The organism is Pseudomonas stagnisoli (assembly GCF_048595745.1).
Lineage (GTDB): Bacteria > Pseudomonadota > Gammaproteobacteria > Pseudomonadales > Pseudomonadaceae > Aquipseudomonas > Aquipseudomonas alcaligenes_A.
Map to the genome: position 1 here is coordinate 613132 of NZ_CP184361.1, position 56141 is coordinate 669272.

52 protein-coding genes and 1 tRNA gene (2 of these 53 only partly in view) are annotated in these 56141 nt (G+C 65.5%); 31 read left to right on the forward strand and 22 right to left on the reverse strand.

All coding sequences use genetic code 11. The annotated features are described in order from the left end of the window. From creB to ACOAPY_RS02930, 8 genes are all read left to right on the forward strand, one after another. Positions 1-86, forward strand: the 3' end of a protein-coding gene (gene creB / locus ACOAPY_RS02895; protein WP_076582537.1) for a two-component system response regulator CreB. The gene continues 598 nt to the left of window position 1, outside the view; the window shows 86 of its 684 coding nt (coding positions 599-684); its start codon lies beyond the left edge, outside the window; the stop codon is at positions 84-86. A 93-nt stretch (positions 87-179) separates the two neighbouring features. Further along, a complete protein-coding gene (gene creC, locus ACOAPY_RS02900; protein WP_465154976.1) occupies positions 180-1604 on the forward strand; it encodes a two-component system sensor histidine kinase CreC in 1425 nt (474 codons plus the stop codon). A gap of 98 nt (positions 1605-1702) precedes the next feature. Then, positions 1703-2137 (forward strand): CBS domain-containing protein, encoded by a 435-nt coding sequence (locus ACOAPY_RS02905; RefSeq protein ID WP_237046215.1) that lies wholly within the window; start codon positions 1703-1705, stop codon positions 2135-2137. Positions 2138-2236: 99 nt separating this feature from the next. Further along, positions 2237-3586 carry a cell envelope integrity protein CreD gene (gene creD / locus ACOAPY_RS02910; protein WP_465154977.1) on the forward strand — a complete coding sequence of 450 codons (1350 nt, stop codon included), beginning with the start codon at positions 2237-2239 and terminating at the stop codon, positions 3584-3586. A 107-nt stretch (positions 3587-3693) separates the two neighbouring features. Then, on the forward strand, positions 3694-3939 hold the full coding sequence (locus ACOAPY_RS02915; RefSeq protein WP_372237629.1) for a hypothetical protein: 246 nt from the start codon (positions 3694-3696) through the stop codon (positions 3937-3939). A 118-nt stretch (positions 3940-4057) separates the two neighbouring features. Beyond that, positions 4058-4336 carry a hypothetical protein gene (locus ACOAPY_RS02920; RefSeq protein WP_465154978.1) on the forward strand — a complete coding sequence of 93 codons (279 nt, stop codon included), beginning with the start codon at positions 4058-4060 and terminating at the stop codon, positions 4334-4336. Next, positions 4333-4854, forward strand: coding sequence for a hypothetical protein (locus ACOAPY_RS02925; RefSeq protein WP_465154979.1), 522 nt, complete (start codon positions 4333-4335; stop codon positions 4852-4854). The genes ACOAPY_RS02920 and ACOAPY_RS02925 overlap by 4 nt, the downstream gene beginning before the upstream one ends. Before the next feature lie 72 nt (positions 4855-4926). Further along, positions 4927-5679 carry a PA3715 family protein gene (locus tag ACOAPY_RS02930; protein ID WP_465154980.1) on the forward strand — a complete coding sequence of 251 codons (753 nt, stop codon included), beginning with the start codon at positions 4927-4929 and terminating at the stop codon, positions 5677-5679. Here the strand turns inward: ACOAPY_RS02930 and ACOAPY_RS02935 are convergent, their stop codons facing one another. Continuing rightward, positions 5680-6297, reverse strand: a complete 618-nt coding sequence (locus ACOAPY_RS02935) for a glutathione S-transferase (RefSeq protein WP_465154981.1) — start codon at positions 6295-6297, stop codon at positions 5680-5682. It abuts the gene before it with no gap. Positions 6298-6400: 103 nt separating this feature from the next. Next, on the reverse strand, positions 6401-6961 hold the full coding sequence (locus ACOAPY_RS02940) for an NADPH-dependent FMN reductase (RefSeq protein ID WP_465154982.1): 561 nt from the start codon (positions 6959-6961) through the stop codon (positions 6401-6403). A gap of 157 nt (positions 6962-7118) precedes the next feature. Between ACOAPY_RS02940 and ACOAPY_RS02945 the strand changes: the two genes are divergently transcribed. Continuing rightward, positions 7119-8156: an RbmA family biofilm matrix protein gene (locus ACOAPY_RS02945; protein ID WP_465154983.1), complete on the forward strand. Its 1038-nt coding sequence runs from the start codon at positions 7119-7121 to the stop codon at positions 8154-8156. 186 nt (positions 8157-8342) lie between these two features. Continuing rightward, the gene (locus ACOAPY_RS02950; protein WP_465154984.1) at positions 8343-8501 is read left to right on the forward strand and encodes a hypothetical protein; all 159 of its coding nucleotides are present in this window, start codon (positions 8343-8345) and stop codon (positions 8499-8501) included. On the opposite strand, the gene ACOAPY_RS02955 is transcribed toward ACOAPY_RS02950, so the two are convergent. Next, entirely contained in the window at positions 8498-9391 is an 894-nt protein-coding gene (locus tag ACOAPY_RS02955) for a LysR family transcriptional regulator (RefSeq protein ID WP_465154985.1), read from the reverse strand. The two genes, ACOAPY_RS02950 and ACOAPY_RS02955, sit on opposite strands and share 4 nt — an antisense overlap. A 140-nt stretch (positions 9392-9531) precedes the next feature. Here ACOAPY_RS02955 and ACOAPY_RS02960 point away from each other — a divergent pair, with 140 nt between their 5' ends. Together ACOAPY_RS02960 and speB are read left to right on the forward strand one after the other, a co-directional pair. Continuing rightward, the gene (locus tag ACOAPY_RS02960; RefSeq protein ID WP_465154986.1) at positions 9532-10605 is read left to right on the forward strand and encodes a polyamine ABC transporter substrate-binding protein; all 1074 of its coding nucleotides are present in this window, start codon (positions 9532-9534) and stop codon (positions 10603-10605) included. A 49-nt stretch (positions 10606-10654) separates the two neighbouring features. Next, entirely contained in the window at positions 10655-11611 is a 957-nt protein-coding gene (gene speB, locus ACOAPY_RS02965) for an agmatinase (protein WP_465154988.1), read from the forward strand. On the opposite strand, the gene ACOAPY_RS02970 is transcribed toward speB, so the two are convergent. After that, positions 11608-12501 (reverse strand): LysR family transcriptional regulator, encoded by an 894-nt coding sequence (locus ACOAPY_RS02970; protein WP_465154989.1) that lies wholly within the window; start codon positions 12499-12501, stop codon positions 11608-11610. The two genes, speB and ACOAPY_RS02970, sit on opposite strands and share 4 nt — an antisense overlap. A gap of 98 nt (positions 12502-12599) precedes the next feature. On the opposite strand from ACOAPY_RS02970, the gene ACOAPY_RS02975 reads away from it, so the two are divergent. Beyond that, positions 12600-14387 carry an alkyl/aryl-sulfatase gene (locus ACOAPY_RS02975; protein WP_465154990.1) on the forward strand — a complete coding sequence of 596 codons (1788 nt, stop codon included), beginning with the start codon at positions 12600-12602 and terminating at the stop codon, positions 14385-14387. An 84-nt stretch (positions 14388-14471) separates the two neighbouring features. Here the strand turns inward: ACOAPY_RS02975 and ACOAPY_RS02980 are convergent. From ACOAPY_RS02980 to rpsU, 5 genes are all read right to left on the reverse strand, one after another. Next, positions 14472-14548, reverse strand: a tRNA-Ile gene (locus ACOAPY_RS02980). 17 nt (positions 14549-14565) lie between these two features. Then, complete coding sequence (locus ACOAPY_RS02985) at positions 14566-18300, reverse strand: bifunctional diguanylate cyclase/phosphodiesterase (protein WP_465154991.1); 3735 nt, start codon at positions 18298-18300, stop codon at positions 14566-14568. A gap of 82 nt (positions 18301-18382) precedes the next feature. Beyond that, positions 18383-20221, reverse strand: coding sequence for an RNA polymerase sigma factor RpoD (gene rpoD / locus ACOAPY_RS02990; protein WP_465154992.1), 1839 nt, complete (start codon positions 20219-20221; stop codon positions 18383-18385). Between the two features lie 67 nt (positions 20222-20288). Continuing rightward, positions 20289-22292, reverse strand: a complete 2004-nt coding sequence (dnaG, locus tag ACOAPY_RS02995) for a DNA primase (RefSeq protein ID WP_465154993.1) — start codon at positions 22290-22292, stop codon at positions 20289-20291. A 140-nt stretch (positions 22293-22432) separates the two neighbouring features. After that, positions 22433-22648 carry a 30S ribosomal protein S21 gene (rpsU, locus tag ACOAPY_RS03000; protein ID WP_021702507.1) on the reverse strand — a complete coding sequence of 72 codons (216 nt, stop codon included), beginning with the start codon at positions 22646-22648 and terminating at the stop codon, positions 22433-22435. A gap of 199 nt (positions 22649-22847) precedes the next feature. On the opposite strand from rpsU, the gene tsaD reads away from it, so the two are divergent. Continuing rightward, complete coding sequence (gene tsaD / locus ACOAPY_RS03005; protein WP_465154994.1) at positions 22848-23873, forward strand: tRNA (adenosine(37)-N6)-threonylcarbamoyltransferase complex transferase subunit TsaD; 1026 nt, start codon at positions 22848-22850, stop codon at positions 23871-23873. A gap of 19 nt (positions 23874-23892) precedes the next feature. Here the strand turns inward: tsaD and plsY are convergent, their stop codons facing one another. Then, positions 23893-24462 carry a glycerol-3-phosphate 1-O-acyltransferase PlsY gene (gene plsY, locus ACOAPY_RS03010; protein WP_465154995.1) on the reverse strand — a complete coding sequence of 190 codons (570 nt, stop codon included), beginning with the start codon at positions 24460-24462 and terminating at the stop codon, positions 23893-23895. A 75-nt stretch (positions 24463-24537) separates the two neighbouring features. On the opposite strand from plsY, the gene folB reads away from it, so the two are divergent. Together folB and folK are read left to right on the forward strand one after the other, a co-directional pair. Further along, entirely contained in the window at positions 24538-24891 is a 354-nt protein-coding gene (gene folB / locus ACOAPY_RS03015) for a dihydroneopterin aldolase (protein WP_076424116.1), read from the forward strand. Further along, the gene (gene folK / locus ACOAPY_RS03020) at positions 24888-25421 is read left to right on the forward strand and encodes a 2-amino-4-hydroxy-6-hydroxymethyldihydropteridine diphosphokinase (protein WP_203790489.1); all 534 of its coding nucleotides are present in this window, start codon (positions 24888-24890) and stop codon (positions 25419-25421) included. The genes folB and folK overlap by 4 nt, the downstream gene beginning before the upstream one ends. 16 nt (positions 25422-25437) lie before the next feature. Here the strand turns inward: folK and ACOAPY_RS03025 are convergent, their stop codons facing one another. The 11 genes from ACOAPY_RS03025 to ACOAPY_RS03075 all read right to left on the reverse strand — a co-directional run bounded on the left by ACOAPY_RS03025 (position 25438) and on the right by ACOAPY_RS03075 (position 39502). Beyond that, on the reverse strand, positions 25438-26670 hold the full coding sequence (locus ACOAPY_RS03025) for a multifunctional CCA addition/repair protein (protein ID WP_465154996.1): 1233 nt from the start codon (positions 26668-26670) through the stop codon (positions 25438-25440). Positions 26671-26735: 65 nt separating this feature from the next. Next, positions 26736-28292, reverse strand: coding sequence for a SpoVR family protein (locus ACOAPY_RS03030; RefSeq protein ID WP_076582586.1), 1557 nt, complete (start codon positions 28290-28292; stop codon positions 26736-26738). Between the two features lie 10 nt (positions 28293-28302). Further along, positions 28303-29574, reverse strand: a complete 1272-nt coding sequence (locus ACOAPY_RS03035) for a YeaH/YhbH family protein (protein ID WP_021702500.1) — start codon at positions 29572-29574, stop codon at positions 28303-28305. Between the two features lie 116 nt (positions 29575-29690). Next, on the reverse strand, positions 29691-31613 hold the full coding sequence (locus ACOAPY_RS03040; RefSeq protein WP_076424128.1) for a PrkA family serine protein kinase: 1923 nt from the start codon (positions 31611-31613) through the stop codon (positions 29691-29693). Positions 31614-31880: 267 nt separating this feature from the next. After that, on the reverse strand, positions 31881-32210 hold the full coding sequence (gene glpE / locus ACOAPY_RS03045) for a thiosulfate sulfurtransferase GlpE (RefSeq protein WP_465154997.1): 330 nt from the start codon (positions 32208-32210) through the stop codon (positions 31881-31883). Next, on the reverse strand, positions 32207-33031 hold the full coding sequence (locus ACOAPY_RS03050; protein ID WP_465154998.1) for a symmetrical bis(5'-nucleosyl)-tetraphosphatase: 825 nt from the start codon (positions 33029-33031) through the stop codon (positions 32207-32209). The genes glpE and ACOAPY_RS03050 overlap by 4 nt, the downstream gene beginning before the upstream one ends. Then, positions 33031-33411, reverse strand: a complete 381-nt coding sequence (apaG, locus tag ACOAPY_RS03055) for a Co2+/Mg2+ efflux protein ApaG (RefSeq protein ID WP_076582590.1) — start codon at positions 33409-33411, stop codon at positions 33031-33033. The genes ACOAPY_RS03050 and apaG overlap by 1 nt, the downstream gene beginning before the upstream one ends. Before the next feature lie 31 nt (positions 33412-33442). Continuing rightward, the gene (rsmA, locus tag ACOAPY_RS03060) at positions 33443-34255 is read right to left on the reverse strand and encodes a 16S rRNA (adenine(1518)-N(6)/adenine(1519)-N(6))-dimethyltransferase RsmA (RefSeq protein WP_465154999.1); all 813 of its coding nucleotides are present in this window, start codon (positions 34253-34255) and stop codon (positions 33443-33445) included. A 128-nt stretch (positions 34256-34383) separates the two neighbouring features. Continuing rightward, positions 34384-35376 (reverse strand): 4-hydroxythreonine-4-phosphate dehydrogenase PdxA, encoded by a 993-nt coding sequence (pdxA, locus tag ACOAPY_RS03065; RefSeq protein ID WP_465155000.1) that lies wholly within the window; start codon positions 35374-35376, stop codon positions 34384-34386. 90 nt (positions 35377-35466) lie between these two features. Next, positions 35467-36765, reverse strand: coding sequence for a peptidylprolyl isomerase (locus tag ACOAPY_RS03070; RefSeq protein WP_465155001.1), 1299 nt, complete (start codon positions 36763-36765; stop codon positions 35467-35469). Beyond that, positions 36740-39502, reverse strand: a complete 2763-nt coding sequence (locus ACOAPY_RS03075) for an LPS-assembly protein LptD (protein ID WP_465155003.1) — start codon at positions 39500-39502, stop codon at positions 36740-36742. Before ACOAPY_RS03075 ends, ACOAPY_RS03070 begins: the two co-directional genes overlap by 26 nt. 127 nt (positions 39503-39629) lie before the next feature. Between ACOAPY_RS03075 and ACOAPY_RS03080 the strand changes: the two genes are divergently transcribed. From ACOAPY_RS03080 to ACOAPY_RS03090, 3 genes are read left to right on the forward strand one after another with little or no spacing between them, the layout of a single operon-like run. Then, positions 39630-40655, forward strand: a complete 1026-nt coding sequence (locus ACOAPY_RS03080) for an aminoglycoside phosphotransferase family protein (RefSeq protein WP_465155004.1) — start codon at positions 39630-39632, stop codon at positions 40653-40655. Beyond that, positions 40652-41323, forward strand: coding sequence for an N-acetylmuramate alpha-1-phosphate uridylyltransferase MurU (gene murU / locus ACOAPY_RS03085; RefSeq protein ID WP_465155005.1), 672 nt, complete (start codon positions 40652-40654; stop codon positions 41321-41323). The genes ACOAPY_RS03080 and murU overlap by 4 nt, the downstream gene beginning before the upstream one ends. Before the next feature lies 1 nt (position 41324). Beyond that, positions 41325-42098, forward strand: coding sequence for a TerB family tellurite resistance protein (locus tag ACOAPY_RS03090; RefSeq protein WP_465155006.1), 774 nt, complete (start codon positions 41325-41327; stop codon positions 42096-42098). Positions 42099-42103: 5 nt separating this feature from the next. Here ACOAPY_RS03090 and ACOAPY_RS03095 read toward each other — a convergent pair whose 3' ends face one another. After that, complete coding sequence (locus tag ACOAPY_RS03095; RefSeq protein WP_465155007.1) at positions 42104-43090, reverse strand: alpha/beta hydrolase family protein; 987 nt, start codon at positions 43088-43090, stop codon at positions 42104-42106. Between the two features lie 98 nt (positions 43091-43188). Here ACOAPY_RS03095 and ACOAPY_RS03100 point away from each other — a divergent pair, with 98 nt between their 5' ends. The 12 genes from ACOAPY_RS03100 to trpD all read left to right on the forward strand — a co-directional run. Beyond that, positions 43189-45567 (forward strand): PAS domain-containing sensor histidine kinase, encoded by a 2379-nt coding sequence (locus ACOAPY_RS03100; RefSeq protein ID WP_465155008.1) that lies wholly within the window; start codon positions 43189-43191, stop codon positions 45565-45567. Then, the gene (locus ACOAPY_RS03105; protein WP_076582609.1) at positions 45564-46193 is read left to right on the forward strand and encodes a response regulator; all 630 of its coding nucleotides are present in this window, start codon (positions 45564-45566) and stop codon (positions 46191-46193) included. Before ACOAPY_RS03100 ends, ACOAPY_RS03105 begins: the two co-directional genes overlap by 4 nt. Before the next feature lie 127 nt (positions 46194-46320). Next, positions 46321-47346 carry an ABC transporter substrate-binding protein gene (locus tag ACOAPY_RS03110; RefSeq protein WP_465155009.1) on the forward strand — a complete coding sequence of 342 codons (1026 nt, stop codon included), beginning with the start codon at positions 46321-46323 and terminating at the stop codon, positions 47344-47346. Between the two features lie 137 nt (positions 47347-47483). Then, on the forward strand, positions 47484-48593 hold the full coding sequence (locus tag ACOAPY_RS03115; RefSeq protein WP_142136394.1) for an ABC transporter ATP-binding protein: 1110 nt from the start codon (positions 47484-47486) through the stop codon (positions 48591-48593). A gap of 43 nt (positions 48594-48636) precedes the next feature. Then, positions 48637-49677 carry an ABC transporter substrate-binding protein gene (locus tag ACOAPY_RS03120; protein ID WP_465155010.1) on the forward strand — a complete coding sequence of 347 codons (1041 nt, stop codon included), beginning with the start codon at positions 48637-48639 and terminating at the stop codon, positions 49675-49677. Positions 49678-49800: 123 nt separating this feature from the next. Beyond that, positions 49801-51048: an ABC transporter permease gene (locus tag ACOAPY_RS03125; RefSeq protein WP_076424158.1), complete on the forward strand. Its 1248-nt coding sequence runs from the start codon at positions 49801-49803 to the stop codon at positions 51046-51048. A gap of 16 nt (positions 51049-51064) precedes the next feature. Then, positions 51065-51892, forward strand: a complete 828-nt coding sequence (locus ACOAPY_RS03130) for an ABC transporter permease (protein WP_465155011.1) — start codon at positions 51065-51067, stop codon at positions 51890-51892. Positions 51893-52006: 114 nt separating this feature from the next. Continuing rightward, positions 52007-52681, forward strand: coding sequence for a ribulose-phosphate 3-epimerase (gene rpe, locus ACOAPY_RS03135; protein WP_465155012.1), 675 nt, complete (start codon positions 52007-52009; stop codon positions 52679-52681). A gap of 38 nt (positions 52682-52719) precedes the next feature. Further along, a complete protein-coding gene (locus tag ACOAPY_RS03140) occupies positions 52720-53493 on the forward strand; it encodes a phosphoglycolate phosphatase (RefSeq protein WP_465156694.1) in 774 nt (257 codons plus the stop codon). 69 nt (positions 53494-53562) lie between these two features. Further along, the gene (gene trpE, locus ACOAPY_RS03145) at positions 53563-55041 is read left to right on the forward strand and encodes an anthranilate synthase component I (protein WP_465155013.1); all 1479 of its coding nucleotides are present in this window, start codon (positions 53563-53565) and stop codon (positions 55039-55041) included. A gap of 11 nt (positions 55042-55052) precedes the next feature. Next, complete coding sequence (locus ACOAPY_RS03150; protein WP_061905542.1) at positions 55053-55646, forward strand: aminodeoxychorismate/anthranilate synthase component II; 594 nt, start codon at positions 55053-55055, stop codon at positions 55644-55646. Beyond that, a protein-coding gene (gene trpD / locus ACOAPY_RS03155; protein ID WP_465155014.1) for an anthranilate phosphoribosyltransferase crosses the window boundary here: on the forward strand, positions 55646-56141 show its start. 551 nt of this gene lie beyond the right edge of the window; 496 of the gene's 1047 nt are visible here — the first part of the coding sequence; it begins with the start codon at positions 55646-55648; the stop codon falls past the right edge of the window. Before ACOAPY_RS03150 ends, trpD begins: the two co-directional genes overlap by 1 nt.

A 56141-nucleotide genomic window follows, 5' to 3' on the forward strand; every position in this document is an offset into this window, starting at 1 on the left:
CCAAGCTGCGCCAGGTCGCGGCCGACGCGGAGCCGATCCAGACCCATCGCGGGCTGGGCTACAGCTACAGCCCCAGAAGTGCCTAGCCGGTTGCGGTCTGCCACCGCGCCGCGTGCTAACCCGGTGCTCAGGATAATCTTCATGCAACGACTGTTCGTGTGCCTGCCAGGAGCGCTGCCATGCCACTAGGCGTTCGCATCTTCCTGGTGTACTTCCTGTTCGTCGGCCTGGCCGGCTGGTTCGTGCTCAGCACGGTGATGGACGAGATCCGCCCCGGCGTGCGCCAGTCCACCGAGGAAACCCTGGTCGATACCGCCAACCTGCTGGCCGAGATCCTGCGTGACGAGGTGAAGAATGGCAGCCTGGCCCAGGGCCGCCTGCCCGAGCTGCTCAAGGCCTATGGCCAGCGCCAGCCGCAGGCGCAGATCTGGGGCGTGGAGAAACGCGCCGTCAGCCATCGCATCTACGTCACCGATGCGCGCGGCATTGTGCTGCTCGACTCGAGCGGCGTCGCGGTCGGCCAGGACTACTCGCGCTGGAACGATGTCTATCTGACGCTGCGTGGCGAGTACGGCGCCCGTTCCACCCGCGAGGACCCGGCCGACGAGGACAGCTCGGTGATGTACGTGGCGGCGCCGATCAAGGATGCTGGGCAGATCATCGGGGTGGTTTCGGTGGCCAAGCCGAACAAGTCGCTGCAGCCCTATATCGAGCGCTCGCAGCGGCGCCTGGGCTGGCTCGGCGCCGGGCTGATCGTGCTCGGTCTGCTGATCGGCGGTGTGCTGTCCTGGTGGCTCAGCGGCTCGCTGCGCCAGCTCACCCGCTACGCCAGCGCGGTCAGTCGCGGCGAACGCGCCGAGTTGCCGAGCTTGCGTGGCGGCGAGCTGAAGCAACTGGCCGAGGCGGTGCAGAAGATGCGCACCGAGCTGGAAGGCAAGGCCTACGTCGAGCAGTACGTGCACACCCTGACCCATGAGCTGAAGAGCCCGCTGGCGGCCATTCGGGGGGCCGCCGAATTGCTCGAGGGCGAGATGCCGGCCGAGCAGCGGCAGCGCTTCGTGGCCAACATCGCCAGTGAGGGCGCGCGCCTGCAGCAGCTGATCGAGCGCCTGCTCAACCTGGCCCTGGTAGAGCAGCGCCAGGGGCTGGAAGAGCGGGTGGCGATCGAGTTGCGCGATCTCGTCGAGGAGCTGCTGCGAGGGCAGGCTGCGCGCATCCAGGCGGCTGGCCTGCGGGTGGAGAACGCCATTGCTGCTGGTCTGCACGTGCCGGGCGAGCGCTTCCTGCTGCGCCAGGCATTGGCCAACCTGCTGGAGAACGCTCTTGATTTCACCCCCGCAGGCGGCCTGCTGCGCTTCACCGCCGAGGTGCGCGCCGATGGCGTGGACCTGGCTCTGTTCAACCAGGGAGTGGCGATTCCCGAGTACGCCCTGCCGCGTCTGACCGAGCGTTTCTATTCGTTGCCACGGCCTGCGAGCGGGCGCAAGAGCACCGGCCTGGGGCTCAATTTCGTGCAGGAAGTGGCTTCGCTACACAGTGGCGAGCTGAGCCTGCGCAATGTCGAGGGGGGCGTGCGCGCCAGCCTGCGTTTGCCGTTAACCTGAACGGCGGCGAGGTGGACTATGCTTCGTCGCAGAACCCAGCAGGCGCCTGCCAGGGGCATCGCCTGACGAGAAGACGACAACAGCCGGGGAGGCGTTGCATGAAGACCGTTGCGGAACTGCTCAGAACCAAACCCAGCACCTACGTGCATCACATCAGTCCGGAGGCCTCGGTGCTGGATGCGGTCAAGCTGCTGGCCGAGAAGAAGATCGGTGCGCTGTTGGTGATGGCCGGTGGACGCCTGGTGGGGATCGTCAGCGAGCGTGACTATGTGCGCAAGCTGGCTGAGCTGGAACGCGCCGCCTTCGACGCGCGGGTTGCCGACATCATGACCGCCGAGGTGATCACCGTCGGCCCGCGTGACGGCGTGCAGCACTGTCTGCAGATGATGACCGACCACCGTCTTCGCCACTTGCCGGTGGTGGCCGAGGGCGAGCTGATCGGCATGCTGTCGATCGGTGACCTGGTCAAGCAGACCATCGACGACCAGGCCAGCCTGATCCAGCAGCTGGAACAGTACATTCGCGGCGGCTGAGCCCACACAAACTCCACACAGACTCCACATCCCTCGCACGGCGCCGCCACGGGCGCCGTTGAGACTCTCCCCACGGTCCAACCCAAGGAGAGTCCCCATATGAACCGCAATCTGCTGATCAAGCTCGGCGCCATTGCCGCGCTGATGCTGCTGCTGATGATCCCGATCCTGATGATCGACGGCATGGTCGAGGAGCGCCAGGCGCTGCGCGATGGCGTGCTGGAAGATATTGCGCGCAGTTCCAGCTATAGCCAGAAAATCACCGGTCCGCTGCTGGTGGCGCCCTACCGCAAGACCGTACGCGAGTGGAAAACCCACGAGAAGACCGGTCAGCGCTACCTCGAGGAAAGCGAGGTGAGTGGTCGCCTCTATTTCCTGCCGGAGCGCCTGGCCGTCGGTAGCGAGATCAGTACCGAGCTGCGTGCCCGCGGCATCTACCAGGCGCGCCTGTTCCACAGCAACAGCCGCCTCACCGGCCATTTCCAGGTACCCGCCAACTTCGGCGTGACCGAGGATATCGGCGACTACACCTTCAGTGAGCCCTTCATCAGCGTTGGCATCAGCGATATCCGCGGCATCAAGAACAACCTGGTGCTCGAGCAGGGCGAGCGCAAGCTGCCGTTCCAGCCCGGCAGCGCCGACTCGATGCTCGGTGCCGGCGTGCATGCGCCGTTGCCGATGGCGGTGGCCGACGTGCATCAAGGGCAGCGCCTGGACTTCGCCTTCGACCTGCTGCTGCAGGGCACGGGCGAGCTGAGCATCGCCCCGGTCGGCCGCGAGACCCAGGTCGACCTGAGCGCCGACTGGCCGCACCCGAGCTTCATTGGCGAGTACCTGCCGAGCGAGCGTGAGATCAGCGGTAGCGGATTTACCGCGCGCTGGCAGACCAGCTTCTTCGCCACCAACATGGAGGAGGCCCTGAGCGAGTGTGCCTACGGCGGTGAATGCAACGCCTTCCTGGGTCGCCAGTTCGGTGTCAGCTTCGTCGACCCGGTGGACCAGTACCTGAAGAGCGACCGCGCGTTGAAGTACGCACTGCTGTTCATCGGCCTGACCTTTGCCGGCTTCTTCCTCTTCGAGGTGCTCAAGCGTCTGGCCGTGCACCCGGTGCAGTACGGCCTGGTCGGCCTGTCGCTGGCGATGTTCTACCTGCTGCTGCTGTCGCTGGCCGAGCACATGGCCTTTGCCCGGGCCTATGCCCTGGCGGCCTCGGCCTGCGTGCTGCTGATCGGCTTCTATGTCAGCCATGTGCTGCACAGCTGGCTGCGCGGCGGCGGCTTCACCGCGGCCCTGGCCGGGCTCTACGCCATGCTCTATGCCCTGTTGTCCGCCGAGGATTACGCCCTGCTGATGGGCTCGCTACTGGTGTTCGGCCTGCTCGCCGCAGTGATGGTACTGACCCGCCGTCTCGACTGGTATGGCCTGGGCAAACCGGCCGTCGTCGCCTGATATCGACCCGGCGCGGCGTAGGCCGCGCCCTCTGCGAGGAAATCGTCATGTTGCGTTTGCTGATGCAGTTTTCCGCCTGCTTTGCTCTCGGCCTGGTGGTGGCCGGGATACTCCTGATCGGCCTGATGTTCTTTGGCCAGTTCGACCTGATCCACGGCCTCAACCTCAGCGGCCGGCCGCTGGCCAGTGTCGCCCTGACGCTGCTGCCGGAAGGCTTCTGGGATGCCCTGACCGGCGTGCCGGATGCCGCCGGCAATGCCCATGTCCAGTCGTTCCTGCAGCTGTGCGTGGCCCTGGCGCAGGTCGCTCTGCTGCTGGGCGCCGGTTTCTTCCGCCTGTGGTACCGCACATGAGCGGCCGCGTCGGACTGCGCGAGGAGTCGCGCCTGGGGCACCTGCTGGCGCGGCGCATTGCCCGCCTGTTTCCACGGCCACTGCGGCCCGTGACGGACCTGCGCCGGGAGCCTGCACCATGGCGTTGAGGGCAGGTACTCCCTGGTACTTCACGGTGGGCCTGATCGGCGGTATCACCCTGGCCTACCTGCTGAGCGTGCAACTGGGCCTGTTGCTGCCGTCCTGGCCGTTCAACGCCCTGTTCACCCCGCTGGCCATGTTCAGCCTGGCGCTGCAGACACCCTATCTGCGGCGCCCGCAGGCCGCCAACCTGGCGAGCTGGCGCCTGGGGGCTCTCCTGGGGGTTGCCGCGCTGGCGCTGGCCTGGTTGTTCTATGCCTACGGAGGGGCGCTATGAGCCCGTTGACGAACGCTCTGTATGTTGTTGCCCAACTGCTCTATCGCGCCGTGCTGCTGTGGTTCTGCCTGCTCCTGCTGCTCTACCTGGGCTACAAGCTGGCCGAACGCAGTTATGCGATCGATGCGCTGCCGGCTCCACTCGAGGTGGATGGTCTGGTGCTGGTCGGCGGTGAGAGCGGGTTTCGCGAAGGCTGTGGTGTCGCCGTGCTGCGCATGTCGCCTGCCCTGCGCGCGCGCCTGCAACGCGAGGGGCTGGCGGCGCTGCAGGATGCGCGTCAGGCGCGCGGCTATGCGGACGATGACTACTACCACTACGAGCCGTGGCAGACGCTGCCCGCGCCGGGCGAGGGCGACATGCTGTCGCCGATCTTCCTCGGGTTGCAGTGCGCCGATGCCGATGACGAGCTGAGCGCACGGATTGGCCGGGCCAGCCAGGGCTATTACACCACCAAGCACGAAGGTGCCCTGCTGGTCCTGCCGCGCGAGGGGCTGATCGTGTTTGGTTACTTCGGGTGAGGTCTGGGTCTGCGAAAGCTTTACGCCGACACCTTAGAATCCGGCGATCAACACAAGCGAGGGTGTTCAGGGATGAAATCGACGGGAAGAGGGCTGGTCGTGGTGGCTGCTCTGCTGGCCGGCATGGCACAGGCGCAGGATTGTCGCGAGCAGTTGCCACAGATTCTGGCCAGTGCTTACGGAGCGGCACCGCCCGTGGCGCTGGAGCAGGTGATCTGCAAGGTCTGGCCGGCGCGCTCCGAGCTGACGCTGGTTGCGGTGCCGCTGCCGCGGGCCGAGCATGACGGCTATGGCGAAACCGATCTGGAGCTGCTGGTGGCCGGAAGCTCCAGCGGCCAGGTGAGTGTGAGGAAGTTGCTGCCGGGTGAGCTGGACTGGGATGCGGTCTATGTGTCTGGCATCTCGTTCGATACCGCGCCCTACTGGGTAAGCGAGAGGCGGCTGGCCTTCGGCGTGCGGGTTTCACGAAATGGTAGTTCGCGGGCCAATCCATTCTTCGAGCAGTCCTTGAACCTCTATGTCCTGGATGGCGACGCTATTCGCCCGGTTCTCAGCGATCTCGTGATGGCGGAGGGCTCCGGTGAGTGGGACACCAACTGCGCGGGCGAGTGGAACGATATGAAGCGGACCTTGGCGCTGGCCGAGCAGGCCGGCCCCAATGGCTATAACGACATCATCTTGCGTGAGAATCGCACCTTCAGCAGCGCTGAGGTCCGCGGTGATGAGTGTGTGTCGGTTGATGAAAACAGAGGGCAGCAGCGCTACCGCCTCACCTACGACGGCGAGCGCTACGTGGTGCCGAAGGAGCTGCAGCGCCTGCGCTGATCAGTGCGGTAGCGTGGCCTGCATCGACGGCCGCTGGCTGACATCGGCAAACCAGCCGGCCAGGCCCGGGAAGCGCCCGCGCCAGCCCAGCTGCGGCTGGCGCAGGTCGAGGTAGCCGAGGGCACAGGCCAGGCCGATGGCGGCGATATCGAAGCGGCTGGCGATCTCGGCCAGGCAGTCCTGCTCAAAGTAGGCCAGGGCGCGCTCGATCTTGTCCTGCTGGGCGGCCTGCCACTGCTCCCAGCGCTTGTCCTCGGGGCGCAGAAAGGTCTCGTAGCGCAGCAGCACGGCGGCATCGAGGACGGCATCGGCCAGCGAGGCCAGGGTCAGACGGCGCCAGCGCGCGCTGCCGGTGGGGATCAGCGGCTCGCCGACGTGCTGGCTGTCGAGGTAGTCAAGGATCACCCGGCTGTCGTGCAGCACGTTGCCGTCGGCCAGGCGCAGGGCCGGGATCTTGCCGGCCGGGTTGCCCTCCAGTACCGCCGCGCTGGGCGCCACCGGGCTGAGCTGCACCTCGTGCAGGGCCACCCGCTCGGTCTGCCCGGTCTCATGCAGCAGCACCATCACCTTGCGCACGAAGGGCGAGGCGGGGGAGTGGAACAGGGTCATGGTGCTCATGGTGGTTCTCCGTTAGGGTGCGGGCGCCACGAACCAGAGCTGGGGTTGCCAGCGACTGGTGCGGAGCGTGCAGTCGCGCCCCGAGGCTGCGCGATGACGCAGATCAGTGGCCGAGATGGCGCTCGACCCAGGCAGCATAAGCGTCGATGAACTTCTGCAGGAAGCCCTCGATGCCGGCGTCCAGCTTACCGCTGTCGTCGAAGAACTTGCCGGCGCCACCCAGGTAGGCCTCTGGCTGCTGCAGCACGTAGACGTCGAGGAACACCAGGCACTGGCGCAGATGGTGATTGGCGCCGAAGCCGCCGATGGCGCCCGGCGAGGCGCTCAGCACGGCGCCCGGCTTGCCGCTGAACACGCTCTGCCCGTAGGGGCGCGAACCGACATCGATGGCGTTCTTCATCGGCGCGGGAATCGAGCGGTTGTACTCGGGGGTGACGAACAGCAGGGCGTCGGCGCCCCTGACCTGTTCACGGAAGCGGCGATAGGCCTCGGGCGCGGTGCTGATGTCGATGTCCTCGTCATACAGGGGCAGGTCACCGATCTCGACCAGCTGCAACTGCAGCGAGGGCGGTGCCAGTTCGGCCAGCGCCAGGGCCAGCTTGCGATTGATCGAGGCCTTGCGCAGGCTGCCGACCAAGACGGCGACCTTGTGGATCTTGCTCATGGGACTTCCTCGTGTGCTAAGAGGGTGAGCGGGAACTATAGACCCGCATGGCCGTAATCGATCCGCTGGCCCGCCCTATTGGCAACGCCGTGGGCCATGGCTACTCTGCAGCGGCCGGCGGAGTTTGCCGGCATCAGCCACCTTCAAGGATGAAACCATGCAGACAAAGCAACTGCTTGCCTGTGCGGCGCTGTGCGTCGCCAGTTCCCTGGCCTATTCGGCCGTTCTCTACGATGTCAGCTTCCCCTCGCCGCCGCATGTCGATGGCCAGCCGATCATCATCGACGGTACGCCGCAGACGCCTTCGCGGCAGAACATGGGCTCGGTGCAGATGGTCAGCTACTATGCCGGCCAGCCTGGCAACTGGGGGGTGTTCAACCAACCCAGTTGCAACGCCTCGTACGATCAGATTGAGTTCTTTCTGCCCGCCGGGCAGCAGAAGATCTATCTGAGTTTTGACGTACTAACGACCTCACTGAACAACAGCGATAGCGCTTTCAGTATTTCGCTCGACAGCAAGGACTACGGTGCTCGTTCGCTGAACTTCCATGGCGGTGGAAACGATATCTATCTGTTCAATGTCGCGAATAGTGGTGGCAGATTCGGCTACTTCACCGATCAACAGCGCTATCAGATCACCATGCATGGCGATGTAGCCAAGAATCTGCTGACTATCTCCATCAATGGCTCACAGGTTCACAGCGGTACATTGGGTAGTACAACGCTTACCGGTATTCGGATGACCATGTCGCCCTGGACCGGCAGAGCGAGCCAGTGCTCGCAAAGCGCAGCGGCCGTCAGCAATATCAAAATCTACGAAGACCCTGCCGATATGCAGGGGCCGCCGCCCGAACCCAACCTCGGTCTGGAGTTCACCCTACGCTCCGGTACCACCGACGTTCTGCCCGCCACCGGTGGCTATATCCGTCATAACCGCACGCTGTTCAACTACAGCGGCAATGATCTGAGCCTCAGCTACTGGATCACCACCGAGCTGGCCGACGGCACCCGCTATCCGCTGCTGGCGCCGCGCACGGTTCAGGTTGCTGCGGGTTCCAGCTTCACCGAGCCGAAGAATTTCCTGATCCCCGCCTGGTTCCCCGCGGGCAACTATAAGGCGCGACTGGTCGTGGCCGACGAGGCCAGCGGCGAGCGTGTGTTTAGCGATCTGACCTTCGACAAGCTCGCCGAATAAGGCGCACGAGAGCATCGGTATTCTGCCGGTGCCCTTGACCCCTCGCGCAAATGCGCAGAAGTTGACCAGACGTCGGCGCAAGGCCGGCGTTCGCACAACGGTCATCCGCCACCGGCAGGCTGGCCCCACAAGAACAAGTCCGAAGATTCCCCGACTGCCGACAGCCACCCTGTTGAGGAAATCACCATGGCCCTGTTCGACCCGCGTTATCAGCTCGAAGCCGAAGACCCGCTCGCCCTGTGCCGCCGTGCGGCGTTGAGCCATCAGGAAATCCAGCGCACCATGCACGCCCTCGATCGCCTGGCCTGGCGCCTGCGTGGGCGCTTGCGCGCGCACAGGCGCTAGGCGAAAGCCGCCAGCAGATCCTCCTCCAGCGCGCGCTGTGCCTCGCTGGGCTGCCTCGCGCGATGTCGTGCCAGGCGGAATTCCACCGCGAAGCCCAGCTGCTCGGGCAGCAGGGCCCGCAGTTGGCCGCGTGCCTCCCAGGGCGCGGCGACATGCTCGGGCAGGTAGCCGATGTGGGCGCCGCTGAGAATGAACGCCAGGCTGCCTTCGACCTGTTCGCTGCGGGCGCTGCCAGTACCGGCCTGCCAGGGTTCGTCGGCGGCGATGAAACGGTAGGGGTGCAGCACGCCGTCGTATTGCTGCAGCTCGGCTGGGTCGATGCGCGCCCTGGTGAACAGGGCATGGTCGCGGCCGCAGTAGAGGTGCTGCGGTTCGCTGAACAGCGGCTGGTAGTCCAGCGCCGTCTGGCTGCCGGAGAAATAGCCGATGGCCAGCTGCAGCTGGCCCTGCAGCAGGCGGCGCTCCAGCTCGGCGGGCATGGCGCTGAGCAACTCGATCTGCACCGCCTGGTTGCGTTGGCGAAAGGCGCCGATGGCCGCGCCGAGTCGTTCCAGCACCTCGTCGGCCAGGGCCTCGGACAGGCCGATGTGCAACTCGCCGAGCAGCTTGTCGGCCATGCCCTGAGCTTCGCCCTTGAAGGTCTCGATGGCGGCGAACAGCTTGCGCGTGGCGACCAGCACCTGCTCGCCCTTGGGCGTCAGGCGAAAGCCCGACTTGCCGCGCTCGCACAGGCGAAAGCCCAGGCGTGTCTCCAGCTTGGCCATCTGCGTGCTGATGGTCGACTGGCCGATGCCCAGCTCGCCCTGGGCGGCGCTGAAGCCGCCGCTCTCCACCACGGTGACGAACAGACGCAGCAGTTGCAGGTCGAGGTCGCGCAGCTGGCTGAGCATGTTGGCTCCATACATTGATCTATGTCGATGTCAGAGTAGATCACTTCGTATTTATCCGAAGCAATGGCCGGCGCAGGATGCCGCTATCCGCAGCCCCCGGCAGAGGGGCGCGGCCAACCTATCCTGCCGAGGAGTTGCTCATGCGCCTGGTCGCCAGCTTGCTTGTGTGTGCCTTCGCCCTGCCGCTGCAGGCCGAGGAAAAAGTACTCAACCTCTACAACTGGGCTGACTACGTGCCGCAGCAGGCGCTGCAGCGCTTCCAGACCGAGACCGGCATCCGGGTCAAATACGACAGCTTCGACAGCACCGAGGTGCTGGAGAGCAAGCTGCTTACCGGTGGTAGTGGCTACGACCTGGTCTTTCCCTCCTCCAGCGTGCTGGGCCGGGCCATCTCGGCCAAGGCGCTGCAGCCCGTCGGCGAGCTGGCCAACCGCGGCAATCTCGATCCTGAGTTGCTGGCCAAGCTGGCGGGTATCGACCCCGGCAATGCCTACGGCGTGCCCTACACCTGGGGCACGGTGGGCCTGGGGATCAACCGCGAGGCTGTCGAGCAGCGCCTGCCGGGCGTCGCCCTGGACAGCCTCGACCTGCTGTTCAAGCCCGAGTACGCCAGCAAGCTCAAGGATTGCGGCATCAGCGTGCTCGATTCACCGCAGGAGGTGATCGCGGTCGTGCTCAACTACCTGGGCAAGGACCCGTACAGCACCGCCGAGGCCGACCGAGAGGCCGCAAAGGCCCTGCTGGCGCAGCTGCAGCCGAACCTGCGTTACGTTGGCCAGAGCCGGCAGATCGATGACCTGGCCAAGGGGGAAATCTGCCTTGCGCTGACCTACACCGGCGATGCCGGTATGGCGGCCGCGCGTGCCAGCGAGGCGCAGCAGCCGTTCTCGGTGGTCTACCGCATTCCGCGCGAGGGCACGCTGATCTGGTTCGACACCCTGGCCATCCCCGTGGATGCGCCGCATCCCGAGGCCGCGCGGGCCTTCATCGACCACCTGCTCAAGCCCGAGGCGATCGCCGAGCTGACCAACTCGCTGTACTTCGCCAACGCCAACCTCGCGGCCACGCCGTTGCTGGATGAGGCGGTGAGTGGCGATCCGGACATCTACCCCGCCCCCGAACTGCGTGCCCGGCTGTTCGCCGAACAGGCGCTGCCGCTGCGCGAGATGCGCCAGCGTACCCGCCTGTGGACGGCGTTCCGCACCCAGTACTGACAACCGTTTGGCCGCTCCGGCACCGAGCGGCCCGTTCGAGACCACGACCATGGACCATGCATTCGACAACGACCAGGCGATCACCCGCGACAGCCTCTACGGCACGGCGGCCGAGCCGACCTACGCCGGCATCACCAGCTTCATGCGCCGCCGCTACACGCGCGACCTGCGCGGCGTGGACCTGGTAGTCAGCGGTGTGCCCTTCGACACCGCCACCACCAACCGTCCGGGCAGCCGCTTCGGGCCGCGGGCGATCCGCGCCGCTTCGATCCAGTCGGCCTGGGCCCGCCACTATCCCTGGGAGTTCGACCCGTTCGATCTGCTGGCCTGCATCGACTACGGCGACTGCCACTTCGACCACGGCACGCCGCAGGCCACCCCGGCGGCCATCGAGGCCCACGCCGACAGGATTCTCGATGCCGGCTGCGCCATGCTCACCCTGGGCGGCGACCACTTCATCAGCTACCCGCTGCTCAAGGCCCATGCCAAGAAGCACGGCCCGCTGGCGCTGATCCATTTCGATGCGCACAGCGACACCTGGCCGGACGAGGAGGTCCAGCGCATCGACCACGGCACCATGTTCTACCACGCCGCCCGCGAGGGCCTGGTCGATCCGGCGCGCTCGGTGCAGGTCGGCCTGCGCACCACCAATGACGACGTGATGGGCTTCCAGGTGCTGGATGCGCGCCAGGTCAACCGCAGTACTCCGGAACAGATCGCCGAACTGATCCGCGCTCGCGTCGGCGATCAGCCGGTGTACCTGACCTTCGACATCGACTGCCTCGACCCGGCCTTCGCTCCCGGCACCGGCACGCCGGTGTGCGGTGGGCTGTCCAGCCACCAGGCGCTGGAGATCCTGCGCGGCCTGCGTGGCATCAACCTGGTCGGCATGGACGTGGTCGAGGTGGCGCCACCCTACGACCACGCCGAGGTCACCGCACTGGCCGGCGCCACCCTGGCGATGGAGATGGTCTGCCTCTACGCCTACCGCCACAAGCTTGGCTAGTCGGCGGCATCCTGCGCCAGCAGGATCAGCCGCAGCTGCGCCGCGCCCGGCGACAGGCTGTGGCCGGCGCGGCTGACGATGCCGTAGGCCGAGTGCTGGCTCAGCGCCACGCTGATCTGCAGCGGCGCCAGGCGCCCGCTGGCCACGTCCTGGGCGATCACGTCCCAGGGCGCCAGGCTGACCACGTGGCTGCTGGAAACCAGCTCCTTGAGCACCATGAAGTTGTCGCATTGGATGGTCAGCGGGCTGGCGCCGGCGCCCAGGTTGCGCAGGGCAGCGCTGACCTCCTCGGGCAGCTGGGTGCCGGCCAGCGGGTAGTCCAGCAGGTCCTGCAGCCCCACCGGCTGGCGCTGCAGCAGCGGGTGCTGCGGGTGGCAGAACAGCACGCCGGGGTGCACCCGCAGCGGCTCGATGTGCAGCTGTGGGTCGCCCTCGAACTCGCGGATATCGGCGACGAACAGTTCGATCTCGTCATCCAGCAGACGCCCGCGCAGCTGCTGCCAGTTGTCGATCAGCAGGTGCAGGCGTACCCGGGGAAAGCGCTCGGCGAAGCTGCCCATGGCCTGCGGCACCAGCCGCGCGGCAGGGTAGGGGCCGGCGCCCAGGCGCACTTCACCGCTGGCCAGGTTGCCCAGCTGGCTCACCGCATTGCTCAGCGCCTGGCTACCGGCCAGCAGGCGCCGTGCATGTTCCAGCACCAGCTGGCCATGGGCGGTGAGGCTGATGCCGCGACTGTGACGATTGACCAGCGCGCAGCCCAGGCTACTTTCCAGGGCCTGGATGCTGCGGCTCAGCGCCGGCTGGCTGAGGTGCACGGCTTCGGCGGCACGGGCGAAGTGGCCGTGTTCGGCGAGCGCGACGAAGTGGCGAAGCTGGCGCAGGTCGTTCATGCGTATCTCGCATTGGTATTTCGAATGGAATGCATTGGAATTATCACAACACCTTTGCCAGTCTGCCAGGCGAGATAACAACAACGAGTCCGCCTCCCATGTCTGCACTTCGTCGTTTCAGCGGCCTGCTCCTGGCCGCCACCCTGCCTCTCGGTGCCCTGGCCGCGCTGCCCGAGGAACAGATCACGCCGAGCATTCACCCCGAGCTCAAGGCGCACACCGCGCATTTCAACCAGAAGCTGTATCGGGTGGCCGACAACGTCTGGTCGGCGGTGGGCTGGCAGCTCGGCAACGTGGTGGCCATCGACGCCCCCGAGGGCCTGATCATCGTCGACACCGGCGAGTCGGTGAGCGAGTCGCGCAAGATCATGGCCGAGCTGCGCAAGGTCAGCGACAAGCCGGTCAAGGCGGTGGTCTACACCCACTTCCACCCGGACCACATCAACGGCGTGCAGGCGTTCGTCAGCCCCGAGCAGGTGGCCAGCGGCGAGGTGCAGATCTACGCCCATGAAACCCTGCTGGCCAACGTGGTGGCGCAGGGCGCGCAGGTCGGCCCCATCCTCGGTGTGCGCTCGGCCTACAGCTTCGGCAGCTTCCTGCCGGCGGCCGACAACCAGGACATGAACGCTGGCATCGGCCCGCTGGCCAAGGCCGAGCCGTCGACCTTCATCGCGCCCACCATCACCTTCAAGGAGCGCCTGGACACCCGGGTGGCGGGCCTGCCGGTGCAGTTCCTGCATGCGCCCAGCGAGGCGCCGGACGAAATCGTGCTGTACCTGCCCGACAATAAGGTGCTGATCAGCGCCGAGGTCGATCAGGGGCCGACCCTGCCGAACATCCACACCCTGCGCGGCACCAAGTTCCGTGATCCGGTGCAATGGGTGGCCAGCCTCGACCTGCTGCGCTCGCTCAAGGCCGAGCACATGGTGCCGCTGCACGGGCGGCCGATCAGCGGCGCCGAGCAGGTCGAGGAAGTGCTGCGCATGACCCGTGACGGCATCGCCTATATCCACGACCAGACCGTGCGCTGGATGAACAAGGGGCTGACCCCGGACGAGCTGGTCGAGAGGGTCAAGCTGCCGCCGCACCTGGCCGGCTACACCCCCTACCTGCGCGAGTACTACGGTACGGTCAAGCACAGCGTGCGGCAGATCTACAACGGCTACCTGGGCTGGTTCCAGGGCGACCCGGTGGACCTCGATCCGATCCCGCCGAAGGACAAGGCGCAGCGTCTGATCGCGCTGATGGGCGGGCGCGAGAAGGTCCTGCTGGCCGCCGGCGAGGCCTATCTCAAAGGCGACTACCAGTGGGCCGCGGAGCTGTCCGGCTATGCCATCCGAGTGGACAACGAAGACGCTCTGGCCCGCGACATCAAGGCCCGCAGCCTGCGCAAGCTGGGCTATGCGAGCATGAACATCAACTGGCGCAACTGGTACCTGACCAGCGCCATGGAGCTGGAAGGCAAGTTCGACGGCGACGACGTGCGCGAACAGGCCCAGGTGCTGCGCGGCGTATTCCTTTCACCGCAGATGGTGAAGAACTTCACGCCGCAAGCCTTCCTCGGCAACTGGGTCACCCGCATCGACCCGGAGAAGGCCGGCGATGTGCAGATGACACTGGGCTTCGAGTTTCCCGACGTGGGCGAGCAATGGGCACTGGAGGTGCGCCGCGGCGTCGCCCAGTTGCATCGCGGCATCCCGGAGGGCACGTCGCTCAGGCTGACCATGAACAAAAGCTTCATGGACACCCTGCTGACGGGGGAAGGCGGGCTGGTCAAAGGCGCACTGCTGGGCGACGTCAAGGTCGACGGCAGCCTGCTCGATATCAAGACCTTTCTGGGGTGCTTTGATTTCGAGGAGGAACCCTTTGGCCTGACCGTGCGCTGAGCACGAGCCAACAAGCTCTTACCGCCGCTGCAGTAGACGCCAGCACAATAAAGACAAAAGCCGCGCAGTGCGCGGCTTTCAAGGTGGTGGGCCCACACGGACTCGAACCGTGGACCAAAGGATTATGAGTCCTCTGCTCTAACCGACTGAGCTATAGGCCCTCAGAAGGAGCGGCGGATTATAGCGGCGCCTTTTCCGTGCTGCCAATCGGCAGCGGGCCGAGGAAATTGGCGGCGAAGGACTCGGCCGAGAGCGGGCGGCTGATCACGTAGCCCTGGATCTGTTCGCAACCTTCGCTGGTGAGGAATATCTCCTGCGCCTTGGTCTCCACACCTTCGGCGATGACGGTCATCTGCAGGCTGCGGCCGAGGGCGATGATGGCGCGGGTGATCGCGGCATCGTCGGGATCGCCCGGCAGGCCGCGGACGAAGGACTTGTCGATCTTGAGGATGTCCAGGGGTAGGCGCTTGAGGTAGCTGAGCGAGGAATAGCCGGTGCCGAAGTCATCGATGGCCAGCTGCAGGCCGAGCTCCTTGAGTTCATGCAGGATCAGCAGCGCCTCTTCGGCCTGGGTCATGATGAAGCTCTCGGTGATCTCCAGTTGCAGCTTGTCGGCGCTCAGGCCGAATGTATCGAGGATGGCGGCAATGCGCTCGCACAGTTGCGCCTGGCGTAGCTGGCTGCCGGACAGGTTGACCGACAGCGGGCCGAAAGGGGCATGGCGGTCCTGCCAGGCGCGCATCTGTCGGCAGGCTTCGAGGAGCACCCAGTCCCCCAGCTGGAGGATCATGCCGCTATCTTCGGCGAGGGGAATGAAACGGTCTGGGGGGATGTCGCCGAATACCGGGTGGCGCCAGCGGATCAGTGCCTCGGCGCCCACCAGCTTGCCGGTATGCAGGCACAGCTTGGGCTGGTAGTGCAGGCTCAGTTCGTCGCGTTCGATGGCGCGGCGTAACTCCAGCTCCAGGGTCATGCGCTCGGTGGCCTGGAAGGTCAGGCTGCGGGTGTAGAACTCCACGCGGTTGCGGCCCTTGGCCTTCGAGCTGTACATGGCGGCGTCGGCGTTCTTTACCAGGGTGGCGACATCGCTGCCGTCCTCGGGGAACAGGCTGATACCTATGCTGGCGCTGATGAAGAACTCGTGGCCGTCCACCTGGAAGGGCGCGTGGAAGCAGGTCAGCAGCTTGGTCGCCACCCGCTCGGCGTCGCGCGGCTGGTGCAGGCCCGGTAGCAGCACGATGAATTCATCACCCCCCAGGCGTGCCACCGTGTCGATGTCGCGCAGTTGTTCGCGCAGGCGCAGGGCGATGCTCTTGAGCAGTTGGTCACCGACCGGGTGGCCGAGGCTGTCGTTGATGTGTTTGAAGCGATCGAGGTCGAGGAACAGCACCGCGCCGCGCTGGTGGTCAGTGCGTGCATCGTGGAGGGCGTTGTCCAGGCGGCTTTCGAACAGCATGCGGTTGGGCAGGCCGGTGAGTGGGTCGTGGTGCGCCTGGTAGTCCAGGCGGTCCTGGGCCTGCTTGAGCGAGCTGATATCGGCGAATACGCCGACGAAGTGGGTGATCTGCCCGCTCTGGTCGCGTACGGCGCTGATGGTCAGCCACTCGGGATACAGCTCGCCGTTCTTGCGCTTGTTGTAGATCTCGCCCTGCCAGTGGCCTTCCGCCGCCAGTTGGTGCCACATGGCGGCATAGAACGCGCTGTCGTGCTTGCCCGACGACAGCAGGCGCGGGCTCTGGCCCAGGGCCTCGGCCTCGCTGTAGCCGGTGATGGTGCTGAAAGCACGATTGACTGCGGTGATGCGCTGGTTGAGGTCGGTGATCATCACGCCTTCAGCGGTGCTCTCGAACACCGTGGCGGCCTGATGCAGACGTGCCTGCATGTGTTCGCGCTCGGTGATGTCGCGGGCGATGATCAGCATGCAAGGTTCTTCGTCGATGATGATCGACTGTACGGTGAGGTCGGCCAGGCGCTGTTGCCCGTGGTGCGTGCTGATCCAGGTGCGGAAGTCGCGCAGCGAGCCCTTCGCTTGTATCTGCGTGATCATCGTGTCGCGGTCGCCCGGATTTGCCCACAGGCCGATGCCCAGCGTGGTGTTGCCGATCACCTCGCGGCTATCGTGCCCCGTGATATCGAAGAAGCCTTCGTTGGCTTCGAGAATCATGCCGTCACGCAGGCGGGTCATCAGCAGCCCATCCGGTGACGCGTGGAAGGCTTTGGCGAACTTTTCCTCCGACAGTCTGAGCTGCTGCTGCGTGCGCTTGAGTTCGGAAATGTCGCGCACGGCGACTACCAGTGCAGGCTGGTCGTGGATGTCGATGTGCTGGGCCGAGACCAGGCCCGTGAACAACTCCCCATTGCGGCGGCTGAAGGGCATCTCGATGTTGTTGAGGGCTTCTCTTTGCAGGCGATCAAGCACCATGGGGCCGATACTGGGCGTGCCCCAGATGCCCAGTTCGCTGGCGGTTCTGCCGATAGCCTCGTGTGCGCTAATCCCGAGTTGTTGCTCGAATGTGCGGTTGACGGTCAGTAGCACGCCATCGCTGCGGCGTGCGATGACCAGAATGTCCGGGCAGTTGTGGAACACGAGTTCGAACTTCTCTTCCGAGAGGCGCTGGGCCTGCTCGATGCGTTTGGCCTCGCTGATGTCGATCATCAGGCCGCGCAGTACCGTACCTTCCTCGGTGTTGATCAGGGTGACGATGTCACGTATCCAGACCACTCGGCCATCGGCTGCCAGCATCCGGTAGTCGAGGCTGTGGTCGTGGCCGGCCTGACTTTCCGTGACGCAGAAGTATTCGGCGCGGGCGGCATCCTCGGGGTGCAGGGTGCGCTGCCAGAAGCCGGGTTGCAGCCAGTCCTCCAGGGGATAGCCGAGCAGCTTCTCGGCATGGGGGGAGACGTAGGTGAAGCAGTAGTCCGAGAGGCGCATCTGCCAGGCAATCGCATTCAGGCTTTCGACCATGCCGCGATAATGTCGCTCGCTATCGCGCAGGCGACTCTCAAGGGCCATGCGCTCGTTCACTTCCTGTTGCAGGCGACGATTCACGCGCATGACGGCCACCACGATCAGCAGGGCCAGGAGCAGCACGGGCAGGCCGTAGATCAGCGCTCCTCGTTGCCAGGTACTGCGCTGGTCGAGAACGCTGCCTATCCAGGGCGCCTGCAGGGTGGCGATTTCTTCGGCGCTGAGTTCGGCGAACAGCTTGTCGAGGATGCTGATCAGCGGTGCATGGCTTTTGGGCGCCGCCATGGCGAGCTGATAGCGATAGGGGGTGTCGCCGCTGACCAGAAGGTCTTTGAGCTTGAGCTGGCGCATGCTCCAGACGCTTGAGGCGAGGTCGCCGATCATGGCGTCTGCCTGGCCTGTGGCGAGTGCCTGCAAAGCGGCCACTACGCTGGGGAGTGGCAGCAGGTTGAGATCCGGGTGACGGTTGCGCAGCAGTTCGTGCGGGGCGTAGTCCTGCACCACCGCAATCTTGAGGCCGTACAGTTCATTCAGGCGCATGGGCTGGGGGCCGTCGCGGCGCGACAGGATGACGATCGGGAAGTCGAGATAGGGGCGGGTGAAGGCCAGGTCGCGTTGGCGTTCGGGGGTGGACATGATGCCCGGCAGGAGATCGAGCTGCCCGCTTTTGGCGCCTGCCAGTACTTCGCTCCAGCGGCGAGGCTCCACCGGCACCATGCGGATGTTCAGGCGCTTCTCGATCAGTTCGACGTAGGCTGCGCTCAGGCCGCTGTAGCGCCCCTGCTCGTCGCGAAATTCGAAAGGGGCCCAGGAGGCGTCAATGCCGAGTCGTAGCTGTGGGTGCTCAGCCAGCCATTGCTGTTCTGCCGGGCTGAGCTCCACGGCTGACGCGGGTTGCATCCAGTAAGCCAGGCACGACAGGAGAATGGCCAGCAGGCGCGGCATGCGGTAGTTCCGAGAGCGTGAAGATGACGCAAGTGTAGCTGTAGCAGAAACAAAAACCCCGGCTTGCGCCGGGGTTTTGTGATCACTCGTCGAGGAAGGAGCGCAGATGCTCGCTTCGCGTCGGATGGCGCAGCTTGCGCAGTGCCTTGGCTTCGATCTGGCGGATACGCTCGCGGGTGACATCGAACTGCTTGCCGACTTCCTCGAGGGTGTGGTCGGTGTTCATGTCGATGCCGAAGCGCATGCGCAGTACCTTGGCCTCGCGGGCGGTGAGCCCGGCCAGGACTTCGCGAGTGGCTTCCTTGAGGCTCTCCACGGTAGCCACCTCGATCGGCGACTGCATGGTGGAGTCCTCGATGAAGTCGCCCAGGTGCGAATCCTCGTCGTCGCCGATCGGCGTCTCCATGGAAATCGGCTCTTTGGCGATCTTCAGGACCTTGCGGATCTTGTCCTCGGGCATTTCCATGCGCTCGCCCAGCTCTTCCGGAGTCGGCTCGCGGCCCATCTCTTGAAGCATCTGGCGAGAGATACGGTTCAGCTTGTTGATCGTCTCGATCATGTGCACCGGAATACGGATGGTGCGCGCCTGGTCGGCGATCGAGCGGGTGATCGCCTGGCGGATCCACCAGGTGGCGTAGGTCGAGAACTTGTAGCCGCGGCGGTATTCGAACTTGTCCACCGCCTTCATCAGGCCGATGTTGCCTTCCTGGATCAGGTCGAGGAACTGCAGGCCGCGGTTGGTGTACTTCTTGGCGATGGAGATCACCAGACGCAGGTTGGCCTCGACCATCTCCTTCTTCGCCCGGCGAGCTTTCGCTTCACCGATGGACATGCGGCGGTTGATGTCCTTGATCTCGGCGATCACCAGGCCGGCGTCGGCCTCGATGGCAGCCATCTTTTCCTGGCAGCGCTGGATGTCGGCCAGCAGGTTGCCGATGGCTTCGGCGTACTTGGCCTTGCCCTTGGCCAGGCCGGCAGCCCAGTCGGTGGCAACTTCATTGCCGGGGAACAGCTTGAGGAAGTCGGCGCGAGGCATGCGCGCGTCACGTACGCACAGCTGCATGATGGCGCGCTCCTGGGCGCGAACCTGTTCCAGCGAGCCGCGAACGCGCTCGACCAGGGCGTCGAACTGCTTGGGCACCAGCTTGATCGGCATGAACAGCTCGGCCAGGGCCTGCTGCTCCTTCTCGGCCTGCTTGCTGCCGCGGCCGTGCTTTTTCAGGACCTTGCGGGTCTTGTCCAGCTGCTCGGCAACGGCGCCAAAGCGGCGGGCGGCTTCTTCCGGGTCCGGGCCACCGTCGCCTTCGTCGTCGGAATCGCTGTCGCCTTCCTCGTCCTCTTCCTCGTCGTCCTTGGCTTCGGCCGTGGCTTCCTTGAGCTCGGGCACGACTTCCTCGGCCGGCAGGCTGCCGTCATCAGGGTCGATGTAGCCGCTGAGGACGTCGGACAGGCGGCCGCCTTCACTGGTGACACGCTGGTATTCGGCGAGGATGCTGTCGACGGTACCGGGGAACAGGGAGATGGCCCCCATGACCTCACGGATGCCTTCCTCGATACGCTTGGCGATTTCGATTTCGCCTTCGCGGGTCAGCAGCTCAACGGTACCCATTTCGCGCATGTACATGCGCACCGGGTCGGTGGTGCGGCCGATATCGGTTTCTACCGCGGCCAGGGCTGCTGCGGCTTCTTCGGCGGCGGCTTCGTCGGTGTCGGCTTCGGCCAGCAACAGGGCGTCCGCATCCGGGGCACTTTCGAAGACGTTGATGCCCATGTCGTTGATCATGCGGATGATGTCTTCGACCTGTTCCGGATCGGAGATGTCTTCCGGCAGGTGGTCGTTGACCTCGGCGTAAGTCAGGTAACCCTGCTCACGACCGCGGGTGATCAACTCTTTCAGGCGTGACTGCTGTTCTTTGGACATAAAACCCTATCCACTGAAGGTCTTGGCGGGCTGAAAATAAGCCGAGGATTATACCTGATTCGGTGCGTCAGGCGCCAGTTGGGCTCTTGCTATCGGGTGTGGTGGCGTGGCTGAAGTGCTCTCTCAATAGAGCTTTCTCCTCGTCACTTAGTTCGCTGGGGCTCTTGTGCATGACGCTGCGCAGTAGCTGGTCACGGCGCTTTTTCAGTTGGCCATTGGCAAGTGTAGTAATGGTGTCGAAGAACTGCTGTTCAAGATTGTCGCCTTCGATCAGCCACTCCTTCTCGGCCAGGGCGCGTAGCAGGCGGCCCTGTTCGGTGCCGTGCCAGCGGGCGATCAGCTGCAGCGAGCGCAGTCTGGGGCTTTTCTGCAGGGTGCCGACCAGGGCGACGAGCAGCTGGGCGTAGGTGTCGTCTTCGTCGGCGAAATGGCTGACATCCTCGACCTTCTGCGCCAGTTGTGGGTGGTGCAGCAGGGTGCGCAGGGCGGTCAGGGTCGGCGATTCGACATGCACCGGCTTGCGCGGCGGTGCGCTATCGCGTCCGCCCTTCTTCCAGTCGCCGCCCTTTTTCCATTCGCTATCCTTCTTCCAGGATTTGCCCTCGCCTTTTTGCCAGGGCTTCTTCTGCTCGTAGGCTTCGGCCGGCGGCTCGATATGGTTGGCGTAGTCGGCAACATCGCCGTACTCGGGTTGGGCGTCGTAGTAATGGCCATAATCCGCTGGCGGCTCATGGCTGCCGGTCGATGCGGCGGGCGTGGCGGGGGCGCTCTGGGCGACCTGCTGCAGCATTTCGCCGGAGAGACCAGTGATTTCCGACAGGCGCTGGCGCATCAGGGCGCGCAGGTGGTTGCCGGGGATCTTGTCGATCAGGGGTGCGGCCAGGGTTACCAGGTGCGCCTTGCCTTCCAGCGAGCGTGGGTCGGCTTCTTCGCTGAGCTGCTGGAAGAAGTAGTCGGCCAGCGGCTGGGCGTGCTGGTTGATGCGCGCGCGGAAGGCATCGGTGCCCTCGCTGCGTACCAGGGTGTCCGGGTCTTCGCCTTCGGGCAGGAACAGGAAGCGTGCACGGCGGCCGTCCTGCAGGTTGGGCAGGGTGGCTTCCAGGGCGCGCCAGGCCGCCTTGCGCCCGGCGGCGTCGCCGTCGAAGCAGAACAGCACGCTGGGCACCAGGCGGAACAGGCGCTTTAGGTGCTCCTCGCTGGTCGCCGTGCCAAGGGTGGCTACCGCGTTGCGCAAGCCCTGCTGGGCCAGGGCGATGACGTCCATGTAGCCCTCGACCACCATGATCTCGTCGAGGTCGCGATTGTTCTTGCGCGCCTCGTACAGGCCGTACAACTCCTGCCCCTTGTGGAACACGGGGGTTTCGGGGGAGTTGAGGTACTTCGGCTTGTCGTCGCCGAGCACGCGGCCGCCGAAAGCGATGACGCGGCCGCGGCTGTCGCGGATGGGGAACATCACGCGGTCGCGGAAGCGGTCGTAGATGCGGCCGTTCTCGGCGTTCTCGATCAGCAGGCCGGCGTCGATCATGGCCTTCTGCTGCAGCTTGTCGCCGGCCATGTGCTTGTGCAGGTTGTCCCAGCCCGGCGGGGCGAAGCCCAGGCCGAAGTCGCGGGCAATCTCGCCGGTCAGGCCGCGGCCCTTGAGGTAGTCCACGGCCGCCTTGCGCGTCGGATGGCTCTTCAGGGCCTGGCGGTAGTAGTCGGCGGCAGCCGTCAGCAGCGGGTACAGAGGTGAGTCGACCGGCTGGCGCGGGGTGCGGCCGCGGCCGCCTTCCTCGCGTGGGATGTCCATGCCGGCGCGCTTGGCCAGATCCTCGACGGCCTGGGGGAAGTCCAGGCTGTCGTGATCCATGATGAAGCCGAGGGCGTTGCCGCCGGCGCCGCAGCCGAAGCAGTAGTAGAACTGTTTGTCCGGGCTGACGCTGAAGGAGGGGGTCTTCTCCTTGTGGAACGGGCAGCAGGCGGTGTAGTTCTTGCCGGCCTTCTTCAGCTGGATGCGCGAACTCACCACCTCGACAATGTCGGTGCGGTTGAGCAGGTCATCGATGAAGGACTGCGGAATCAGACCGGCCATGGCTCGTCAGCGTGGAAGAAGAAAGGCGGCAGCATAAACGAAAAAACTCCGATCATCGCCGGACGGCGACGCGGAGTCAGAAATGCAAAGCCCGGCCGGAGCCGGGCTGTGCGCAAGCCTTTAGCGGCGCGACTGATAACTCAGTACAGGCGCTCGCGGCGACGCTGCTCGCGCTGCACTTTCTTGGCGTGACGCTTAACAGCGGCAGCAGCCTTGCGCTTGCGCTCGGTGGTCGGCTTTTCGTAGAACTCGCGGCTGCGGACTTCAGCCAGAACACCGGCTTTTTCGCAGGAGCGCTTGAAACGACGCAGAGCTACGTCGAAGGGTTCGTTCTCTTTAACTTTGACGGCTGGCATCCAGGTCGTACCTTCACTGTTTTACCGAATGGACGACGCGATCCGGCAAGGGCACGGGAATACGTCGGTTTTCAAGGGCTGCGGATATTAACGCCTCGCGCCGCGGAATGCAAAGCCTCTGATCGAAAAGCGCTGGCCGGGCCAGGGGGCGGCGATTATCATGCGCGCCTCCTTTTATAGCCAGTGTTGAAGGTCCCCCATGCTAGTGCTGGGCCTGGAAACCTCCTGCGACGAGACCGGCGTCGCGCTCTACGACAGCGAGCGCGGCCTGCTGGCCGATGCGCTGTTCAGTCAGATCGATCTGCATCGCGTCTACGGCGGTGTCGTGCCGGAGCTCGCTTCGCGCGACCACGTCAAACGCATGCTGCCGCTGATCCGCCAGGTGCTGGATGAGGCCGGTGCCAGCCGCGAGCAGATCGAGGCCATCGCCTACACCTCCGGCCCCGGGCTGGTTGGCGCGCTGCTGGTCGGCGCCGCCTGCGCTCAGGCCCTGGCGTTCGCCTGGGGCATTCCGGCCGTGGGGGTGCATCATATGGAAGGGCACCTGCTGGCGCCGATGTTGGAAGAGCAGCCGCCGGCCTTTCCGTTCGTCGCCTTGCTCGTTTCCGGGGGGCATACCCAGCTGGTGCGGGTCGACGGCATCGGTCGTTATCAGTTGCTTGGTGAGTCGGTAGACGATGCTGCCGGCGAGGCTTTCGACAAGACCGCCAAGCTGATGGGGCTGCGTTACCCGGGCGGGCCGGAGATCGCCCGTTTGGCGGAAAGTGGTACGCCGGGACGCTTCACCTTCCCGCGGCCGATGACCGACAGGCCTGGCCTGGATTTCAGTTTCAGCGGCCTGAAGACGTTCACCCTGAACACCTGGCAGCAGTGCCGCGACGCCGGCGATGCCAGCGAGCAGACCCGCGCCGACATTGCCCGCGCCTTCCAGGATGCGGTGGTCGATACGCTGACCATCAAATGCAAGCGCGCGCTCAAGCAGACCGGGCTGAACAGCCTGGTGATCGCCGGCGGTGTGAGTGCCAACCAGGCTCTGCGCCAGTCCCTGGAAAGCATGCTGTCCGGGCTCAAGGGCCAGGTGTTCTACGCCCGCCCGCGTTTCTGCACCGACAATGGCGCGATGATCGCCTATGCCGGCTGCCAGCGGTTGCTGGCCGGCCAGCACGAGGGGCCGGAGATCAGGGTACAGGCGCGCTGGCCGATGGAGCAGCTGCCGGCCATATGAGTTTGGCTCAGGCCGGCCATTAGAAATGCCGTTCGCGTCCGGCCATGAGGTCGCGTAGATTGCCGCGATGACGCCAGACGATCAGCCCGGTCAGCACGCACATCGGCAGCAGCGCCGCCGGCTGCTGCCAGGCCAGCAGGGGCAGCGTCAGCGGTGTGGCGATCAGCGAGGCGAGGGAACTGGTGCGGGTCAGGTAGAAGGTCAGCGCCCAGCTCGCCAGGGCCAGTAGGGCCGCCGGCGGATAGAGGCCGAGCAGCATGCCGGCCGCCGTGGCGACGCCCTTGCCGCCCCGGAAGCGGAAGTAGACCGGGTAGAGATGGCCGATCACGGCGGCGAGGCCGATCCAGGCCTGTTGTTGGACATCGAGGCCGAGCAGGTGGGCGACCAGCACGGGCAGCAGGCCCTTGAGCAGGTCGCCCAGCAGGGTCAGCACGGCCAGCTTCTTGCCGGCGACGCGCAGCATGTTGGTGGCGCCGGGGTTGCCCGAGCCGCTGGCGCGCGGATCGGGGCCGCCGCTCAGGCGGCTGAGCAGGATGGCGAAGGACAGCGAGCCGAGCAGGTAGGCGAGCAGTGCCAGCAGCCAGAACATGGTATCCATTCCGGGGCGAGTGAGCCCCGATTCTAGCGGCGAGACCCGTGTCTTGTCGTGCAGCGGAGACGAGGTTTGGACAAGGTTTTCATCGAGGGTCTGGAAGTCGACACCCTGATCGGGGCGTACGACTGGGAGCGCGGCATTCGCCAGTGCCTGCGCCTGGACCTGACGTTTGCCTGGGACATTCGCCCGGCCGCTGCCACTGACGACCTGAGCCAGGCCCTCGACTACGCGGCGGTGAACCAGCATGTGCAGGCCTTCGCCCGCGCCGCTCAGTTCGAGCTGGTGGAGACCTTTGCCGAGCGCCTGGCCGCCGAGCTGCTGGCACACTTCGGCGCACCCTGGCTGCGCCTGCGGGTCACCAAGCCCGGCGCCAACCCGGCGGCGCGCGCCGTGGGCGTGGAAATCGAGCGCAGCCGGCCATGACACCGATCTTCCTGGGGCTGGGGAGCAATATCGAGCGCGAGCAGCGCCTGGTCGCCGGGCTCGACGCCCTCGCCGAGTTCGTCCACGACCTGCGTTGCTCGCCGGTGTTCGAGAGCCGTCCGGTCGGCATCAAGAGCGGCAACTTCTACAACCTGGTGGTCAGCGGGTGCACCGAGCTGTCCCTGCATGAGCTGGATCGCCGCCTCAAGTTCATCGAAGCCGACAACGGCCGCTACGCGCCCGAGCGCAAGGGGCTGCCGCTGGATATCGACGTGCTGCTGTACGACGGCTTGGTCGGCAGCTTCGATGGCCTGGAACTGCCGCGGGCGGAGATTCTGAAGAATGCCTTCGTGCTCTGGCCGCTGGCGCTGCTGGCGCCGGAGGCGGTGCACCCCGTGGCCGACAAACCCTTCGCCGAGCTCTGGGCAACGGCGCAGATCGACCAGCAGCTGTGGCCGGTGCCTTTCGCCTGGCGCGGCGTGGAGCTGACGCCGGCCGCGCTGCTGCAGGCCTATCCGACGCCGTCCTAGCGCGCCGGCTGTCGGGCTACGCCTGCTGTGCGCTTTCCTTGTAGTGCCTGAGGGCTTGCAGGCGTTCGCCCTTCAGCGCTTCGCCCAGCTCTGCGCCCTTCAGGCCGCGCTCCAGCAGGGGCTGCACGTGCACCGCACGAGCTGCCTGCATGGCGCCGCGTAGGTACTCGGCCTGCGGGTAGGCGCGTTCCTCCAGGCCCAGACGGCCACGCGCGTCCATTTCGCAGGCGGCGATGAACTCCTCGAAGCGCTGCGGCCGGCGGTAGACGTCGAAGCTCTGCAGCAACTCCAGCAGGGTGTTGGCGCGCAGCTCCAGGGCACGATGACCGTGGGTGTGGTACTCGCCGACCAGCAGGGCCAGTTCGGCGCAGTCGCGCGGTGCCTTGCAGCGCTGGTTGACCGCGTCGATCAGCTTGAGCCCGCGATGTTCGTGGGCGATGTGGCGTGGCCATTCGGCCGGCGGCGTACGGCCCTTGCCCAGGTCATGCAGCAGGCAGGCCCAGCGCACGCTCAGCGGCTGCTCATGCCGGGCGCACTGCTGCAGCACCATCAGGCAGTGCACGCCGGTGTCCACCTCGGGGTGATGGGCTGCCGTCTGCGGGATGCCGAACAGGGCATCGAGTTCCGGCAGCAGCTCGGCCAGGGCGCCGCAGTCGCGCAGCACCTGGATGAAGACATCGGGGCGCGGCTCCATCAGCGCGCGGGAGATTTCCTTCCAGCTGCGTTCCGCGGTGAGCGCGCGCAGTTCGCCGGATTCGGCGAGCTGACGCATCAGCGCCAGGGTTTCCGGCGCCACGCTGAAGCCCAGCGGTGCGTAGCGCGCGGCGAAACGGGCGACGCGCAGCACGCGCAGCGGGTCCTCGGCGAAGGCCGGGGAGACATGGCGCAGGAGGCGCGCTTCAAGGTCACGCTGGCCGCCGTAGGGGTCGGTGATATGGCCCTGATCGTCCTCGGCCATGGCATTGATGGTCAGGTCGCGGCGGATCAGGTCTTCTTCCAGCGTCACTTCCGGGCTGGCGTGGAAGGTGAAGCCGCCATAACCTTGGCCGGTTTTGCGCTCGGTGCGGGCGAGGGCGTATTCCTCGCCGCTGTCGGGATGCAGAAAAACCGGGAAGTCGGCGCCCACCGGGCGAAAGCCCTGGGCCTGCATGGCTTCGGCGCTGGCGCCGACCACCACCCAGTCGATATCGCTGACGGGCCGGCCGAGCAGGCGGTCGCGCACGGCGCCGCCGACTTTGTAGATCTGCATGAATGAAGTCCTCCGTTGCCGCGGAGGATAAGCGAAAAGCGCCGGGCGAGGCGCTCATCCGGCCGTCAGATGGGCGGAATCACCAGGTCCAGACGCGGGTAGTCGTTGTCCTCGCTGTGCTCGCTGCGCGGCGGCACGTGCTGGACGCCGACGATCTGATCGCCGCGCAGGCTTTCCAGGTGGATGTCGAAGCCCCACAGGCGGTGCAGGTGCTTGAGCACTTCCTGGGTCGAGTCGCCCAGCGGTTTGCGATCGTGCTGGAAGTGGCGCAGGGTCAGAGAGCGATCACCGCGGCGATCCACGCTCCAGATCTGCACGTTGGGCTCGCGGTTGCCCAGGTTGTACTGGGCGGCCAGGGTCTCGCGGATCTGCCGGTAACCGGGCTCGTCGTGGATGGCGGGAATCAGCAGGTCGTCCTTCTGGTCGTCGTCGAGCACGCTGAACAGCTTGAGGTCGCGGATCACCTTGGGCGAGAGGAACTGCAGAATGAAGCTCTCGTCCTTGAAGTTGGCCATGGCGAACTTGAGGGTGCTCAGCCAGTCGCTGCCGGCGATGTCCGGGAACCAGCGCTTGTCCTCCTCGGTGGGGTGTTCGCACATGCGACGCAGATCGCTGTAGATGGCGAAACCCAGGGTGTAGGGGTTGATGCCGCTGTAGTAGGGGCTGTCGAAGCCGGGCTGGTAGATGACCCCGGTGTGTGACTGCAGGAACTCCATCATGAAGCCTTCGGTGACCAGGCCTTCATCGTACAGGTCGTTCATCAGGGTGTAGTGCCAGAAGGTCGCCCAGCCCTCGTTCATCACCTGGGTCTGGCGCTGCGGATAGAAGTACTGGGCGATCTTGCGCACGATGCGGATCACCTCGCGCTGCCAGGGCTCCAGCAGCGGCGCGTGCTTCTCCAGGAAGTACAGGATGTTTTCCTGCGGCTCGGCCGGCCAGCGCTTGCTGTCCTGATCGTGGCCCTTGCTGGCGCTCTTGGGGATGGTGCGCCAGAGGTCGTTGATCTGCTTCTGCAGGTGCTCCTCGCGCTCCTTCTGGCGGCGCCGTTCTTCTTCGGCGGAGATCGGGTAGGGGCGCTTGTAGCGGTCCACGCCGTAGTTCATCAGGGCGTGGCAGGAGTCGAGCAGCTCTTCCACGGCGTCGATGCCGTGGCGCTCCTCGCACTGCATGATGTACTGCTTGGCGAACACCAGGTAGTCGATGATCGAGCTGGCGTCGGTCCAGGTGCGGAACAGGTAGTTGCCCTTGAAGAAGCTGTTGTGGCCGTAGCAGGCATGGGCGATCACCAGGGCCTGCATGCACATGGTGTTCTCTTCCATCAGGTAGGCGATGCAGGGGTCGGAGTTGATCACGATCTCGTAGGCCAGGCCCATCTGCCCGCGCGAGTAGCCTTTCTCGGTGGCCAGGAAGTGCTTGCCATAGGACCAGTGGTGATAACCCAGCGGCATGCCGACCGAGGCGTAGGCGTCCATCATCTGCTCGGCGGTGATTACCTCGATCTGGTTGGGGTAGGTGTCCAGCGCATAGCGCTCGGCGATGCGCGCGATCTCCTTGTCGTACTGGCGGATCAGGTCGAAGGTCCATTCCGAGCCGGTGGAGAGGGGCTGGCGTCTGGCGCTCATGGGGCGTTCCTCAGGTGACCATGCGGCGCTGGAACAGCTCGCGGAACACCGGGTAGATGTCGGCGGCGGAAACCAGCTGCTGCTGGGCGAAGGAGGAGGGGAAGGTCTCGCTGACCTGTTCATACTCGTACCACAGCGCCTGATGCTCGCGCGGGGTGATCTCGACGTAGGTGAAGTACTGCATGAACGGCATGATCTGGTTGATCAGGATGTCGCGGCAGACCGGCGAGTCGTCGTTCCAGTTGTCCCCGTCGGAAGCCTGGGCGCCGTAGATGTTCCATTCGTTGACCGGGTAGCGCTCGGCCATGATCTCCTGCATCAGCTTGAGCGCACTGGAGACGATGGTGCCGCCGGTTTCCCGGGAATAGAAGAACTCCTCTTCGTCGACTTCTTTGGCGCTGGTGTGGTGGCGGATGAACACCACCTCGATGCGTTCGTAGTTCCGCTTGAGGAACAGGTAGAGCAGGATGAAGAAGCGCTTGGCGATGTCCTTGGTGGCCTGGGTCATGGAGCCGGAGACGTCCATCAGGCAGAACATAACCGCCTTGGAGCTGGGGTTGGGCTGCTTCACCAGCAGGTTGTACTTGAGGTCGAAGGTATCGAGGAACGGCACGCGGTGGATGCGCGCACTCAGGCGCTCGATCTCCGCTTCCACCGTCTGAATGTCGCCGAAGTTGTCCGGCTCCTCGCGGCGCAGGCGCTCCAGCTCGGCCTTGGCCTCGCGCAGCTTGGCGCGGCTGGAGCCGGACAGGGCGATGCGGCGGGCATGGGCCGAACGCAGGGTACGGACGATATTGATGCGCGAGGGGTTGCCCTCGTTGCTGATGCCGGCACGCACCGTCTTGAAGGTGTCGGTGCCGGTTAGGTGGCGCTTGATCAGGTTGGGCAGCTCCAGGTCCTCGAACATGAAGTCGAGGAATTCCTCCTGGGTGATCTGGAACACGAACTCGTCCATGCCTTCGCCGGAGTTGCTCGCCTTGCCGGAACCCCGGCCACCGCCACCACCTTGCGGGCGTTGCACATGGTCGCCGGCGTTGAACTCCTTGTTGCCGGGATGGACGACGGTCTGCCGACCGCCGCGGCCGTGATGCAATACTGGCTCATCGATGTCGCGGCCGGGAATGCTGATCTGCTCGCCGTGCTCCATGTCGGTGATGGAGCGCCGACTGACCGCCTCTTCGACGGCCTTCTTGATGTGCTCACGGTAGCGCCGCAGGAAGCGCTGGCGGTTTACCGTGCTCTTGTTCTTGCCGTTCAGGCGCCGGTCGATCACATAGCTCATGACTTCTCCTTAGAACCCGCCCCCGGCAGCGAGCCGGCGAGCAGGTTCATGGCACGCTCGCCCTTGCGGACGCGCGGCGACCGGCGCCGCGGTCTTGCCGCGACGCCGATGGCAGACTACTGCGACTTGCGCACCCGCAGGTACCATTCCGACAGCAGGCGCACCTGCTTCTCGGTGTAGCCGCGCTCGACCATGCGTTTGACGAAGTCGTTGTGCTTCTGCTGATCCTCCTTGCTGGCCTTGGCGTTGAAGCTGATGACCGGCAGCAGGTCCTCGGTGTTGGAGAACATCTTCTTCTCGATGACCACCCTCAGCTTCTCGTAGCTGAGCCAGGTGGGGTTCTTGCCGTTGTTGTTGGCACGGGCGCGCAGCACGAAGTTGACGATCTCGTTGCGGAAGTCCTTCGGGTTGCTGATGCCGGCCGGTTTCTCGATCTTCTCCAGCTCCTCGTTGAGGGCCACTCGATTGAGAATCTCGCCGGTTTCCGGGTCGCGGTATTCCTGGTCCTGGATCCAGAAGTCGGCGTACAGCACATAGCGGTCGAAGATGTTCTGCCCGTACTCGCTGTAGGACTCCAGGTAGGCGGTCTGGATTTCCTTGCCGATGAACTCGATGTAGCGCGGCGCCAGGTACTCCTTGATGTAGCGCAGGTAGCGCTCGCGCATTTCGGCGGGGAACTGCTCCTGCTCGATCTGCTGTTCCAGCACGTACAACAGGTGTACGGGGTTGGCGGCGATCTCGTGCGGGTCGAAGTTGAACACCTTGGACAGGATCTTGAAGGCGAAGCGGGTCGACAGGCCGTTCATGCCCTCGTCGACGCCGGCGCTGTCGCGGTATTCCTGGATCGACTTGGCCTTGGGATCGGTATCCTTGAGGTTCTCGCCATCGTAGACGCGCATCTTCGAGTAGATGTTGGAGTTCTCCGGCTCCTTCAGGCGGCTCAGTACGGAGAACTGCGCCAGCATCTTCAGGGTGTCCGGTGCGCAGTGGGCGTTGGCCAGCGAGCTGTTGATCAGCAGCTTGTCGTAGATGCGCACCTCGTCGGTGACGCGTAGGCAGTAGGGCACCTTGACGATGTAGATACGGTCGATGAACGCTTCGTTGTTCTTGTTGTTGCGGAAGCTGTGCCACTCCGACTCATTGGAGTGGGCCAGGATGATGCCGCTGTAGGGCAGGCCGCCAAGGCCCTCGGTGCTGTTGTAGTTGCCCTCCTGGGTGGCCGTCAGCAGCGGGTGCAGCACCTTGATCGGTGCCTTGAACATCTCGACGAACTCCATCAGGCCCTGGTTGGCCCGGCACAGTGCGCCCGAGTAGCTGTAGGCGTCGGCGTCGTTCTGCGGGTATTCCTCGAGCTTGCGGATATCCACCTTGCCGACCAGGGCGGAGATGTCCTGGTTGTTCTCGTCGCCCGGCTCGGTCTTGGCGATGGCGATCTGGTTGAGGATCGAGGGGTGCAGCTTGACCACGCGGAACTTGCTGATGTCGCCGCCGAATTCGTTGAGGCGCTTGGTCGCCCAGGGCGACATGATCGAGCGCAGGTAGCGCTGCGGGATGCCGTACTCCTCTTCGAGGATCTTGCCGTCCTCGTCGGCGTTGAACAGGCCGAGCGGCGACTCGAACACCGGCGAGCCCTTGATGGCATAGAAGGGGATGTGTTCCATCAGCTGCTTGAGCTTCTCGGCCAGCGAGGACTTGCCGCCGCCCACCGGACCCAGCAGATAGAGGATCTGCTTCTTCTCCTCCAGGCCTTGGGCGGCATGGCGGAAGTAGGAGACGATCTGGTCGATGCACTCTTCCATGCCGTGGAAGTCGGCGAAGGCGGGATAACGACGGATCACCTTGTTGGAGAAGATTCGCGACAGCCGTGGGTCGGCCGAGGTGTCGAGCAGCTCGGGCGAACCTATGGCCATCAGCATGCGTTCGGCTGCGGTGGCATAGGCGCTGCGGTCGGTCTTGCACAGCTCCAGATATTCCTGCAGGGAATATTCTTCCTGCCGAGTCGCCTCGAAACGTTGCTGGAAGTGGCTGAATATACTCATGACTGCACCTCGCTCGCTTGCGTGGAGCCGGCGCGGGGCATTCGGGCGGGTGCGCGGGAGGACGGCGGGTCGGCCGTTGAACATCCCCCTGAACACGACAAAGACGCTACCGATGGCCCGGAACCGGTGTGCCGGCTCTCCCTTCTGGATGGCCTCGTCTTAAGCGTAGTTCGGTTTCGCCGGCGTCAAGTGTGGCGAGAGGGTGACAAGGTGTTGCCGTTCGTCGGCAGGCTACGGCTGGCGCGGCTTTGCGCCGCGCCGGATTTTTTATTCGAGCTCGCTGCGCGATACCTGATCCGGGTATTGGCTGCGCCACAGCTCGAAGCCGCCGTCCAGGCTGTAGACCTCGGCAAAGCCCTGGTGTGCCAGGTAGGCGGCGGCGCTCTGGCTGGAGTTGCCGTGATAGCAGGTGACGATCAGCGGGTGATCGAAGTCGGCCTTGGCGATGAAGTCCGCCAGGCTGTGGTTGTCGAGATGGCTGGAGCCACTGATATGGCCGCTGGCGAAGCTCTGCGGGTCGCGGATATCCACGACCACGGCACCCTGCTCGCGCAGGGCCTGTGCCTGTTCCGGGGCAATGCGTTTGAATTCGCTCATCGGGCGATCTCCTTGCAGTCGCAGCGGTGTTTCTCGCCGCTGTCGATATTCATCAGGGTCATGGCGCCGCCCCACACGCAGCCGCTGTCCAAGGCGTGCAGGCCGGGTTCGTCGCAGTGGCCTTCCAGCGCTGCCCAGTGGCCGAAGATGATCTTCTGCCCGCGGGTCTTGCGCGAGGGCCAGCTGAACCAGGGGGCATAGCCAGGCGGGGCAGTGCCAACGCCTTCCTTGCTCTTCAGATCGAGGGTGCCGTCCTCGGTGCAGAAGCGCATGCGTGTGAAGTAGTTGGTGATCACCCGCAGGCGGGTGACACCGTGCAGGTCGCCGTCCCAGCAGGCCGGTTCGTTGCCGTACATGCCGTCGAGGAACAGCGGCAGGCGGGCGTCGTCACGCAGCACTTCCTCGACTTCGGCGGCGCGCTTGAGCGCCTTCTTCAGCGTCCACTGCGGCGCGATGCCGGCATGCACCAGGGCGATGTCGCGCTGCTCGTCGTAGTGCATCAGCTTCTGCTGGCGCAGCCACTCGAGGAGGTCGGCGCGGTCCGGCGCGTCGAGGATTTCCTGCAGGGTGTCGTGCTTCTTCAGCCGCTCGACATTGTGCGCCGCCGCCAGCAGGTGCAGGTCGTGGTTGCCGAGCACGCAGACCAGTGCCTCGCGCATGGCGAACAGAAAGCGCAGGGTTTCCAGCGACTGTGGGCCACGGTTGACCAGATCGCCGACCAGCCAGAGTTTGTCCCGTGCTGGGTCGAAGGCGACGCGTTCGAGCAGGCACTGCAGTGGCTGCAGGCAGCCCTGCAGGTCGCCGACGGCATAGGTCGCCATCAGTGCAGGGCCCCCGGTACGGCCAGGCGGAAGGGCGCGATGGTCGCATCGAAGCGTTTGCCATCGTCGGCGAGCATCTGGTAGCTGCCGTGCATGTTGCCGACCTTGGTCGCCATCACGGTGCCGCTGCTGTAGGTGTGGCGCTCACCCGGCTGCAGGTGCGGCTGCTGGCCGACCACGCCGGCGCCGCGCACCTCCTGCACACGGCCGTCGCCGTCGGTGATGATCCAGTGCCGGCTGAGCAGCTTGGCTGCCTCGCTGCCGGCGTTGTGGATGGTCACGGTGTAGGCGAAGGCGTAGCGGTTCTGCTCCGGGGTCGATTGCTCCGGCAGGTAGCGGGTTTCGACGCTGACGTCGATCTGGTAACGCGGGTCGGCCATCTGGGAAAACTCGACAGGCTGGAAGGGCAGTTTAGTCCGCTTGTTCGGCGCTCTGGCGTGCGGCCAGCTGATCGGCCAGGCGCACGAAGGCAGCCAGGTCGAGCTGTTCCGGGCGCAAGCCGCCATCCACGCCGGCGGCCTCGATGGCCTCGGCCGGCAGCAGCTGCTTGAGCGTGTTGCGCAGGGTTTTGCGGCGCATGTTGAAGGCCTCGCGTACCAGGCGCTCGAGCAGGCGATGATCCTTGGCCGGGTGCGGCAGCACTTCGTGCGGCACCAGGCGAACGATGGCCGAATCGACCTTGGGCGGCGGATTGAAAGCGCCTGGCCCGACATTGAACAGATGCTCCACCCGGCAGTGATACTGCACCATGATCGACAGGCGGCCCCAGTCGCCACCACCCGGCTCGGCGGCCAGGCGCTCCACTACCTCTTTCTGCAGCATGAAGTGCATGTCGCGGATCAGCGGCGCGTTGTCCAGCAGGTGGAAGATCAGCGGCGTCGAGATGTTGTACGGCAGGTTGCCGACCACTCGCAGGCTGTGCGGCGCGGCCTGCAGGCGGGTGAAGTCGAACTTCAGGGCGTCGCCCTGGTTGAGGCGGAAGTTGGGGTTGCCACCGAACTTGGCCTGCAGGATGGGGATCAGGTCGAGGTCCAGTTCGATCACGTCGAGCTGCGCGCCGCTGCCCAGCAGACCTTCGGTCAGCGCGCCCTGGCCAGGACCGATCTCCAGCAGGCGCTCGCCTTCCCTGGCATGGATGGCGCGCAGGATGCGGTGGATGACCCCGGCGTCGTGCAGGAAGTTCTGGCCGAAGCGCTTGCGCGCGCGGTGTTGGTATTCGGACATGGGTACGGCTCCAAGCTTCAAGCCACAAGCTCAAAGCACAATGCAAAGAGCGGCAGTTTAGCAGCCAAGCGGCCAGGCTCTAAGCCTCCCGCGCCACAACCCGCGCGAGAAAAGCCTTGGGTCTGCGATCAGCGACGTGCCGCGGCCATCTGATAGGCGGTTTCCAGGGCCACCTGCAGGCTGCCGGTATCCACCTGACCGCTGCCTGCCAGGTCCAGGGCGGTGCCGTGGTCGACCGAGGTGCGGATGATCGGCAGACCCAGGGTGACATTGACCGCCGCACCGAAGCCCTTGTACTTGAGCACCGGCAGGCCCTGGTCGTGGTACATCGCCAATACCGCGTCGCAGTGGTCGAGGTGCTTGGGGGTGAACAGGGTGTCGGCCGGCAGCGGTCCGATCAGGTTCAGGCCCTCGCCGCGCAGGCACGCCAGGGTCGGCTCGATCACCTCGATTTCCTCGCGGCCCAGATGGCCACCTTCGCCGGCGTGCGGGTTGAGGCCACAGACCAGGATGCGCGGGGCAGCGATGCCGAACTTCTCCACCAGGTCGGCATGCAGGATGCGGCTGACGCGCGCCAGGCGCTCGGCAGTGATGGCGTCGGCGACGTCGCGCAGGGGCAGGTGAGTGGTCACCAGGGCCACGCGCAGGCCACGGGTCGCCAGCATCATCACCACCTGCTCGGTGGCGGTCAGCTCGGCGAGAAACTCGGTATGGCCGGAGAAGGGGATGCCGGCCTCGTTGATCACGCCCTTGTGCACCGGCGCGGTGATCATCCCGGCGAAGGTGCCGTCGATGCAGCCCTGGCCGGCGCGGGTGAGAGTCTGCAGTACATAGTCGGCGTTGCTGCGGTCCAGCTGTCCGGCAACCACCGGGGCGGCCAACGGGGTGTCCCAGACATACAGGCTGCCGGCCGGCGCGGGGGCGTGTGGCCAGTGGCCGGGGCCGACATCGTGCAGCTCGATGTGCAGGCCCAGCTGTGCGGCGCGCTCGGCCAGTAGTTGGCGGCTGGCCACCGCCACCAGCACCTGAGGCTGGGCCTCGCGCGCCCGCAACAGGCAAAGATCCGGGCCGATACCGGCCGGCTCACCGGGGGTCAGGGCAAACAGGCGGGATGCGAGCATGATCGATCTCTTCGGGCTGGCGGATGGGCGCTATTTTACGCTCAAGAAAAAGCCCGGCGGTGCCGGGCTCTCTGGTGGTGCTGCGAATCGTCAGAGTTTGATCTCGACGTAGGCCTCGTCGCGGATCTGGCGCAGCCAGGCCTGCAGCTCCTCGTCGTACTTGCGGTTGCGCAGGGCATTCATGGCCTGCTGCTCGCGGTACTGCTCGCTGCTGTCGGTAGCGCGACGGCCCATGACTTCCAGGACGTGCCAGCCGTAGGGGCTCCTGAACGGCTTGGAGAGCTGGCCGCTGGGCGTCTTGGCCATCACTTCGCGGAACTCCGGCACCAGGGTGTTGGGGTCGATCCAGTTCAGGTCGCCGCCATTGAGCGCGGAACCCGGGTCCTCGGAGAAGCTCTTGGCCAGGGTGGCGAAGTCTTCGCCAGCGATGATGCGCTCGTACAGACGTTCGACCAGACGCTGGGTCTCCGCTTCGCTGCGGACTTCGTTGGGCTTGATCAGGATGTGGCGCACATGCACTTCATCGCGAACCTGAGTATCGCCACCACGCTTTTCCAGCAGTTTGACGATCATGAAACCGCTGGGGGTGCGGACCGGCTCGGTGATGTCGCCGACGTTCAGGCTGCGCAGCAGCTCGACGAAGGTCGGCGGCAGCTGGGCGGCCCGGCGCCAGCCGATCTCGCCACCGTCCAGTGCGTTCTCGCTGGCGGAGCTGGAGATCGCCAGCTGGGCGAAATCGGCGCCGCTGCGCAGCTGGTCATAGATGCTGGAGACTTTCTGCGCCGCCGCACGGATTTCGTCCGGTGAAGAAGCCTCGGGCACCGGAATCAGGATGTTGGCCAGCCGGTAGTCTTCCGACAGCTGCATCTGACCGAGGTCGGAGGCGAGGAAGTTCTGCACTTCCTGATCGGTGACCTGGATACGCTCGGCTACGCGGCGCTGACGCACGCGGCTGATGATCATCTCGCGACGCACCTGGTCGCGGGCTTCCTCGTAGGACAGGCCGTCACGCGACAGGGCGGCACGGAACTGATCCAGGGTCAGGTTGTTACGCTGGGCAATGCTGCCCATGGCCTGGTTCAGTTCCTCGTCGGTGATGCGGATGCCGGAGCGGTCGCCGATCTGCAGTTGCAGGTTCTCGACGATGAGGCGCTCCAGCACCTGTTGCTGCATCACGTCCTGGGGCGGCATCTGCCCGCCACGCTTGGCGATGCTCTGCTCGACTTCACGCAGGCGCTGATCCAGCTGGCTGTACATGATCACGTCGTTGTCGACGATGGCGACCACGCGATCGAGGGACTGGAACTGCGCCTGGGCGCCGGAGGCGAGGAGAACTGCGCCCAGCAACAGCGGGCGCAGGCAATCAGAAAGCTTGTTCTTCACGTTCACGATAACCTTGAATGCCTTGCTCGAGGAAACCTTCGGTCTTGCCGCCCAGCACATTGCCGAGCCCCTTGAGGACGACCTGCAGGAAGATGCCGCGATCCGGCTCTTCGTTGACGTCCGGGTTGAGACTGGTTTCGTCGTAGTCGATCCAGTAGCGGTTGATCAGGCGCAGTTTCCAGCAGCAGCTGTCGTACTCGAAGCCGCCGAAGGCTTCCAGGGTGCGGTTGCGTGCGTAGTCGTGCTGCCAGCGGGCGATCACGTTCCACTGCGGGACCATCGGCCAGATGACGGAGACGTCATGCTGCTCGATCTTGTAGTAGTCCTTGATGTAGTTGGCGGTGCCCGGAGTGCCGAAGTCGCTGCCATAGGTCCAGGTACCACTGGCCTGGTCATAGCGAATGGTGTCGTCGCGATAGCGGAAGCCGGCGTTGACTACCTTGTTCGGGTTGTCTTCCGGCTGGTAGTGGAACATCACGCTGCCGGAGCGGGTGCGGTGGGTTTCGCCATCCCAGTTGAAGTCGGAGGTCAGGCGCCAGTCGCGGTTGAAGCGGTACATGTACTCCAGCGCGTAGGGCGAGAAATCGGACTTCGCATCGTCGCGGGTACGGTAGTCGATACCCGGCATCTGCACCTTGCGATCGGCGAAGTAGATGGCCTGGCCGATGCTGAAGGTCTGGCGTTCGAAGCCGTTGTCTTCGATCCAGCGGCTGGTCACGCCCAGCGACAGCTTGTTCTCGTCACCGATGCGGTCGCGTCCAGAGAAGCGGTTGTCGCGGAACAACGAGGCATAATTGAAGCTGTATTCGCCGGTGTCGAACACCGGGATCTCATCCTGATCCTCTTCCGGCACATACAGATAGTATGCGCGCGGCTCCAGGGTCTGGCGGAAGTTGGTGCCGAACAGCTGGGTATTCCGGTCGAAGTACAGGCCGCTGTCGATGCTGGTGATCGGTACGCTGCGGTCTGGAGAGTCCTGGAAGTTGCCCGTCAGCTGGGATTTGCCGATGGAGTCCAGGTCCAGATCATACTGCGTGTAGGCATACTTCAGGCTCGGCTTGATGAAGCCCCAGCTGTTTTCCATCGGCAGGCTCATGCCCGGCTCGAGATGGATGCGGTCGCCCGTCGAGCGGGCGATGCCGCTAACAAAGTTGTCGTACCAGGGCTGGGCATTTCCGTCTTCGTCGATGAAGTTGCCGCTGCGCAGGTTGCGATCGAAGCGGACGAACTCGCTGCCATAGAAGAAATTCAGGCCGCCCGGTTGGAACGGCAGCTGTCCATCCAGAGTGAGCTGCGGCAGGCGCTCGTACGGCGTGATATCGATGACGCTGGTCTGCGCATAGGCGTGAGCGTTCAAGCGGGCAACGAAGCTGTCGCCGCGGTAGGTGAGCGTGCCGCGCTGATTGAGGAAGTCTGGGGTTTCCAGGTTTTCCAGGTCGCTGTCGAGGTCCTGGAAGTAGTAAGGATCGCTGATGTCGGTGTAGTCGACTTCGGCCAGCAGGCGCGAGTCGAGGCCCTGCTTGTGCTGCCAGTTGTACATCCAGCGCTGGTCTTCGTACTCGGACTGCAGCTTGCGTTCGTCTTCCTGGTCATCCAGGTAGGCGCCACCGATCTGGCCTTCGCTGCTCTTGGTCAGGTAGCGGAACTCGCCTTCCAGCAATAGGCCGCGCTTGGCCATGTAGGTCGGGTAGAGGGTGGCGTCGTAGTTCGGCGCCAGGTTGAAGTAGTAAGGCGTCGACAGCGAGAAACCGGTGTCGCTCGAGGTGCTGATGCCCGGGGCGAGGAAGCCGGACTGGCGGCGATCATCGATCGGGAAATAGATGTACGGGGTGTAGAAGACCGGAATGTCTTTCACCCGCAGGGTTACGTTGGTCGCGGTGCCGAAGCCGGTGGCGGGGTCCAGCTTGACGTTGTTGCCTTTCAGGTGCCAGGCGTTGCTGCCGGGTTCGCAACGGGTGAAGGTACCGTCCTTGAGGCGGACGACGGCGCTCTCTTCGCGCTTGGCGTAAAGCGCGCTGCCGCGGACGTGGCCCTTGTGAATCACGTATTCGGCGTTCTCGACCTTGGCCTCGCCGTTGTCCAGCTGGATCTCGGCGCGGTCGCCGACCACCAGCATGCCGTTGTCGCGAATGCGCACGTTGCCTTTCAGCTCGCCGCGGTTCTCGGCCTGGTGCAGGGTGGCCTCGTCGGCCTCGATCTGCATGCTCGACTGGCGCAGGACCACGTCACCGGCCAGGGTAGCGGCTTCCTTTTCCTGCTCGTAGCGCGAGGCTTTGGCCGAAACGAAGGTCGGCGACTCGTTCATCGGCGTGTCGTCGTTCATCCCCGGGCGCAGCGGCTCGACGTAGGAGCCCTCGCAGTAGGGGCCGACTTCCGCCAGCTGGGCGGCAGTCAGCTGCTCGCGCGGTACCCAGTCGAGGTGGCTGTAGTCGGCGCTACGGCTCTGCAGGGCGCGCCCACCGCTCTCGGTGACCAGTACCGGCTGCTCGCCCTGGGCTTGGCCATCGACGGACTTGGCATCGGCCGGCGCGGAGCTGACAGCATTGGCGCTGTGCTGCGGACGCGGCAGGTCGACGGCGGCGTTGCTCTTTGGCGTGCAAGCCCAACCGCCGGTGGCGGAGGCACTGCAGTCATACTGCTCGGCAGCGACGGCGAAAGGCGAGGCCAGGGGTTGCAGGGCCAGCAAGCCGCCGGTCACCAGCAACGGGAATTTTTTACGGAACAGGGGGAGTTTTACTGCCATCTTGTTTTTCCGGGCTTCCTGCGCGCCTTCGACCCGCGGGGGCCGCACGCCTCTCGATGGGCTGAAAAAGATGCTGGATAATAAAGCATGACCCGCGCAACGGCTAGCGCCGTCGGAGACCCCTGTAATGCCTGATCAAGATGTACGCCTCCAGCTCCTGCAGAGCTGGCTGGAACAGTGTTTGCCCGCCCTTTTCGAGCGCGAAGGCTGGGGCGCGGTGCCCCAGGCGAGCCTCACGCCGGCCAGTAGCGACGCCAGTTTCCGTCGCTATTTCCGCTGGCAGGCCGAGGGCCGCAGCCTGATCCTGATGGATGCGCCGCCGCCCCAGGAAGACTGCCGCCCCTTCGTGCGCATCGCCGCGTTGCTGGCAGACAGCGGTGTGCATGTGCCGCGCATCCTGGCTCAGGACCTTGAGCGGGGCTTCCTGGTGCTGGACGACCTGGGCCGGCAGACCTGGCTGGAAGTGCTGAATGCCGACAACGCCGATGCTCTTTTCGAGCAGGCTCTGCAGGCGCTGGTGAGGTTCCAGCGCATGCCAGGTGCAGAGGCGCTGCCGCCCTACGACGATGCCCTGCTGCGCCGCGAGCTGCAGCTGTTCCCCGACTGGTACCTGCAGCGTCATCTCGGCGTCGAGTTGAACGAGGTGCAGCGCGACCAGTGGCAACGGGTCTGCGACCTGTTGGTCGATAGCGCCCAGGCCCAGCCGCGGGTGTTCGTGCATCGCGACTACATGCCACGCAACCTGATGCTGAGTGAGCCCAATCCGGGCATCCTCGACTTCCAGGACGCCGTGCACGGCCCCATCAGCTACGACGTCACCAGCCTGTTCAAGGATGCCTTCCTCAGCTGGCCGGAAGCGCGCGTGCAGGTCTGGCTGCAGCGCTATTGGCAGCTGGCGCGTGAGGCGGGCCTGGCGATGCCGGCCGAGTTAGCCGATTTTCAGCGCATGAGCGACCTGATGGGCGTGCAGCGCCACCTCAAGGTGATCGGCATCTTCGCGCGCATCTGCCATCGCGACGGCAAGCCGAAGTACCTGGCCGATGTGCCGCGCTTCTTTGCTTATATAGAAACGGTGCTGGCGCGCCGGCCGGAGCTGGCCGTGCTCGGCGAGCTGCTGGCCAGCCTGCCGCAACGTGAGGCTCAATCGGCATGAAGGCGATGATTCTGGCGGCGGGCAAGGGTGAGCGCCTGCGCCCCCTGACCCTGCATACGCCCAAGCCGCTGGTGCGGGCCGCCGGCACGCCGCTGATCGAGTTTCATGTGCGCGCCCTGGCCGCCGCCGGTTTCACCGAGCTGGTGGTCAACCATGCCTGGCTCGGTCAGCAGATCGAGGATTACCTGGGCGACGGTAGCCGCTTCGGCCTGCGCATCGCCTACTCGGCCGAGGGTGAGCCGCTGGAGACCGGCGGGGGCATCTTCAAGGCGCTGCCGCTGCTGGGCGAGGAGCCCTTCCTGGTGGTCAACGGCGATATCTGGACTGACTACGACTTCGCCAACCTGCGCCGCCCGCGCGAGGGCCTGGCGCATCTGGTGCTGGTCAGCAACCCGGCTCATCACCAGGCCGGCGATTTCCGCCTGCACCTGGGGCGGGTCAGCGATGCCGTCGCCGGTGAGCCTGCGCTCACCTACAGCGGCATCGCCGTGCTGCATCCGCGGCTGTTCGCCGGTTGTCAGCCGGGTGCCTTCAAGCTGGCGCCGCTGCTGCGCGCGGCCATGGCCGACGGCCAGGTGAGTGGCGAGCACCATATCGGGCGCTGGGTCGATGTCGGCACCCACGAGCGCCTGGCGGAAGTCGAGCAATTGCTGATGGCGGGGGCCTGAGATGCTGTGGCCGGCGACCCTGCTCGGTGCAGCCGCGGGGCTGGCGTTGGCCAGCATCCCCGGCGCGCTGCTGGGCGGCTTGCTGGGGCAGGTGCTGGATCGGCGCATGCGCCTGCAGTCGCTCGACCACCTGCGCGAACTGCTCGGGCGCAAGCCGGCGGCGCTGGATGACGAGGACCTGCTGTTCATGCTGATCGGTCGCCTGGCCAAGAGTGACGGGCGGGTGCTCGACAGCCATATCCAGGCCGCGCGCAACGAGATGCAGCGCCTTGGCCTGGACGAGCCCGCGCGGCGCCGTGCCATGCAGGCCTTCAATCGTGGCAAGCAACTCGAGGACCGTGAGCTGCGCGCGCCGCTGCGGGCTCTGCATCATCGCCCCGAGCGTAGCGAGGCGTTGCTGCGTACCTGCTGGCGCATGGCCTGGGCCGATGGCCGGGTGAGTGAGGCTGAAGCCCGCCTGATCCGCCAGTGGGGCATCTGGCTCGGCTGGCGGCGCGAGGCGCTGGCGGCCTTGGCCGGCGAGTACGAGCCGGCGCGCAAGGTGCCCGAGGTAAAAACCAGCGATTACCAGGCGGCGCTGCGCCTGCTCGGTGTGCAGGCAGACAGCGAGCCGGCGGTGATCAAGCGCGCCTACCGGCGCCTGATCAGCCGTCATCACCCGGACAAGCTGGCCGGCTCCGGCGCGACCCCGGCCCAACTGCGCGCCGCCACCGACAAGACCCGCGAGCTGCAGGTCGCCTACGAGCTGGTGCGCCAGCGTCACGGTTTCCGTTAGTTCGGCTACTGCTTCTCCAGCCAGCCGCGGATGCGGCGGAACAGCTGTTCCTGTTCCGCCTCCTGGTTGCCCGGCAGTGCCTTGAGGGCGATCTGCGTGTAGCCGTCGTGGGCCAGACGTTTGCTGGCCTGCTTGCGCCGCACGGCGCTGCCGCGGTCGGCGGCCTGATCCTTGTAGAAGAAGTCGCCGGTGGCCAGCTTGAGGCCGGGGATCAGCTCCTCCAGGGGCGGAGTCTGCCCGGCGGGCAGTTGCGCTGCCACGACCACTAGCTGCTTGATGGCCTCGGGCTTGCGCTCCTTGAGATAGAGTGCCGCCCAGTAGGCCCCCGCGCCATGGCCGAGCAGCACGATGTTCTTGGCGTCCTGCTGTTCGGCGAAGGCGATGCCGGCCTGGATGCGGGCAAAAATGCGCTCGGCCGGATCGACAGGGGCTGGCGCGGGCGGCGGCGTGGGGGCTGCCTCTGCTGGCGCAGTGGCGTCAGTGGTCTCGCTGGGGGCCTGCTCGGCGCCTTCGGCAGGCTGGCTGGCGGTATCGACGGTCACCGGCTCGGGCGTGCGCGGCAGCACCGCCTCCGGCAGCGGCGCATCCTTGCTGTCCGGCAGGCTCAGGCTCAGCGTGCTCCAGCCAATATCTGGCAGCTTGAGGCGCAGCGGTTTGATCGTTTTCGGCCAGTCGGCACTTTCGTCGGCGCCCGGAATCAACAGCACCATGCCTTTGGTTTCGGGCGCATTGGCCGGTTTCCACAGTGCCAGGAATGACTCGTCGCCGGCCTGTAGCATCTGTTGCTCACCCTTCGGCAGCTGGCGCTCGAGTGCTTCGGCGCTGTCCTGGCTGCGCTCCTCCAGGGGTGCCCGCGGCACTTCCGCTGGCGCTGGGGCCTCGCTGGCGGCGGGCTCGGCCGGTGGTTCCGTGGGAGTGGTTTCCTCGGCATGCAGGGGCAGGGCGAGAGTCAGGCTCAGGGCCAGGAGTGTCGGCAGGACTGGACGGCGCATCTCAACACTTCACTTGGGGGATGATTCCTGCAGCCTAAGCGCTTACTCGCGGTTTGTCAGGTAAGGTAGGGGCGGGCTTGATGAGGTGGGTGGGCGTCGTGCGCAGGATACGTGTGGTCTGTTGGCTGTTGCTCCTGTGTCCGCTGCTGGGGCAGGCAGTCGAGCTGGATGCGGCCCAGCATGCCTGGCTGGCCGAGCATCCGCGGCTGCGCGCCGGGGTAGTGCTGCAGGCGCCCTATGCCGAGTATCAGCGGCGCCAACAGCAACTGGGCGGGCTCAATGTGGAGCTGACCGAGACCCTGGCCGCGTCGCTCGGCATCACGCTCAGCTGGCGCAGCTTCGAGACCCAGGCCGCGCTGGAGCAGGCCCTGCGTGACGGGCGCATCGACTTTGCTCCCGGGCAGGTGCAAACGCCTGCGGGCCTGCGCCTGTGGCGTTACAGCGACCCCTACCTGCGCATTCCGCACCTGCTGGTGGGGGAGCGCCTCGGCGAGGTCAGCGTCGAGCTGGAGCGCCTGGGCGAGCGCGAACCTATCGCTGTACGCGTGCCCAGCGCGGTGGCCGACTATCTGCGCAGCAACTACTTCAACCTGCACCTGCAACCCCAGCCCTCGGCCCGCCAGGCTTTGCAGGCGGTGGTCGAACAGCGGGCGCGCTACGCGGTGGTGGACCAGGCGCAGCTCAGCCGGCTGAGCCAGGAGAGCGATTACTCGCGTCTGGCGATCATTGCCGACGTCGGCCTGCCGCAGTTGCTGCGCTTCGGTACCCGGCCCGACTGGCCGCAGCTGGGCGCCATCCTCGATGCCGGCTTGCGCCAATTGCCGGCCGAACAGCTGGAGCAGCTGCAGCAGCGCTGGCTGACGGCGAAGAAGCCGGGCCTCGGCGAATCACCCCTGTTCTGGCGCAGCCTGAGCATCCTGCTCGGCTTGCTGCTGGCGGTCTGCATCCTCCTGCTCAGCGTGCTGCGGCGCCAGCGTGGGCGGCTGGAGAAGCGCCTGCTGGAAGCGCGGCAGACCCTGGCCCAGCGTGAGGTGGCCGAGGAGGCCCTGCGCCTGGCGCAGTTCTCTCTCGATCACAGCACGGTGGGCATTCTCTGGGTCAACTGGGACAGCCGCGTGCGCTATGCCAACCAGGCGGTCGCCGAGATGCTCGGCTACACCCCGCAGGCCATGGTCGACCGGGCCCTGCAGGAGTTCGAGCCGACCCTCGGCATGGACCGCTGGCTGAATCTGTGGAAGCGCGTACGCCAGCATGAGGAGGGCGCGCTGAGTTTCGAGAGCAGCTGCCGGCGCGCCGACGGCAGCACGATGCCGGCCGATGTCACTCTGGGCTTCCTGCGCTTTCGCGAGGCCGAGTACCTGGTGGTCTACCTCACCGATGTCACCGAGCGCCGCCGTGCCCGGGCCGCCCTGGAGGAGAGCGAAGCGCGCCTCAAGGGTATCGCCGGCAACGTGCCGGGCCTGGTGTTCCGCCTCGAACGCCCGCGTCCGGGGGCGCTGGTGGATTTCGCTTTCATCAGCGAGGGCAGCGAACAGTTGGTTGGTTATCCGCCGGCGACCATCATGGCGACTGACTTCGGCATACGCAGTCTGGTTCATCCGGACGACCGCGCCGCCTATCACGCCACTCAGGATGCCGCCATCGAAGCGGCCAGCGACTGGCAGTGGCAGGGCCGCATCCTCACCCGCGACGGTCGCGTGCGCTGGGCCGACATCAAGGCCAGCGCCCGCCAGCTGAGCGCCGAGCATGTGGTGTGGGACGGGGTGGTGTGGGACATCAGCGACAACAAGACGATCGAGCTGGAGCTGGCCGAGTCGCGGGCCCAGCTGCGCGAGCTGTCGGCGCACCTGGAGAGCGTGCGCGAGGAGGAAAAGGCACGCATCGCCCGCGAGGTGCATGACGAGCTGGGTCAGGTGCTGACCGTGCTCAAGCTGGAGACCTCCATGTGCGAGCTGGCCTACGCCGGTCTCGATCCTGGCCTGCAGGCGCGCCTGGACAGCATGAAGAAGCTGATCGCCAACCTCTTTCAACTGGTACGCGACGTGGCCACCGCCCTGCGCCCGCCGATCCTCGATGCCGGTATCGGCTCGGCCATCGAATGGCAGGCGCGGCGTTTCGAGGCGCGCAGCGGTATTCCCTGCCTGGTGCAGGTGCCGGAGCAGCTGCCGCAGCTGTCCGATGCCAAGGCCATCGGCCTGTTCCGTGTGCTGCAGGAGGCGCTCACCAACGTGCTGCGGCATGCCCAGGCGCACACGGTGGAGATCGCCCTGGAGGCGCAGGGGGGCGAGCTGTGCCTGCGCGTCAGTGACGATGGTCGGGGTTTCGATCCGCAGGCGCAGCGCGCACAATCCTTCGGCCTGGTCGGCATGCGCGAGCGCGTGCTGATGCTCGGTGGCCGCCTGGCGCTGGCCAGCGCGCCGGGCGAGGGCACCACGCTGGTGGTGCGGGTAGCTCTGGATGAAGAGGTGGTAGCGTGATTCGAGTACTGGTGGCCGAGGACCACACCATCGTCCGCGAGGGCATCAAGCAGCTGATCGGCCTGGCCAAGGATCTGCAGGTGGCCGGCGAGGCCAGCAATGGCGAACAACTGCTGGAAACCCTGCGCCACACGCCCTGCGAAGTGGTTCTGCTGGATATCTCCATGCCCGGCGTCAATGGTCTGGAAGCCATTCCGCGCATCCGTGCGCTGACTCATCCGCCGGCGGTGCTGGTGCTGTCCATGCATGACGAAGCGCAGATGGCCGCCCGCGCCCTGAAGATCGGCGCGGCCGGCTACGCGACCAAGGACAGCGACCCGGCCCTGCTGCTCACCGCCATCCGCAAGGTCGCCGCGGGCGGGCGCTACATCGACCCCGAGCTGGCCGACCGCATGGTCTTCGAGGTGGGCCTGACCGATTCGCGGCCGCCGCATTCGCTGCTCTCCGAGCGTGAGTTCTCGGTGTTCGAGCGCCTGGTGCGCGGCGAGGGGGTCAACGAGATCGCCCAGCACCTGTCGGTCAGCAGCAAGACCGTCAGCACCCACAAGGCGCGCCTGATGCAGAAGCTCAACCTGCACTCGGTGGCCGATCTGGTGAAGTACGCGGTCGAGCACAAGTTGATCTGAGACAAGCACCTCATTTGCACCCCTTTACATTGCGGTCGCTTCGTGGCTGATTGGTCAGCTTTCGCGGCGGCCGCTCTGGCGCGCGCCTTTCGCCCGCTCACAGGGCATCCATGCAACGGGGGACAAGATGTACAAGAAGTACCTTGCAGGCAGTCTGCTGGCGGCTGCGCTGCCGGCCCACGCCGACTACGTGACGGTGATTTCCTTCGGCGGGGCGAACAAGGAGGCGCAGCGCGCCGCCTTCTACGAACCCTTCAAGCAGGCCACCGGGACCAGCGTGGTGCACGGCTCCTATAACGGCGATCTGGCCAAGCTGCGCAAGATGGTGCAGATGAGCCATGTGTCGTGGGACGTGGTCGAGGTGGAGGCGCCGGAGCTGGCGCGCGGCTGCGAGGAAGGCCTGTTCGAACAGCTCGATGCCAGCCTGCTCGGTGATGCCGCCGACTACCTGCCCGGCGCCGTGCAGCCTTGCGGCGTCGGCATCTTCGTCTGGTCCACGGTGCTGGCGTATAACGGCAGCACGCTGAAGGGGGCGCCGCAGGGCTGGGCCGATTTCTGGGATACCCAGCGCTTCCCCGGCAAGCGCGGCCTGCGCTGGGGCGCCAAGTACAACCTGGAATTCGCCCTGATGGCCGACGGCGTGCCGGCCAAGGACGTGTACCGCGTGCTGGCCAGCGCCGAGGGCCAGGATCGCGCCTTCCGCAAGCTCGACCAGCTCAAGCCGCAGCTGCACTGGTGGAAGACCGGCGTGGAGCCGATCCGCCTGCTCGGTGACGGTCGCGTGGTGATGAGTTCGGCCTACAACGGCCGGGTCGCCGCGGCCCAGGCCGAACAGCCGCAGCTGGCCCTGAGCTGGAATGGCGGCATCTACGACTTCGATTACTGGGCGCTGCCCAAGGGCATCAGCAAGGCCGAGCAGGCGCGCCGCTTCGTCGCCTTCGCCAGTCAGCCGGAGCCCCAGCGCAGTTTTGCTGAGAAGATCGCCTACGGCCCGGTGAACCGCCAGGCCATTGCCGCGCTGGACCCCAAGGTCAGCGCCAACCTGCCTACCGCACCGGCCAACCTGGCAGGTGGGCTGGGCATGGATGCCGCCTTCTGGGCTGCCAACGGCGCCGCCCTGGAAGAGCGCTTCGCCCAATGGGCTAAGCGCTGACAACGCCTCGGGCGTTGTAGGGCGATCCCTACAGCGCCTCCTCCGCAAGCCTTATAGCAATCTCTCATACCGCCCGATTTGCGCCGGCTGCAGGGCTTTCTAGTCTTAGCGCACGGCAACAAGAACAAAGGTGTGTGATGGCCGAGAATGCTTCCAGCGATGTGCTCGTCAGTTTCAAGGGCGTGCAGAAGAGCTACGACGGCGAAAGCCTGATCGTCAAAGACCTCAATCTGGACATCCGCAAGGGCGAGTTTCTCACCCTGCTCGGTCCGTCCGGCTCCGGCAAGACCACCAGCCTGATGATGCTGGCCGGTTTCGAGACGCCCACTGCCGGCGAGATCCTCCTGGCCGGGCGTGCGATCAACAACGTGCCGCCGCACAAGCGCGACATCGGCATGGTGTTCCAGAACTACGCACTGTTCCCGCACATGACGGTGGCCGAGAACCTGGCCTTCCCGCTCACCGTGCGCGGCATGAACAAGACCGACATCACCGAGCGGGTCAAGCGCGCGCTGTCCATGGTGCAGCTCGACAACTTCCGCAACCGCTACCCGGCGCAGCTCTCCGGCGGCCAGCAACAGCGCGTGGCGCTGGCCCGCGCCCTGGTGTTCGAGCCGCAGCTGGTGCTGATGGACGAGCCGCTCGGCGCGCTCGACAAGCAGCTGCGCGAGCACATGCAGATGGAGATCAAGCACATCCACCAGCGCCTGGGCGTGACCGTGGTCTACGTGACCCACGACCAGGGCGAGGCGCTGACCATGTCCGACCGCGTGGCGGTGTTCCATCAGGGCGAGATCCAGCAGATCGCCCCGCCGCGCGACCTCTACGAGGCGCCCTGCAACACCTTCGTCGCCCACTTCATCGGCGAGAACAACCGCCTGGCCGGCGAGCTGGTCAGCCGTGATGGCGAGCGTTGCACCGTGCGCACCGCCCGTGGCGAACAGGTCGAGGCGCTGGCGGTGAAGGTCGGTGCGCCGGGCGAGCCGGTGAGCCTGTCGATCCGTCCCGAGCGGGTGCGCATCAATGGTGCCAGCGAGAGCTGCGCCAACCGTTTCAGCGGCCGGGTGGCCGAGTTCATCTACCTGGGCGACCACGTGCGCATCCGCATGGAGGTCTGCGGCAATCCCAATTTCTTCGTCAAGCAGCCGATCGCCGAGCTCGACCCCGCCCTGGGCGTGGGCGACGTGGTGCCGCTCGGCTGGCACGTGGAGCACGTAAGGGCGCTAGACCCTCTGATCGTCGAGTGACGGCGCCAGGCATTACCAACCCTGCACAGTGGAGAAAACAACAATGAGCAATTTCCGCAGCATCTTCCGCCACAGCGCGCTGGCCCTCGGCCTGCTCGGCGCGGCCCAGGCAATGGCCGCCGACCTGACGGTGATTTCCTTCGGTGGCGCCAACAAGGACGCCCAGACCAAGGCCTTCTACGAGCCGTGGGAAGCGGCCGGCAAAGGCAAGATCATCGCCGGTGAGTACAACGGCGAGATGGCCAAGGTCAAAGCCATGGTCGACACCAACAGCGTGTCCTGGCACCTGGTCGAAGTAGAGTCGCCCGAGCTGACCCGTGGTTGCGACGAGGGCCTGTTCGAGGAGCTCGACCCGGCCCTGTTCGGCAACCCCGACGACTTCATCGAAGGCGCCATCCAGCCTTGCGGCGTGGGCTTCTTCGTCTGGTCCACGGTGCTCGCCTACAACGCCGACAAGCTGTCCGCCGCACCGGCCAGCTGGGCCGATTTCTGGGACGTCGCCAAGTTCCCGGGCAAGCGTGGCCTGCGCAAAGGCGCCAAGTACACCCTGGAGTTCGCCCTGATGGCTGACGGCGTGGCGCCGAAGGACGTCTACACCGTGCTCGCCACCCAGGAAGGCCAGGACCGCGCGTTCAAGAAACTCGACGAGATCAAGCCGCACATCCAGTGGTGGGAAGCCGGCGCCCAGCCGCCCCAGTTCCTCGCCTCCGGTGACGTGGTCATGAGCTCCGCGTACAACGGCCGCATCGCCGCGGTACAGAAGGAGAGCAACCTCAAGGTGGTGTGGAACGGCGGCATCTACGACTTCGACTCCTGGGCCATTCCGAAAGGCGCCAAGGATGCCGACGCCGCCAAGGCCTTCGCCGCCTTCAGCGTGCAGCCCGAGCAGCAGAAGGTCTACTCCTCGAACATCGCCTACGGCCCGGCCAACAAGAAGGCCGTCGAGCTGCTCGACCCGGCGCTGCTCAAGGACATGCCGACCACGCCGGAAAACATCGCCAACCAGGTGGCCATGAACGTGACCTTCTGGGCCGACTTCGGCGAGCAGCTGGAGCAGCGCTTCAACGCCTGGGCGGCGAAGTAAGCATCCCGTGCAGTGCCCCTTCCTGGTGAAGGGGAGTTGGTTGGAGGGACGCTCCCCCGTCCCTCCGAACCCTCGCCCGCCGTTGGGCGAGGGCGCTTTGTCCCGGTGTCTCTGGAGCCTGCGATGGCCACTACCGTTTCCCTCACCGAATTCGCCGGTCTGACGCTGAAGCAGAAGCTGGCCCGCGCCGAGCGCATCAACCGGCTCAAGGCCCAGGGTCTGATCCTGCCGCTGCTGGTGTTTCTCTTCGCGGTATTCCTCCTGCCGATCGGCGTGCTGCTGTACAAGAGCGTGGAAAACCCCGAGGTGGTCGGCAGCCTGCCGCGCACCGTCGAAGCCATTTCCACCTGGGATGGCCGTGGTCTGCCGGATGAGCCGGTGTACCGCGCCCTGGCCCTGGACCTGGCTGACGCGCGCAAGAATCAGACCATTGGCGATCTGTCCAAGCGTCTGAACATGGAGCTGGCTGGCTACCGCAGCCTGCTGGCCAAGACCGGTCGTGCCCTGCCGTTCAAGCAGGAGCCTGCCTCGTTTAAAGATGCGCTGGAGAACCTCGACGAGCGCTGGGGCGACCCGGCCTACTGGCAGGTGATCCGCCGCAACGACAGTGGCGTCACCTCCTATTTCCTGCTGGCGTCGCTCGATCACCGCATCGACGATCTCGGCGAGCTGGCATCTGCCACCCCGGACCAGGCCATCTACCTGGATATCTTCGCCCGCACCTTCTGGATGGGGCTGGTGATCACCGCCATCTGCCTGGTGCTGGCCTACCCGTTGGCCTACCTGCTGGCCAACCTGCCTACCCGCACCAGCAACCTGCTGATGATCCTGGTGTTGCTGCCGTTCTGGACCTCGATCCTGGTGCGCGTGGCGGCCTGGATCGTGCTGCTGCAGTCCGGCGGCCTGATCAACAGCGCGTTGATCGCCATGGGCGTGATCGACCAGCCGCTGCAGCTGGTGTTCAACCGCACCGGCGTGTACGTGGCCATGGTGCACATCATGCTGCCGTTCATGATCCTGCCGATTTTCAGCGTGATGAAGGGTATTTCGCCTTCCTACATGCGTGCCGCCATCTCGCTCGGTTGCCACCCGTTCGCCAGCTTCTGGCGGGTGTACTTCCCGCAGACCCTGGCGGGCGTCGGTGCCGGCTGCCTGCTGGTGTTCATCCTGTCCATCGGTTACTACATCACCCCGGCGCTGCTGGGCAGCCCGGGCGACCAGATGATCAGCTACTTCGTCGCCTTCTATACCAACAGCACCATTAACTGGGGCATGGCCACGGCGCTGGGCGGCCTGTTGCTGCTGGCGACCATGCTGCTCTACGTGGTGTACAGCTGGCTGGTTGGCGCGAGCCGCCTGCGTCTGGGCTGATCAGGAGAACATCGAGATGCTGAGCCCCTACAAATCCCCCGTCGAGCGCGCCTGGTTCTGGATCCATCGTGGCCTGTGCGCGCTGGTGCTGCTGTTCCTGATCCTGCCGGTGCTGGTGATCATCCCGCTCTCCTTCAACTCCGGCAGCTTCCTGGTCTACCCGCTGCAGGGTTTCTCGCTGCGCTGGTACGAAGACTTCTTCACCTCCGCCGAGTGGATGCGCTCGCTGAAGAACAGCCTGATCGTAGCGCCGGCCGCCACCGTGCTGGCGATGGTGTTCGGGACCCTGGCGGCGATCGGTCTGACCCGTGGCGAATTCCGCGGCAAGGCGCTGGTGATGAGCCTGCTGATCTCGCCGATGGTTGCCCCGGTGGTGATCGTCGGTGTGGCCAGCTACCTGTTCTTCGCGCCGATGGGCCTGGGCAACAGCTACACCTCGCTGATCCTGGTGCACGCGGTGCTCGGCGTGCCCTTTGTGATCATCACCGTGTCCGCGACGCTGCAGGGTTTCAACTACAACCTGGTACGTGCCGCTGCCAGCATGGGCGCCTCGCCGCTGACCGCGTTCCGCCGCGTGACCCTGCCGCTGATTGCTCCCGGGGTGATCTCCGGCGCGCTGTTCGCCTTCGCCACCTCGTTCGACGAAGTGGTGGTGACGCTGTTCCTTGCCGGCCCCGAGCAGGCCACCCTGCCGCGGCAGATGTTCAGCGGTATCCGCGAGAACCTGTCGCCGACCATCGCTGCCGCCGCGACGCTGCTGATCGCCTTCTCGATCATCATGCTGCTGACCCTGGAATGGCTGCGCGGACGTAGCGAGAAGATGCGCACCTCAATCCCCGAGTGACTTGGCAGCAACGCCTGCGGCGAAAGTCGCAGGCGTTCACTGACTTGTGACAAAAGCCTTCGCGACCGTCTCAGGCTACAATCGCGCCCACCGTGATCTAGCCCCGAGGCCGCCATGCAACCCTTCGCCATCGCTCCGTCGATCCTCTCTGCCGATTTTGCCCGCCTGGGCGAGGAAGTCGAGAACGTCCTCGCCGCCGGCGCCGACATCGTCCACTTCGACGTGATGGACAACCACTACGTGCCCAACCTGACCATCGGCCCGATGGTCTGCTCGGCGCTACGCAAGTACGGCATCACCGCGCCGATCGACGCGCACCTGATGGTCTCGCCGGTCGACCGCATCATCGGCGACTTCATCGAGGCCGGTGCCACCTACGTGACCTTCCACCCGGAGGCTACCCAGCACATCGACCGCTCCCTGCAGCTGATCCGCGACGGCGGCGCCAAGTCCGGCCTGGTATTCAACCCGGCGACTTCACTGGAATGCCTGAAGTACGTGATGGACAAGGTCGACATGATCCTGCTGATGAGCGTCAACCCCGGCTTCGGCGGGCAGAAGTTCATCCCCGGCACCCTCGACAAGCTGCGCGAGGCCCGCGCGCTGATCGACGCCTCAGGCTACGACATCCGTCTGGAGATCGACGGCGGGGTCAACGTGCAGAACATTCGTGAGATCGCCGCCGCGGGCGCCGACACCTTCGTTGCCGGCTCGGCCATCTTCAACCAGCCGGACTACAAGACGGTGATCGACGCCATGCGCGCCGAGCTGGCCCAGGTGCGCGCGTGATCTTCGAGCTGTTCGAGGGGCGTCTGCCGCGCCTGGTGATGTTCGACCTGGATGGCACCCTGGTGGACTCGGTGCCGGACCTGGCCGCCGCCGTTGACCGTATGCTGCTCCAGCTCGGTCGCCCGGCCGCCGGTGTCGAGCGGGTGCGCGACTGGGTCGGCAACGGCGCCCGCGTGCTGGTGCGGCGGGCCCTGGCCGGCGATATCGAGCATGCTGCCGTCGGCGAGGCCGAGACCCAGCAGGCGCTGGAGCTGTTCAACGAGGCCTATGCCGACAGCCACGCGCTGAGTTCGGTCTACCCTGGCGTGCGCACCACCCTCAAGTGGCTCAAGCAGCAGGGTGTGGAGCTGGCGCTGATCACCAACAAGCCGGAGCGTTTTGTCGCCCCGCTGCTGGACGAGATGAAACTGGGCCGCTATTTCCGCTGGATCATCGGCGGTGACACCCTGCCGCAGCAGAAGCCAGACCCGGCCGCGCTGCTGTTCGTCATGCGCCTGGCCGGCGTCGAGGCGCAGCAGGCGCTGTTCATCGGTGATTCGCGCAACGACGTGCTGGCCGCCCGTGCCGCCAGCGTGCCCTGCGTGGCGCTGAGCTACGGCTACAACCATGGCCGGCCGATCGCGGAAGAGGGGCCGACGCGGGTACTCGACGACCTGCGCCAACTGCTGCCCGGTTGCGCGGTCGATGACGCTGCGCTAATGTCGCCGGACACCCCTGACACCCCGCCTCATCGAGACAGCATCGTGGTAGTTGCCAGCAAACAGTGGATGAAAGTCATCAAGGCCCTGGCCCGTTGGCGCTGGCGCGCCTGATTTCTCCTGGCCGGCTGGTTCCGGCGCGTTTGCCCGACTCCCGTTTTCCCTCCCCACGAGGCTGTTTTCATGAACCGCGATGAATTCCTGCGTTTAGCCGACGAAGGCTATAACCGCATTCCGCTGGCGTTCGAGACGCTGGCCGATTTCGACACTCCGCTGTCGATCTACCTCAAGCTGGCTGACACCCCCAACTCCTACCTGCTGGAGTCCGTGCAGGGCGGCGAGAAGTGGGGTCGCTACTCGATCATCGGCCTGCCGGCGCGCACCGTGCTGCGCGTGCATGGTCACCAGGTAACGGTGAGCGTCGATGGCCAGGTGGTCGAGCAACTCGACAGCGAAGACCCGCTGGCCTTCGTCGAGCAGTTCAAGGCGCGCTACAACGTCCCCACCATCCCCGGTCTGCCGCGCTTCAACGGTGGCCTGGTCGGCTACTTCGGCTACGACAGCGTGCGCTACGTGGAGAAGAAGCTGGCGCAGTGCCCGAACCCCGATCCGCTGGGCACCCCGGACATCCTGCTGATGGTCTCGGATGCGGTCGTCGTGTTCGACAACCTGGCGGGCAAGATGCACGCCATCGTCCTCGCCGACCCGACCCAGGTCGATGCTTATGAGCAGGGCCAGGCGCAGCTGCGCGAGCTGCTGAACAAGCTGCGCCAGCCGATCACCCCGCGCCTGGGCGTGGACCTGAGCAAGCCGGCCGGCAAGGAGCCGGACTTCGTCTCCAGCTTCAAGCGTGACGACTACGAGGCCGCCGTCGGCGCCATCAAGGAGTACATCCTGGCCGGCGACTGCATGCAGGTGGTGATTTCCCAGCGCATGTCGATTCCGTTCCAGGCTGCGCCGATCGACCTGTACCGTGCGCTGCGCTGCATCAACCCGACGCCCTACATGTACTTCTTCAACTTCGGCGACTTCCATGTGGTGGGCAGCTCGCCGGAAGTGCTGGTGCGGGTCGAGGACAACCTGGTTACCGTGCGCCCGATCGCCGGCACTCGCCCGCGTGGCGCCACCGAGGAGGTCGATATTGAACTGGAGAAGGACCTGCTGTCCGACGCCAAGGAGATCGCCGAGCACCTGATGCTGATCGACCTGGGCCGCAACGACGTCGGCCGCGTCTCCGCCACCGGCACGGTGAAGGTCACCGAGCAGATGGTGATCGAGCGCTATTCCAACGTCATGCACATCGTCTCCAACGTCACCGGCCATCTGAAGGAGGGCCTGTCGGCCATGGACGCCCTGCGCGCCATCCTGCCGGCCGGTACCCTGTCCGGTGCGCCCAAGGTGCGCGCGATGGAGATCATCGACGAGCTGGAGCCGGTCAAGCGTGGCGTCTACGGCGGCGCCGTGGGCTACCTGGCGTGGAACGGCAACATGGATACCGCCATTGCCATCCGTACTGCGGTGATCAAGGACGGTGAACTGCATGTACAGGCCGGCGCCGGCATCGTCGCCGACTCGCAGCCGGCCCTGGAATGGGAAGAAACCCTGAACAAGCGCCGCGCCATGTTCCGCGCGGTCAGCCTCGCCGAACAGTCCGTAGAGTAAGGGGCCCCACCATGCTGCTGATGATCGACAACTACGACTCCTTTACCTACAACGTGGTGCAGTACCTGGGCGAGCTGGGTGCCGATGTCCACGTGATCCGCAACGATGAACTGACGGTCGCCGAGATCGAGGCGCTGAAGCCCGAGCGCATCGTGGTCTCGCCCGGCCCGTGCACGCCGACCGAGGCGGGCGTGTCCATTGAGGCCATCCTGCACTTCGCCGGCAAGCTGCCGATCCTCGGCGTGTGCCTGGGCCACCAGAGCATCGGCCAGGCCTTCGGCGGCGATGTGGTGCGCGCGCGCCAGGTGATGCACGGCAAGACCAGCCCGGTGTTCCACGAGGACAAGGGCGTGTTCGCCGGCCTCAACAAGCCGCTGACCGTGACCCGCTACCATTCCCTTGTGGTCAAGCGCGAGACGCTGCCGGAGTGCCTGGAGATGACGGCCTGGACCCAGCATGCCGATGGCTCGGTGGACGAGATCATGGGCCTGCGCCACAAGACCCTGAACATCGAGGGCGTGCAGTTCCACCCGGAATCCATCCTCACCGAGCAGGGCCACGAACTGTTCGCCAACTTCCTCAAACAGCAAGGTGGAGTGCGCTGATGGACATCAAGGAAGCCCTCAACCGGGTGGTCAACAACCTCGATCTGACCACCGCCGAGATGCAGGACGTAATGCGCCTGATCATGACCGGCCAGTGCACTGACGCGCAGATCGGCGCCTTCCTCATGGGCATGCGCATGAAGAGCGAGACCATCGACGAGATCGTCGGGGCCGCCACCGTGATGCGCGAGCTGGCTTCGCCGGTGAGCATCGACGCCGAGCGTCTGGTCGACACCTGCGGCACCGGTGGCGATGGCATGAACGTGTTCAACGTCTCCACTGCCGCTGCCTTCGTGGTCGCCGCAGCCGGCGGTCAGGTGGCCAAGCATGGCAACCGCGCGGTCTCTGGCAAGAGCGGCAGCGCCGACCTGCTGGAGGCTGCGGGTGTGTACCTGAGCCTCAAGCCCGAGCAGGTGGCGCGTTGCGTCGAGAGCGTTGGCGTCGGCTTCATGTTCGCCCCGGCTCATCACGGTGCCATGAAGCATGCCATCGGCC

Coding starts and splice junctions, on each gene's coding strand:
- creC (WP_465154976.1), top strand. CDS start 180: ATGCCACTAGGCGTTCGCATCTTCCTGGTGTACTTCCTGTTCGTCGGC.
- ACOAPY_RS02905 (WP_237046215.1), top strand. CDS start 1,703: ATGAAGACCGTTGCGGAACTGCTCAGAACCAAACCCAGCACCTACGTG.
- creD (WP_465154977.1), top strand. CDS start 2,237: ATGAACCGCAATCTGCTGATCAAGCTCGGCGCCATTGCCGCGCTGATG.
- ACOAPY_RS02920 (WP_465154978.1), top strand. CDS start 4,058: ATGGCGTTGAGGGCAGGTACTCCCTGGTACTTCACGGTGGGCCTGATC.
- ACOAPY_RS02925 (WP_465154979.1), top strand. CDS start 4,333: ATGAGCCCGTTGACGAACGCTCTGTATGTTGTTGCCCAACTGCTCTAT.
- ACOAPY_RS02930 (WP_465154980.1), top strand. CDS start 4,927: ATGAAATCGACGGGAAGAGGGCTGGTCGTGGTGGCTGCTCTGCTGGCC.
- ACOAPY_RS02935 (WP_465154981.1), bottom strand. CDS start 6,297: ATGAGCACCATGACCCTGTTCCACTCCCCCGCCTCGCCCTTCGTGCGC.
- ACOAPY_RS02940 (WP_465154982.1), bottom strand. CDS start 6,961: ATGAGCAAGATCCACAAGGTCGCCGTCTTGGTCGGCAGCCTGCGCAAG.
- ACOAPY_RS02945 (WP_465154983.1), top strand. CDS start 7,119: ATGCAGACAAAGCAACTGCTTGCCTGTGCGGCGCTGTGCGTCGCCAGT.
- ACOAPY_RS02950 (WP_465154984.1), top strand. CDS start 8,343: ATGGCCCTGTTCGACCCGCGTTATCAGCTCGAAGCCGAAGACCCGCTC.
- ACOAPY_RS02955 (WP_465154985.1), bottom strand. CDS start 9,391: ATGCTCAGCCAGCTGCGCGACCTCGACCTGCAACTGCTGCGTCTGTTC.
- ACOAPY_RS02960 (WP_465154986.1), top strand. CDS start 9,532: ATGCGCCTGGTCGCCAGCTTGCTTGTGTGTGCCTTCGCCCTGCCGCTG.
- speB (WP_465154988.1), top strand. CDS start 10,655: ATGGACCATGCATTCGACAACGACCAGGCGATCACCCGCGACAGCCTC.
- ACOAPY_RS02970 (WP_465154989.1), bottom strand. CDS start 12,501: ATGAACGACCTGCGCCAGCTTCGCCACTTCGTCGCGCTCGCCGAACAC.
- ACOAPY_RS02975 (WP_465154990.1), top strand. CDS start 12,600: ATGTCTGCACTTCGTCGTTTCAGCGGCCTGCTCCTGGCCGCCACCCTG.
- ACOAPY_RS02985 (WP_465154991.1), bottom strand. CDS start 18,300: ATGCCGCGCCTGCTGGCCATTCTCCTGTCGTGCCTGGCTTACTGGATG.
- rpoD (WP_465154992.1), bottom strand. CDS start 20,221: ATGTCCAAAGAACAGCAGTCACGCCTGAAAGAGTTGATCACCCGCGGT.
- dnaG (WP_465154993.1), bottom strand. CDS start 22,292: ATGGCCGGTCTGATTCCGCAGTCCTTCATCGATGACCTGCTCAACCGC.
- rpsU (WP_021702507.1), bottom strand. CDS start 22,648: ATGCCAGCCGTCAAAGTTAAAGAGAACGAACCCTTCGACGTAGCTCTG.
- tsaD (WP_465154994.1), top strand. CDS start 22,848: ATGCTAGTGCTGGGCCTGGAAACCTCCTGCGACGAGACCGGCGTCGCG.
- plsY (WP_465154995.1), bottom strand. CDS start 24,462: ATGTTCTGGCTGCTGGCACTGCTCGCCTACCTGCTCGGCTCGCTGTCC.
- folK (WP_203790489.1), top strand. CDS start 24,888: ATGACACCGATCTTCCTGGGGCTGGGGAGCAATATCGAGCGCGAGCAG.
- ACOAPY_RS03025 (WP_465154996.1), bottom strand. CDS start 26,670: ATGCAGATCTACAAAGTCGGCGGCGCCGTGCGCGACCGCCTGCTCGGC.
- ACOAPY_RS03030 (WP_076582586.1), bottom strand. CDS start 28,292: ATGAGCGCCAGACGCCAGCCCCTCTCCACCGGCTCGGAATGGACCTTC.
- ACOAPY_RS03035 (WP_021702500.1), bottom strand. CDS start 29,574: ATGAGCTATGTGATCGACCGGCGCCTGAACGGCAAGAACAAGAGCACG.
- ACOAPY_RS03040 (WP_076424128.1), bottom strand. CDS start 31,613: ATGAGTATATTCAGCCACTTCCAGCAACGTTTCGAGGCGACTCGGCAG.
- glpE (WP_465154997.1), bottom strand. CDS start 32,210: ATGAGCGAATTCAAACGCATTGCCCCGGAACAGGCACAGGCCCTGCGC.
- ACOAPY_RS03050 (WP_465154998.1), bottom strand. CDS start 33,031: ATGGCGACCTATGCCGTCGGCGACCTGCAGGGCTGCCTGCAGCCACTG.
- apaG (WP_076582590.1), bottom strand. CDS start 33,411: ATGGCCGACCCGCGTTACCAGATCGACGTCAGCGTCGAAACCCGCTAC.
- rsmA (WP_465154999.1), bottom strand. CDS start 34,255: ATGTCCGAATACCAACACCGCGCGCGCAAGCGCTTCGGCCAGAACTTC.
- pdxA (WP_465155000.1), bottom strand. CDS start 35,376: ATGCTCGCATCCCGCCTGTTTGCCCTGACCCCCGGTGAGCCGGCCGGT.
- ACOAPY_RS03075 (WP_465155003.1), bottom strand. CDS start 39,502: ATGGCAGTAAAACTCCCCCTGTTCCGTAAAAAATTCCCGTTGCTGGTG.
- ACOAPY_RS03080 (WP_465155004.1), top strand. CDS start 39,630: ATGCCTGATCAAGATGTACGCCTCCAGCTCCTGCAGAGCTGGCTGGAA.
- murU (WP_465155005.1), top strand. CDS start 40,652: ATGAAGGCGATGATTCTGGCGGCGGGCAAGGGTGAGCGCCTGCGCCCC.
- ACOAPY_RS03090 (WP_465155006.1), top strand. CDS start 41,325: ATGCTGTGGCCGGCGACCCTGCTCGGTGCAGCCGCGGGGCTGGCGTTG.
- ACOAPY_RS03095 (WP_465155007.1), bottom strand. CDS start 43,090: ATGCGCCGTCCAGTCCTGCCGACACTCCTGGCCCTGAGCCTGACTCTC.
- ACOAPY_RS03110 (WP_465155009.1), top strand. CDS start 46,321: ATGTACAAGAAGTACCTTGCAGGCAGTCTGCTGGCGGCTGCGCTGCCG.
- ACOAPY_RS03115 (WP_142136394.1), top strand. CDS start 47,484: ATGGCCGAGAATGCTTCCAGCGATGTGCTCGTCAGTTTCAAGGGCGTG.
- ACOAPY_RS03120 (WP_465155010.1), top strand. CDS start 48,637: ATGAGCAATTTCCGCAGCATCTTCCGCCACAGCGCGCTGGCCCTCGGC.
- ACOAPY_RS03125 (WP_076424158.1), top strand. CDS start 49,801: ATGGCCACTACCGTTTCCCTCACCGAATTCGCCGGTCTGACGCTGAAG.
- ACOAPY_RS03130 (WP_465155011.1), top strand. CDS start 51,065: ATGCTGAGCCCCTACAAATCCCCCGTCGAGCGCGCCTGGTTCTGGATC.
- rpe (WP_465155012.1), top strand. CDS start 52,007: ATGCAACCCTTCGCCATCGCTCCGTCGATCCTCTCTGCCGATTTTGCC.
- ACOAPY_RS03140 (WP_465156694.1), top strand. CDS start 52,720: ATGTTCGACCTGGATGGCACCCTGGTGGACTCGGTGCCGGACCTGGCC.
- trpE (WP_465155013.1), top strand. CDS start 53,563: ATGAACCGCGATGAATTCCTGCGTTTAGCCGACGAAGGCTATAACCGC.
- ACOAPY_RS03150 (WP_061905542.1), top strand. CDS start 55,053: ATGCTGCTGATGATCGACAACTACGACTCCTTTACCTACAACGTGGTG.